Source organism: Pseudomonas sp. PB105 (genome assembly GCF_009764655.1).
In the GTDB taxonomy this organism is placed as follows: Bacteria; Pseudomonadota; Gammaproteobacteria; order Pseudomonadales; family Pseudomonadaceae; genus Aquipseudomonas; species Aquipseudomonas cyclaminis.
In genome coordinates, this window is the sequence record NZ_RWIO01000031.1 from 1 (window position 1) to 50857 (window position 50857).

Annotated in this window: 54 protein-coding genes and 4 pseudogenes; 36 read left to right on the forward strand and 22 right to left on the reverse strand. The window is 57.6% G+C overall.

The features are described from left to right. From EJD88_RS06225 to EJD88_RS06260, 8 genes are all read left to right on the forward strand, one after another. On the forward strand, positions 1-728 hold a 728-nt coding region (locus tag EJD88_RS06225; protein WP_158876242.1), incomplete at its 5' end, for a ribonucleotide-diphosphate reductase subunit beta. A gap of 275 nt (positions 729-1003) precedes the next feature. Beyond that, a complete protein-coding gene (locus tag EJD88_RS06230) occupies positions 1004-2527 on the forward strand; it encodes an Eco57I restriction-modification methylase domain-containing protein (protein ID WP_256674390.1) in 1524 nt (507 codons plus the stop codon). Next, positions 2512-4734, forward strand: coding sequence for an ATP-binding protein (locus EJD88_RS06235; RefSeq protein WP_158877240.1), 2223 nt, complete (start codon positions 2512-2514; stop codon positions 4732-4734). The genes EJD88_RS06230 and EJD88_RS06235 overlap by 16 nt, the downstream gene beginning before the upstream one ends. Beyond that, positions 4731-5357: a hypothetical protein gene (locus EJD88_RS06240; protein ID WP_158877242.1), complete on the forward strand. Its 627-nt coding sequence runs from the start codon at positions 4731-4733 to the stop codon at positions 5355-5357. The genes EJD88_RS06235 and EJD88_RS06240 overlap by 4 nt, the downstream gene beginning before the upstream one ends. Positions 5358-5359: 2 nt before the next feature. Continuing rightward, positions 5360-5953, forward strand: coding sequence for an HNH endonuclease (locus EJD88_RS06245; RefSeq protein ID WP_158877244.1), 594 nt, complete (start codon positions 5360-5362; stop codon positions 5951-5953). Between the two features lie 404 nt (positions 5954-6357). Then, positions 6358-6888 carry a Bro-N domain-containing protein gene (locus EJD88_RS06250; protein ID WP_158877246.1) on the forward strand — a complete coding sequence of 177 codons (531 nt, stop codon included), beginning with the start codon at positions 6358-6360 and terminating at the stop codon, positions 6886-6888. A gap of 99 nt (positions 6889-6987) precedes the next feature. Beyond that, positions 6988-7701: an HNH endonuclease gene (locus EJD88_RS06255; RefSeq protein WP_158877248.1), complete on the forward strand. Its 714-nt coding sequence runs from the start codon at positions 6988-6990 to the stop codon at positions 7699-7701. A 71-nt stretch (positions 7702-7772) separates the two neighbouring features. Continuing rightward, a complete protein-coding gene (locus EJD88_RS06260) occupies positions 7773-8420 on the forward strand; it encodes an HAD-IB family hydrolase (protein ID WP_158877319.1) in 648 nt (215 codons plus the stop codon). Between the two features lie 127 nt (positions 8421-8547). Here the strand turns inward: EJD88_RS06260 and vapC are convergent, their stop codons facing one another. From vapC to EJD88_RS06275, 3 genes and pseudogenes are all read right to left on the reverse strand, one after another. Then, positions 8548-8946: a tRNA(fMet)-specific endonuclease VapC gene (gene vapC, locus EJD88_RS06265; RefSeq protein WP_158877250.1), complete on the reverse strand. Its 399-nt coding sequence runs from the start codon at positions 8944-8946 to the stop codon at positions 8548-8550. Next, positions 8946-9176 carry a type II toxin-antitoxin system VapB family antitoxin gene (vapB, locus tag EJD88_RS06270; protein ID WP_158877252.1) on the reverse strand — a complete coding sequence of 77 codons (231 nt, stop codon included), beginning with the start codon at positions 9174-9176 and terminating at the stop codon, positions 8946-8948. Before vapB ends, vapC begins: the two co-directional genes overlap by 1 nt. A 158-nt stretch (positions 9177-9334) precedes the next feature. Beyond that, positions 9335-9568 (reverse strand): annotated as a pseudogene (locus EJD88_RS06275) (LysR substrate-binding domain-containing protein); the annotation flags it as partial. Between the two features lie 150 nt (positions 9569-9718). Here EJD88_RS06275 and EJD88_RS06280 point away from each other — a divergent pair. The 3 genes and pseudogenes from EJD88_RS06280 to EJD88_RS06290 form a co-directional block, all read left to right on the forward strand. Then, positions 9719-10100 (forward strand): annotated as a pseudogene (locus EJD88_RS06280) (MFS transporter); the annotation flags it as partial. 54 nt (positions 10101-10154) lie between these two features. Further along, positions 10155-11099: a hypothetical protein gene (locus EJD88_RS06285; protein WP_158877254.1), complete on the forward strand. Its 945-nt coding sequence runs from the start codon at positions 10155-10157 to the stop codon at positions 11097-11099. 179 nt (positions 11100-11278) lie between these two features. Continuing rightward, the gene (locus EJD88_RS06290; RefSeq protein WP_099585390.1) at positions 11279-11659 is read left to right on the forward strand and encodes a transcriptional regulator; all 381 of its coding nucleotides are present in this window, start codon (positions 11279-11281) and stop codon (positions 11657-11659) included. Positions 11660-11683: 24 nt separating this feature from the next. Here EJD88_RS06290 and EJD88_RS06295 read toward each other — a convergent pair whose 3' ends face one another. The 3 genes from EJD88_RS06295 to EJD88_RS06305 form a co-directional block, all read right to left on the reverse strand. Continuing rightward, complete coding sequence (locus EJD88_RS06295) at positions 11684-13189, reverse strand: amidase family protein (protein WP_158877256.1); 1506 nt, start codon at positions 13187-13189, stop codon at positions 11684-11686. Between the two features lie 137 nt (positions 13190-13326). Beyond that, complete coding sequence (locus EJD88_RS27160; protein WP_256673675.1) at positions 13327-13785, reverse strand: hypothetical protein; 459 nt, start codon at positions 13783-13785, stop codon at positions 13327-13329. 398 nt (positions 13786-14183) lie between these two features. Further along, entirely contained in the window at positions 14184-15245 is a 1062-nt protein-coding gene (locus tag EJD88_RS06305; protein ID WP_158877258.1) for an MBL fold metallo-hydrolase, read from the reverse strand. Positions 15246-15367: 122 nt separating this feature from the next. Between EJD88_RS06305 and EJD88_RS06310 the strand changes: the two genes are divergently transcribed. From EJD88_RS06310 to EJD88_RS27480, 4 genes and pseudogenes are all read left to right on the forward strand, one after another. Continuing rightward, a complete protein-coding gene (locus tag EJD88_RS06310; RefSeq protein ID WP_099585393.1) occupies positions 15368-15994 on the forward strand; it encodes a TetR/AcrR family transcriptional regulator in 627 nt (208 codons plus the stop codon). A 192-nt stretch (positions 15995-16186) separates the two neighbouring features. After that, positions 16187-17245 (forward strand): diguanylate cyclase, encoded by a 1059-nt coding sequence (locus tag EJD88_RS06315; RefSeq protein WP_158877260.1) that lies wholly within the window; start codon positions 16187-16189, stop codon positions 17243-17245. A 317-nt stretch (positions 17246-17562) separates the two neighbouring features. Then, positions 17563-18195: pseudogene (locus tag EJD88_RS27475) on the forward strand (PAS domain-containing protein); the annotation flags it as partial. A 159-nt stretch (positions 18196-18354) separates the two neighbouring features. Then, positions 18355-18792, forward strand: a pseudogene (locus tag EJD88_RS27480) (methyl-accepting chemotaxis protein); the annotation flags it as partial. Between the two features lie 66 nt (positions 18793-18858). Here EJD88_RS27480 and EJD88_RS06325 read toward each other — a convergent pair. Beyond that, positions 18859-19743: a LysR family transcriptional regulator gene (locus tag EJD88_RS06325; RefSeq protein WP_158877262.1), complete on the reverse strand. Its 885-nt coding sequence runs from the start codon at positions 19741-19743 to the stop codon at positions 18859-18861. An 80-nt stretch (positions 19744-19823) separates the two neighbouring features. Here EJD88_RS06325 and EJD88_RS06330 point away from each other — a divergent pair, with 80 nt between their 5' ends. After that, positions 19824-20525 (forward strand): CTP synthase, encoded by a 702-nt coding sequence (locus tag EJD88_RS06330; protein WP_158877264.1) that lies wholly within the window; start codon positions 19824-19826, stop codon positions 20523-20525. Beyond that, positions 20522-20845 (forward strand): antibiotic biosynthesis monooxygenase, encoded by a 324-nt coding sequence (locus EJD88_RS06335; RefSeq protein ID WP_099585397.1) that lies wholly within the window; start codon positions 20522-20524, stop codon positions 20843-20845. The genes EJD88_RS06330 and EJD88_RS06335 overlap by 4 nt, the downstream gene beginning before the upstream one ends. Here the strand turns inward: EJD88_RS06335 and EJD88_RS06340 are convergent. Further along, entirely contained in the window at positions 20842-21165 is a 324-nt protein-coding gene (locus tag EJD88_RS06340; protein ID WP_032891062.1) for a DUF2025 family protein, read from the reverse strand. The two genes, EJD88_RS06335 and EJD88_RS06340, sit on opposite strands and share 4 nt — an antisense overlap. Before the next feature lie 232 nt (positions 21166-21397). Here EJD88_RS06340 and EJD88_RS06345 point away from each other — a divergent pair, with 232 nt between their 5' ends. Both EJD88_RS06345 and EJD88_RS06350 read left to right on the forward strand, forming a co-directional pair. Continuing rightward, on the forward strand, positions 21398-22525 hold the full coding sequence (locus EJD88_RS06345; protein ID WP_158877266.1) for a glycerophosphodiester phosphodiesterase family protein: 1128 nt from the start codon (positions 21398-21400) through the stop codon (positions 22523-22525). Continuing rightward, positions 22526-23191, forward strand: coding sequence for a helix-turn-helix domain-containing protein (locus EJD88_RS06350; protein WP_158877268.1), 666 nt, complete (start codon positions 22526-22528; stop codon positions 23189-23191). It begins immediately after the preceding gene. On the opposite strand, the gene EJD88_RS06355 is transcribed toward EJD88_RS06350, so the two are convergent. Then, positions 23183-24046, reverse strand: a complete 864-nt coding sequence (locus EJD88_RS06355) for a sterol desaturase family protein (RefSeq protein ID WP_099585400.1) — start codon at positions 24044-24046, stop codon at positions 23183-23185. The genes EJD88_RS06350 and EJD88_RS06355 overlap by 9 nt on opposite strands. 152 nt (positions 24047-24198) lie before the next feature. On the opposite strand from EJD88_RS06355, the gene EJD88_RS06360 reads away from it, so the two are divergent. Continuing rightward, positions 24199-24513 (forward strand): PepSY domain-containing protein, encoded by a 315-nt coding sequence (locus tag EJD88_RS06360; protein ID WP_158877270.1) that lies wholly within the window; start codon positions 24199-24201, stop codon positions 24511-24513. Between the two features lie 181 nt (positions 24514-24694). After that, complete coding sequence (locus EJD88_RS06365) at positions 24695-25867, forward strand: GAF domain-containing sensor histidine kinase (protein WP_158877272.1); 1173 nt, start codon at positions 24695-24697, stop codon at positions 25865-25867. On the opposite strand, the gene EJD88_RS06370 is transcribed toward EJD88_RS06365, so the two are convergent. Next, a complete protein-coding gene (locus EJD88_RS06370) occupies positions 25868-27496 on the reverse strand; it encodes a methyl-accepting chemotaxis protein (protein WP_158877274.1) in 1629 nt (542 codons plus the stop codon). Between the two features lie 259 nt (positions 27497-27755). Between EJD88_RS06370 and EJD88_RS06375 the strand changes: the two genes are divergently transcribed. Together EJD88_RS06375 and EJD88_RS06380 are read left to right on the forward strand one after the other, a co-directional pair. Continuing rightward, positions 27756-28775 (forward strand): transporter, encoded by a 1020-nt coding sequence (locus tag EJD88_RS06375; RefSeq protein WP_099585404.1) that lies wholly within the window; start codon positions 27756-27758, stop codon positions 28773-28775. Between the two features lie 164 nt (positions 28776-28939). Beyond that, entirely contained in the window at positions 28940-30544 is a 1605-nt protein-coding gene (locus EJD88_RS06380) for an inorganic phosphate transporter (protein WP_158877276.1), read from the forward strand. 46 nt (positions 30545-30590) lie between these two features. Here the strand turns inward: EJD88_RS06380 and EJD88_RS06385 are convergent, their stop codons facing one another. From EJD88_RS06385 to EJD88_RS06395, 3 genes are read right to left on the reverse strand one after another with little or no spacing between them, the layout of a single operon-like run. Further along, entirely contained in the window at positions 30591-31565 is a 975-nt protein-coding gene (locus EJD88_RS06385; protein WP_158877278.1) for a biotin-dependent carboxyltransferase family protein, read from the reverse strand. Next, a complete protein-coding gene (locus EJD88_RS06390; protein ID WP_158877280.1) occupies positions 31562-32440 on the reverse strand; it encodes an allophanate hydrolase subunit 1 in 879 nt (292 codons plus the stop codon). Before EJD88_RS06390 ends, EJD88_RS06385 begins: the two co-directional genes overlap by 4 nt. A 58-nt stretch (positions 32441-32498) precedes the next feature. After that, on the reverse strand, positions 32499-33254 hold the full coding sequence (locus EJD88_RS06395; RefSeq protein ID WP_099585408.1) for a 5-oxoprolinase subunit PxpA: 756 nt from the start codon (positions 33252-33254) through the stop codon (positions 32499-32501). Positions 33255-33374: 120 nt separating this feature from the next. Here EJD88_RS06395 and EJD88_RS06400 point away from each other — a divergent pair, with 120 nt between their 5' ends. Continuing rightward, positions 33375-34292 carry a LysR family transcriptional regulator gene (locus tag EJD88_RS06400; RefSeq protein ID WP_099585409.1) on the forward strand — a complete coding sequence of 306 codons (918 nt, stop codon included), beginning with the start codon at positions 33375-33377 and terminating at the stop codon, positions 34290-34292. On the opposite strand, the gene EJD88_RS06405 is transcribed toward EJD88_RS06400, so the two are convergent. Beyond that, a complete protein-coding gene (locus EJD88_RS06405; RefSeq protein WP_158877282.1) occupies positions 34289-35185 on the reverse strand; it encodes a LysR family transcriptional regulator in 897 nt (298 codons plus the stop codon). The two genes, EJD88_RS06400 and EJD88_RS06405, sit on opposite strands and share 4 nt — an antisense overlap. Positions 35186-35293: 108 nt before the next feature. Between EJD88_RS06405 and EJD88_RS06410 the strand changes: the two genes are divergently transcribed. Continuing rightward, positions 35294-36052 (forward strand): SDR family NAD(P)-dependent oxidoreductase, encoded by a 759-nt coding sequence (locus EJD88_RS06410; RefSeq protein WP_112196550.1) that lies wholly within the window; start codon positions 35294-35296, stop codon positions 36050-36052. On the opposite strand, the gene EJD88_RS06415 is transcribed toward EJD88_RS06410, so the two are convergent. Then, the gene (locus tag EJD88_RS06415; RefSeq protein WP_158877284.1) at positions 35951-36463 is read right to left on the reverse strand and encodes a multidrug/biocide efflux PACE transporter; all 513 of its coding nucleotides are present in this window, start codon (positions 36461-36463) and stop codon (positions 35951-35953) included. The genes EJD88_RS06410 and EJD88_RS06415 overlap by 102 nt on opposite strands. A gap of 88 nt (positions 36464-36551) precedes the next feature. On the opposite strand from EJD88_RS06415, the gene EJD88_RS06420 reads away from it, so the two are divergent. Further along, positions 36552-37406, forward strand: a complete 855-nt coding sequence (locus tag EJD88_RS06420) for a LysR family transcriptional regulator (protein WP_158877286.1) — start codon at positions 36552-36554, stop codon at positions 37404-37406. Positions 37407-37432: 26 nt separating this feature from the next. Here EJD88_RS06420 and EJD88_RS06425 read toward each other — a convergent pair whose 3' ends face one another. Genes EJD88_RS06425 through EJD88_RS06440 form a run of 4 tightly spaced genes read right to left on the reverse strand, consistent with a single transcriptional unit; the run spans position 37433 to position 39957 of the window. Continuing rightward, positions 37433-38659 carry an RNA polymerase sigma factor gene (locus EJD88_RS06425; protein WP_158877288.1) on the reverse strand — a complete coding sequence of 409 codons (1227 nt, stop codon included), beginning with the start codon at positions 38657-38659 and terminating at the stop codon, positions 37433-37435. Continuing rightward, positions 38656-39132, reverse strand: coding sequence for an SRPBCC family protein (locus tag EJD88_RS06430; protein WP_158877290.1), 477 nt, complete (start codon positions 39130-39132; stop codon positions 38656-38658). Before EJD88_RS06430 ends, EJD88_RS06425 begins: the two co-directional genes overlap by 4 nt. Positions 39133-39166: 34 nt before the next feature. Beyond that, positions 39167-39511 carry a YciI family protein gene (locus tag EJD88_RS06435; RefSeq protein WP_158877292.1) on the reverse strand — a complete coding sequence of 115 codons (345 nt, stop codon included), beginning with the start codon at positions 39509-39511 and terminating at the stop codon, positions 39167-39169. 41 nt (positions 39512-39552) lie between these two features. Next, a complete protein-coding gene (locus EJD88_RS06440) occupies positions 39553-39957 on the reverse strand; it encodes a nuclear transport factor 2 family protein (RefSeq protein WP_158877294.1) in 405 nt (134 codons plus the stop codon). A gap of 145 nt (positions 39958-40102) precedes the next feature. On the opposite strand from EJD88_RS06440, the gene EJD88_RS06445 reads away from it, so the two are divergent. Genes EJD88_RS06445 through EJD88_RS06455 form a run of 3 tightly spaced genes read left to right on the forward strand, consistent with a single transcriptional unit; the run spans position 40103 to position 42116 of the window. Continuing rightward, complete coding sequence (locus tag EJD88_RS06445; RefSeq protein ID WP_158877296.1) at positions 40103-40618, forward strand: N-acetyltransferase; 516 nt, start codon at positions 40103-40105, stop codon at positions 40616-40618. 42 nt (positions 40619-40660) lie between these two features. After that, positions 40661-40915, forward strand: coding sequence for a helix-turn-helix domain-containing protein (locus EJD88_RS06450; RefSeq protein ID WP_158877298.1), 255 nt, complete (start codon positions 40661-40663; stop codon positions 40913-40915). Then, positions 40908-42116 carry a type II toxin-antitoxin system HipA family toxin gene (locus tag EJD88_RS06455; RefSeq protein ID WP_158877300.1) on the forward strand — a complete coding sequence of 403 codons (1209 nt, stop codon included), beginning with the start codon at positions 40908-40910 and terminating at the stop codon, positions 42114-42116. The genes EJD88_RS06450 and EJD88_RS06455 overlap by 8 nt, the downstream gene beginning before the upstream one ends. Positions 42117-42161: 45 nt before the next feature. Here EJD88_RS06455 and EJD88_RS06460 read toward each other — a convergent pair whose 3' ends face one another. After that, a complete protein-coding gene (locus tag EJD88_RS06460; protein WP_158877302.1) occupies positions 42162-42644 on the reverse strand; it encodes a GyrI-like domain-containing protein in 483 nt (160 codons plus the stop codon). A gap of 195 nt (positions 42645-42839) precedes the next feature. Between EJD88_RS06460 and alaC the strand changes: the two genes are divergently transcribed. Next, a complete protein-coding gene (gene alaC / locus EJD88_RS06465; protein ID WP_099585420.1) occupies positions 42840-44057 on the forward strand; it encodes an alanine transaminase in 1218 nt (405 codons plus the stop codon). A 75-nt stretch (positions 44058-44132) separates the two neighbouring features. On the opposite strand, the gene EJD88_RS06470 is transcribed toward alaC, so the two are convergent. Continuing rightward, positions 44133-45485, reverse strand: coding sequence for a GntP family permease (locus EJD88_RS06470; RefSeq protein ID WP_099585421.1), 1353 nt, complete (start codon positions 45483-45485; stop codon positions 44133-44135). Between the two features lie 84 nt (positions 45486-45569). Then, positions 45570-46103 carry a gluconokinase gene (locus tag EJD88_RS06475; RefSeq protein WP_158877304.1) on the reverse strand — a complete coding sequence of 178 codons (534 nt, stop codon included), beginning with the start codon at positions 46101-46103 and terminating at the stop codon, positions 45570-45572. Between the two features lie 212 nt (positions 46104-46315). Between EJD88_RS06475 and EJD88_RS06480 the strand changes: the two genes are divergently transcribed. From EJD88_RS06480 to EJD88_RS06505, 6 genes are all read left to right on the forward strand, one after another. Continuing rightward, positions 46316-47347, forward strand: a complete 1032-nt coding sequence (locus EJD88_RS06480) for a LacI family DNA-binding transcriptional regulator (RefSeq protein WP_160385037.1) — start codon at positions 46316-46318, stop codon at positions 47345-47347. A gap of 179 nt (positions 47348-47526) precedes the next feature. Beyond that, positions 47527-47766, forward strand: coding sequence for a DUF6124 family protein (locus tag EJD88_RS06485; RefSeq protein WP_158877308.1), 240 nt, complete (start codon positions 47527-47529; stop codon positions 47764-47766). Between the two features lie 92 nt (positions 47767-47858). Continuing rightward, the gene (locus EJD88_RS06490) at positions 47859-48491 is read left to right on the forward strand and encodes a glutathione S-transferase family protein (RefSeq protein WP_158877311.1); all 633 of its coding nucleotides are present in this window, start codon (positions 47859-47861) and stop codon (positions 48489-48491) included. Between the two features lie 176 nt (positions 48492-48667). Further along, positions 48668-49174: a hypothetical protein gene (locus EJD88_RS06495; RefSeq protein ID WP_158877313.1), complete on the forward strand. Its 507-nt coding sequence runs from the start codon at positions 48668-48670 to the stop codon at positions 49172-49174. Between the two features lie 269 nt (positions 49175-49443). Next, on the forward strand, positions 49444-49881 hold the full coding sequence (locus EJD88_RS06500; protein WP_158877315.1) for a GNAT family N-acetyltransferase: 438 nt from the start codon (positions 49444-49446) through the stop codon (positions 49879-49881). Positions 49882-49940: 59 nt separating this feature from the next. After that, complete coding sequence (locus EJD88_RS06505) at positions 49941-50759, forward strand: class I SAM-dependent methyltransferase (RefSeq protein ID WP_158877317.1); 819 nt, start codon at positions 49941-49943, stop codon at positions 50757-50759. Positions 50760-50857: the final 98 nt, after the last annotated feature.

The following is a 50857-nucleotide window of genomic DNA, read 5'->3' on the forward strand; positions in this document are numbered from 1 at the left end:
CGGAGTGCCGCCAGTACATCCTGCGCCAGGCCTTCGAAGAAGCGATCCACACCCACGCCTACCAGTACTGCATCGAATCGCTGGCCATGGATGAAGGCGAGATCTTCAACATGTACCACGAGATCCCATCGGTCGCCAAAAAGGCAGCCTGGGGCCTGAAATACACCCGCTCCATCTCCGATCCGAAGTTCGAAACCGGCACCGTCGAGACCGACAAAGAACTGCTGCGCAACCTGGTCGCCTACTACTGCGTCCTAGAAGGCATCTTCTTCTACTGCGGCTTCACCCAGATCCTGTCCATGGGCCGCCGCAACAAAATGACCGGCGTGGCCGAGCAGTTCCAGTACATCCTGCGCGACGAGTCGATGCACCTGAACTTCGGTATCGACGTGATCAACCAGATCAAAATCGAAAACCCACACCTGTGGGATGCCGAGATGAAGGAAGAAGCGACCCAGATGATCCTGCAAGGGACTCAGCTGGAGATTGAATACGCTCGCGATACCATGCCGCGCGGCGTGCTGGGCATGAACGCGGCGATGATGGAGGACTACCTCAAGTTCATCGCCAACCGTCGCCTGTCGCAGATTGGCTTGAAGGAAGAGTATCCAGGCACGACCAACCCGTTCCCTTGGATGAGCGAGATCATGGACTTGAAGAAAGAGAAGAATTTCTTTGAGACTCGGGTTATTGAGTATCAGACGGGTGGGGCGTTGAGCTGGGATTGATATAGAAATATATCTTTATAACCAGAGGGCTACATATGTAGCCCTTTATTTTTCTGCACATTTTTGTTTAATTTTCCATGCATTTACTAAGTCAGATCCAATTATCTCACCATTTTTTTGAGGAGCTACGTCCGTTTTTTTACTTCGAAAATCATAATTAGCATCCTGAGCATGCTCGTGCCACACCAAGATAAATCTTGCCTTAAGAATTGTTTTCAGGTAAAGAGACACCTTTATAAACCGTAAAACCTTAGCAAGCTAAGTGAAGAGTTGAAATGGCAAAGAACGATATCACGCCAACTACGGCAAAATGTCTAGATTACTCTCATAGACTAGGCCTAGAACATCGACTCAAGACGTCCCTGTCTCACAAGAAAAATTATGGTCAGTTTATGACGCCACCGAAAATAGCGTCATACATGTCCGAAAAGATTTTCACTACTCCAGTCCCTCATACACTTCGTATCCTCGAACCTGCTATTGGCACTGGAGTCTTACTTTCAGCATTAATCGACACATTGCTTACGTTTAATGAAAAACCAATAGCAGTTGACGTGACAGCATACGAAACTGACATCACGCTAAAAAGCTCACTTACAAAATTAAAAAAATTCTTATCAAGAAAACTAAAAGCATATGGAATCAAACTCAGATTCCAAATTATATTTAGTGACTTCTTGCTTTCAAACAGCAAAGCAACATATGACCTTATCATTACAAACCCCCCTTTTTTCAAAATAAAAAAAGATGATGAACGCTCTATTGCAAATAACGATGTAGTTCATGGTCAACCAAATATTTATGGCCTATTCATGTCAAAGTGCGCAGATCACTTAAGCCCAAACGGTAATGCGTGCTACCTAACACCACGGAGCTGGACAAGTGGACTCTACTTTAAAAAACTGAGAGTCAAAATATTTTCATCACTTGATTTATATGCTGTTCATTTATTTGAAAGTAGAGATGCCCCTTTTTCAAAAGAACGTATACAACAGGAATCAATGATAACTTGGTTCAAAAAATCGCAATCAAAAACCGATTTAATCGCGCTCAGCTTTAGCTTAGGTGACGATGATTTGAGCCAAAGAAACACTAGAACTGCCAAAAGAATAGAAGTTCTTCCAAAAAATGAAGATCAGACATTTGTAATAATAAAAAATCCTAAAAATTTTTCAATAAATTTTTTTAGCGAAACTCTTTTAAGTGCAGGTATAAAAGCTTCTACCGGTAGAGTTGTACCATTTAGGGCCCAAACCTATCTAAAATGCAAGGCCAATAAAAAAACAGCACCGCTCTTATGGATGCAACACGTTCAAAAAATGGAGATAAAATGGCCATTAGCAATTAAACATGAACACATCCTAAACTGCAAAGAAACTACTAAACTTGGCATCCCAAACCAGAATTATGTATTAGTAAGAAGATTCAGCCCAAAAGATAGTTTTTCTCATATTATCGCGGCGCCTTTTCTCAAAAATGGACCCGATTTAGTTTTTATAGAGAACCATATAAATTACATATCCAAGCCAAAAGGGGTTCTATCCTCCAGAGAGGCACAAGGACTCTCCTGGTATTTAAATTCGACTTATGTTAGTGATTACTTTTCAGAGAGGCTAGGACACACGCAGATTAATGCTGGAGATTTGAACAAACTTCCAACCCCTCCCCTTAGTGTATTGGAGGCCATTGGAGAGAGCTTCGAAAATAAGACCTTTAAAGAGCTAGACTTAGCAAAGTACTTAACAGACATACAATTCAATTACGATCAAATGGAGAGTTTCGCATGCCCAAAAAGCTAATTAAGAGTGCGCCATTTGATATCGCAGCACGACTTCCTCTGCAATTAGGCAGAGAAAGTATCGCTAGCTCTACCGCCGCCATAGGCGAGCTATTAAAAAATTCATATGACGCAAACGCAGAAGAAGTCTCGATAAATTTCATAAAACTCAATAGCCCTTTATCTCTTGTAGTAATTGAAGACGATGGAGATGGCATGGACTTAAATACGCTTGAGTCTGTCTGGCTTAAAATCGGCACCGAACATAAATCTGATGCTGTCCACTCCAGAGGCAAGAATAGAATTTTCACTGGAGCAAAAGGACTTGGGCGCTTGGGTATTGATCGCCTATGCCGAAAGCTTATTCTACAGACCAAAACTGCGGAATCAGACTCGGTATTGGAGCTACATGTAGACTGGAAAAAATACGATGATAAAACCGCAACTATTTCTAGCGTAACTCACAAAATATTCTCACGAAGTCTTCCAGCAAGTAACAAATACGGAAATTTATTTTATCGAAAAAAAAGCGGAACCCGTTTGATCCTACTCGGATTAAAAGAGATATGGAGTGAAGAAAGACTAACAGCACTCCGAAATGAATTATCGCTACTAGTATCGCCTTTCGCATCCGTTAATGATTACACCATAGACTTCAATTGCCCTTATAAATCTCTAAATGGAAAACTAAGCTCAGAAAAAGTTTTAGACGCAGCAGTTTGGTCAGTGGATGCGAACATTGATAAGAACTACTTAATAAGTATAGATCTACTTCACAGCACAACGGGAGAATTAATAAAAGAGGGCCCAGTAAAATGGGAAGATTGGTTACCCGAAAGGGCGAAACCTGAATGTGGCCCTCTTTCAATGAAGATGTACTACATCCCTCAACCAGAACCCACTGCAATTACAAGGAAAGAGTGGAGTAGTTTTATGGAGCTCCATAATGGAGTTAGAATATATCGAGACTTTTTTAGAGTTAGACCTTACGGAGAACCTTCAGGCAGGGGCGACTGGCTTGACTTTGGACTTCGGAAGGCTAAAAACCCATCAGGAATAAGGCAAGGTAATTGGAGAGTAGCTCCTCACCAGATTCTAGGAGCTGTATTTATAAGTCGCTTTGAAAATAGCAATCTAATAGATCAAGCTAATCGGGAAGGCATGGTAGAAACAAATGCTTTTCTGGATCTAAGAGCTTTTGCCATGAAAGTTGTGAGTACTTTCGAAAACATTGCCATCGAGCATGCAAGAAAAAATGCACCTCCAGACGACTTCGATGATTCTAAATCAGCTCTAGACAATTTCATTGCAAAGAGCAACAAAGCAGTATTTGAACTTAGTGAAGCAGTAAAAACTGGATCTTCATTTTCAGACAATAATATAAAAGAAAAAATAGCAGAGGTGGAAAAATTTGTTATCCAAACTCAAAAAGCCTCTGAAAAACATGAACGGGCTTATGCTGCCAAAAAAGAAGAAATAGAGCGCGAAAAAGACACGCTTGCAAACCTCGCCTCTCTCGGCATCTTGACCGTATGTTTTGGCCATGAAGCAAAAGAATTCTGCAACCTTGCCGCACTCAGCGCTATTGAACTAAAAGAAAACTTTATGCTTGGCAAGTTTATGATCTCCGAGAAAATTGAAGGCGAGATAATTGATGATTTAGATATCATAATTGATAGCACAAGATTCATTAAAAATTTCGCATCTTTCTCATTAGGAAATGTAAAAAAAGAGAAAAGAAAAAAAGGGAAAATCAGTATATATGAGATTTCAAAAAGAGTATTCGACTCTCTTGATGAGTCTATTTCAAGGCAAAATATTGAAGTCGATATAACAGGAATCCCTCCAACCATAAAAAAAATCACTGCTTTTGAAATTGATTGGGAAAGCATAATAGTCAACATGATCTCCAATTCTATTTGGGCATTAAGAGACACACCTAGAGGTGCAAGAATAATAAGAGTTAGCGCCAAGGACATTGGCGGCAATGTGGAAATCAGATTCGCTGATAGTGGCTGCGGAATCGAGGCTGGTGCCGAACGCCACTTGTTCAATCCGATGTACAGCACACGCAGAGATGAAAGGGGCACAGTCGTTGGAACCGGCATGGGGCTTTCAATTGTAAAAACTTTTGTTATTGACCACGCAAAAGGAACTATAACTGCTATACCCAAAGGAGCACTTGGCGGAGCGGAATTTATTATCACTATTCCTGGAGAAATAAAATGACACCTATAGTTTTATATATCGACGAAGAACCCAAAGCATTAAGAGTTAATGGTCGCGCACTACAAAAATGTTTTGGTGAGGAAGCGACGGTTATAGCTATTGAACCTATTATGTTTAAAGAGAAAATGGTAGAGATCATTTTCTCTTATGAAAACATTTCTTCGATCATAATAGACCAGAAACTGAAAGCCGCCGGAACCGCAAACTATTTCGGGACGGAACTAGCAGAAACAATTCGAAACCTCGATCAAAAAATACCTGTATACATACTGACAAACTTCTCTCAAGAGTTAGACGCCAACGATGGAAATATCGAATACGTACTAAGCAAGGATGATTTGATCGACGCAGATAAAGTAAATGCCATATCCATAAGACTCCGAAGACATCTCAATATATTTCGCACTATAACAAATGATAGAAATGAAAGATTCGAGACCTTACTTAGAAAATCTAGCACCGAAGGGCTTGATGACACTGAGTTAAACGAATACAAAGAACTAGGATTTTATCGCGAAAGAAAGATCCTTGCATCTGAGTTGATTGACTCAGAAGAGTTGAGCAGAAAAGTATCCCAAGTCGAAGATAAACTCGCAGAAGTAAAAAAATTGTTAGGACTATAAAAATGTTCTACCCTCAAATAACACGCAGAAGCCAGTATAAACTCTCTTCTCTTGGCACCCCCTTTGCTGACTATCGTGCTTATTATGATGAAATATCAGAGGATTGTGCTTTTAGATGCGTATATTGCGATATTCTTCTTCGAGAGAATGGTGGCGAGGGTATGCATTTAGATCACTTTCGTCCTCAAAAGCTTTTCCCCGAACTATCGAGATCTCCAGAGAACCTCGTATTGGCGTGCGCCAAGTGTAATTTACTTAAATCTAATTTCTGGCCAGACGAAAATCACTCCCTAACTTACTTTATTGATCCATTCAGAGTAATTCGCGCAGATCATTTTAGTGTCATTAGAGACGGAAAAATCTCTGCACTTACGCAGCAATCAGACTACATGATAAATATTCTTTCGTTAAACCGCCCCTCAAGATGCACCGTGAGAAAAATGAGAATATTAAAAAAGGAAGCTTCTCAAATTATTGCACACATAGAAAACGAGTTATTCACTCTAGACACTACAGCGCCAGACTTCCGAATTCAGCACATACATAATTTAGGTTCAGCACTCAAAGAAATTCGAATAATGCTAGAAAATCTATAACATATCGGTTGAAAACAACCTATTTCCGATACCATATTGCCATCTTAAGTTTATCCATAAAATCGTATTGACCTAATCTAATCGTTCTCGTAGTCTCACCGTGGTGCCTAAGAAACACCTCACACAGCGGACTGACCGCACCCGACAGTAGCGGCTTTTTTGTGCCTACGGTTTCCCCGTGGGCATGGAAAATCTCTGTTATGCCGGGAGTGGGCTAATACAAGACCCGAAAGGGGAATATGTCCGGCCCTCTGTGTGGGGTTTCTTAACTCCCGGCACCCAGCCCTAAGAAAGCTGACATCACACAGAGGTAATGGAAATGCCTAGAATTTTCACCTTCCTCGCGAAGGCAATCTACTGCGTAAGAGCCATCCTTCAAGCACTTCCCAACCCGGAGGTGTTCCATGTATGACCCTTTTGTCCCCACCGTCTTTACCCGTCAAAACCTTCCTTTTCACGCCCTCCTTCTGGAAAACCAACCCTGGTTCTGCGCTCGAGACCTTGGGCGTTTGATGGGGTGGTATCTGGATGAGCGAACGACGCGCAAGCTAGATGAAGACCAGCGAAGAACCATAAAGCTGCTATACCACGGTCAGCCGGAAGAAATGCTAATGATCAGCGAATCAGGCGCTTATGCGTTGCTGGTCTATCACTACACACCTGGGAATCGCCTAGTGCGTAGCTGGCTCACTCATGAAGTCGTCCCGACGTTGCGTGACGAGTGCCAACCCCGAACGGTAGAGCGACCGCTATTGAGCATGTTGGATTGGCCTGAGATGTCGCTGAACCTGCTGCATTGGCAGGATGAAGGCTGGATTCGCCTTCGAGACATGCCATATCTGTTGGTCAATCGAACCTACCGGAAAGAGTCGGCAAGGACTCCGTGGTGGCGCAAGCTCACTCAAACTTTCCGAGTGAAGCAGCGAATCTACTAAGGCGGACGACCGCCGAATCCTACCAATGCGTAGGAAATTTCGTAGACGCAATAATGGCTACTCAGTATCGTCCGAGGGTTTTCTACCCTCGGCGACTGCATGGATATTACGAAAGACAAAACGGACTGGAGCGACGCGGAGCTGGCAGCTGCGGTCGAGGCGTACTTAAAGATGTTGGCCTGGGAAAAGAGCGGCCAACCGTTCAACAAAGCACTCGAAAACCGCCTTCTACGCGAGGGCCCGGTGGCTGGCCGTGCAAAAGGCTCCATCGAATTCCGCATGCAAAATATTTCCACCGTGCTTGTGCGTATGGGCTGGGACCGCATCGAAGGTTATAAGCCAGCGAAGAACGTAGGCACAGGCGTAGAGCAACGTATCCGCCAAGCCCTCGCCGCACAGGGTGTATTCGAATCCGAAGACGCGGCCCAAACGGCAGACGAGCAAACGCTTATCCGACGCGCGTCCAAACTGCAGCAGCAACCTTTCCATAAGCTACCGGACGGCATTGCCCAGCCGCAGAAGGTATCGAGCGTCAGCACCTCCTTTGTTCGTGACCCGAGGGTACGTGCCTGGGTACTGAAAGAAGCCAACGGCATCTGCGAAGGCTGCAGCTCTAACGCGCCGTTCGAGGTCGACGGCCAGCCATTTCTTGAAGTACATCACGTCAAGCACCTCGCCCAGAAGGGTTCGGATCGCATCACCAATGCTGTAGCCTTGTGCCCCAATTGCCATCAGCGTTGTCACCGGTCGAGTGACCGGGAGGCTTTCACCGAAGGGCTTTACGCCAAAATCGGAAGATTGGCACGGGAGTAGACTCCTGCTGTCACAGCTGATGCGCACTAAAAAATACTAGATAGGACCGAGGCCAACCCGTGAACCCAGACATGCTCGAAGCCGGCCCCATCGACGCCAAAGTACTCTCCGTCTTTGACTTCGACGGCACCCTCACCCACCACGACAGTTTCGTGCCCTTCCTCAAGTTTGCCTTTGGCCCCGGCGAGTTCTATGGCCGGATGGTCAAGCTGGCGGTGCCGGGGCTGCGCTTTTTGGTGCGGCAGATCAGCCGCGATGAGTTGAAGGCGCAGTTGATCCGCACCTTTATGACTGGGGTGCAGAAGACGTGGGTGCAGCAGAAGGCCGAGGAGTATTGCCAGCGCAATTGGGCGCGGTTGATGCGCCCGACGGGGGTGTTGTCGGTGGAGCAGGAGTTGGGCTCGGGCGCCGTGGTGACGCTGTGTTCGGCGTCGCCGGCATTGGTGTTGCAGCCGTTTGCGGATCGGCTGGGTATCAAGTTGATTGGCACTGAGCTTGAGGTGGTCGACGGGGTGTTGACCGGCAAGCTCACCGGGAATAATTGCCGGTGTGAGAACAAGGTGTTGCGGCTTGAAGCGGTGTATGGCGACTTGGGCGAGTATCGGCTGCGGGCCTGGGGCGACACGCGTGGGGATCGGGAGTTGCTGGCGGCGGCGCAGGATGCGCATTTTCGGCATTTTCATGCGAAGAAGAAAAAGCGGGCTCGGTTGCAGCGGTGATGGGGTTAATTGGGATCGGCTGGAACACCGAGTCGATCCCTTCGCAGCCCCGCTGGGCTCGACAGTTCCCACATTTGGATCGGCGTGGTGCGTAAGCCGTATTCGGGACGGCGTTTTAACACGCCGCTTACACCCAATCTTCTACCCGCAAACCTGGCACGCGGTCGAACTCGCGCCGTTTGTTAGTGACCATAATCAGGCCCTGCGAACGGGCATGCCCAGCGATCATCTGGTCGTATGAACCTATCGGAGTACCAGCTCTCGCTAGCTCAGCACGAAGTTGGCCTGTGTGCATAGCGGCATCCTGGTCGTATTTCAAAACTTCCAGACGTGCTGCAAAGCCTTCGATATCAGCCAAGTTTCGCTCTGGGTTAGGTGATTTTTCCGCGCCGTAAATCAGCTCCATCAGGGTTACGGTACTGATAGCTAGTTGGCCATAGTGTTTTTTGAATGTTTCGCGCACCTGCTGGGGTCTGTTTTTGATTGTGAAGATACAGATGTTGGTATCGAGCATGAACTTGAGCATTAAAAAGATTCCCGCTCTTGGTCAGCAGGCTGATCTCGGTCGTTCATGAAGTCCGGCGTGGCACCCTCGCCATCGAACCAGCTGTCCCATGATTCACCGGCTGGGGTGATGATTCGGGCCCTACCGATTGAGACGATATCTACACGTTTTACGTCATCCGGCAGCGCAGCAGCCTTTGGCAAACGTACAGCTTGGCTGCGGTTGCTTTGAAATACAGAACCTTGGTCCATAATGGCCTACCTCCAGTGGTCGTGTGATTACGCAACGCTACACCACGAAATGGATATGTCAATGGGATATACATTCCGTTACTGGTCGAACGTCGATCCCATCGAAGCCTCGCTAAAGCTCGACCCGTCCTACATTTGATCTGTGTAGCTCGGGAGAGCTATGTCGTAGCTTTGAGGTCCACGCCCAAGGCTGTGGCGAAGGCTCTTACCATCGGGCTTCGTGGCGCGTTGTGGCGCAGGATCAGGTTGAACGCGGTGCTCAGGTGGACCTGCTCCGGGCACAGTGCGCGCAGGCGCCCTTCCCTTACCAAGGGCGCGGCGTAGCGTTCCGGCAGGAAGTCGAGGAAGCGGCCAGTCAGGACCAGGATGGCGACGGCTTCGACCTGCGAGGCCTAGACGAACTGGCTGTCGTCGCAATGACCAGCCCCTTGCTGGCCATGCTATTCAGCGCCATTGGTTTTCTGTTGCTAACCTTTGCCAGCAACCTCTACCTCACCACCCTGACCCTGGTGATCACCGAAGCCGCGTCGGCGCTGTTCCTGATCGGCCGGTTCTCAAGCGTGAACGGTTGCGCTACTGGATCCTGCTGGGAACCGTGCTGTTCATTGCGAGGCTGATCGGCTTCAGCCAGGCAAACAGCCTGCTCACCTGGTGCCTGGCGATGTTCGTGTTCACCTTGGGTGAGATGATCATCTATCCCTCGGAGTACCTGTTCATCGACACCATCGCCCCAGATGCCCTGCGCGGCATTTACTACGGCGCCCAGAACCTGGCGGCGTTTGGCGGGGCGATGAGTCCGGTGATTTGTGGTTGCTTGCTGATCAATGCAGCGCCCACGAGCATGTTCTATGCGTTGGGTGCATTGACGGCGGTGGGTGGCACCTTATGTTTCTGAGTGGGCGGCGGGGTGCAGGTTCTTGCTGATATTTACGTGGGATCCCGCTATTAATAGCGAAACTTCTCACGGACCCGAGCCCCATGAAATTCGACACGGCCTACAGCCTGAGTCTCGATGACAAGCTGTCGATCTACGACGTACGAGACCTGAATTTCGACGAAACCGCTGCCTACGACTCCGACAAGGACAGTTTCCTCTGCCCCAACGATGCGTGCCGAGCGGCATTCGATACGGGCAATGCGTTGAGCACGTTCAATGCAAAAAACGTCAACTACGTGCGCACGCCGCATTTCAAGAACAAGACCAGCACCCGGCATGTCGAAGGGTGCCGCTACGCCAGCACGCACAAGGGCGCTACCGATGAAACCGATGACGAGCGCGAGGACCATTTCCCGTCGGAATTTTTACTGACTCGACGGACGTACCCGCGCAGCACGCCGGTGGCCGGTGCCGAGGCGCAGATCCCACAGGAGCCGGCGAAAACTCCCTCAAACCTCGCCGGCCCATCTGCCAGCAGTAGCGACACCACCCCGGATAAAACCAGCGTATTCGCCCACCCGGTGGAATGCTTTGTGTCCAATATCGACGACAAAGACACGCTCAAGCGCATGCCGCTGAAAATCGGCGAGCACACCGCGACCTACTGGACGTTTTTCAAGAAGATCGAATACCTGCAAGACAACAAGGGTCTGATCTACTGGGGCAAGATCAAGGCGATCAAGGATTACACCAGCAGCTTTCGCATCGACTTCGAGAAGAAGGTATGGCTCGACAAGAAGCCCTACTCGGTCAATGTCTACCTGAGCAAAAAACTTATCGAAAACTACCGCAAGCGCACGGCGTTCCTGGAGCAGATCAAGGCGGCAGTGGACAGTGAGCGGGCGCTGTATTGCTTCTTCTACGGGGTGACGCCGGAGCTGAAACACGTGCCCAGCAAGAAGAACCCCGAGCAGACGTTCGGGGTGTTCAGCGCGAATATCGAGAACCTGGATCACCTGATTATTCGAGAGGCGCCGGGACTCTGAAGGCATCAGTACTTCAGTGTGAGCGCCGCTTCAATGCGATGTTCAAAACCCCCTCAGTCCAGCGCTGGGTAAAAGCCCGCACATAGGACAGCAAAAAAATCCAGTTGATGAGCGGTCAAAACAACTGTACAAAAACACAGTATAGTTTGTCCTCCCCCGTCGAACCCTGGAGAAACCCCATGTCCTCCCTGGCAATGAGCTCTTTCGTAGAACAGCAGATCGTCCTGCACCAATTCACCGCCAAGCACAGTGCACAGGCCCGCGCGATGCTGGGCTGGAGCAGGCAAGACCTGGCCCGCCACGCGGGCGTGGCTGTGGAGTTGGTTCAACAGCTTGAAAGCCAGGGCGAGGTGGATGATGAAACCCGTTTGATCCTGGCGTTTCGGTTGGAAGCGGAAGGGCTGGTGTTTTTCCCGGGGTTTGCGCCGGGGTGGGGAATGAGTGCGCGCCGCTTTGACACCGCTCCAGCTGAACCCATGGCACGGGGCATCATGTCTCGGTTGATGAGTTCAACTAGCGTATCAATCGACTCGGCCACTGCCCAACCCAATGGTGCATAGGGTCGGGCAAGCCAATACCGAGACTTAGCGTCCGACCTTGGGATGTTCTTTCGCGGCCTCTTCGTAACCATGGGCCACGGCCAGCAGCGTGGGTTCGGTCCAGCGGGCCCCAAAGAAGTACGCACTGGTTGGCGCGCCCCGCTCATCCTTGCCGGAAGGGACCGAAATCCCTGGATAGCCGGCGACGGCAACCGCAAAGTAGCTGTTCGTTTCGAAGTCCGACACCATGGCGTCGAGCTTTTGCCCGTCAATCAACTCATCCACGGTGCTTCGAAAACCCTGGATAAGGGCATCCCATAGAGGCTTGCGTTCCTCGGCCGTCAAGGTGGACGCATCGATATCCCTGAGTACAGGCTGGTGGTCAGTCTCGGTGCCATCACGCTGCTCATTGAACTGGATCAACTCGGACACTGACTTGACCGGCAACCCATTGCGCTTTTCCAGGTATTCATTCAGTTCATCCTTTACATCGGCAAGCAACAACTCGTCATAACCTGTGGAGTCCGCTATCCGCAAGTTCACCGGTACCAGTACGGCACCTTGTGCGCGAAGTGCTTCGAGGGTTTTCTTGAACTGTGGGCTATCGTCCACCGCCGAGCTTTCACCATTCGCGGAAAAGGTCGAGGGAAAACCGATGCGCTTATCCTTCAAGGCGCCAGGCTTTAGCAGCGCCGTGTAGTCAATTGCTGTTGGGGCATTCGCGTTCTGCGCATCCTGAGGGTCGTTGCCTGACATGACGTTGAGCATCAGCGCAGCATCAAATACCGAGCGCGTCATGGGGCCCGGCGTGTCCTGTCGATGGCTGGCCGGAATGATGCCGCTGCGGCTCAACAAGCCGACGCTGGGTTTCAAACCGACCACGCCGTTAAACGCCGCCGGTACGATGATCGAACCATTGGTTTCAGTCCCAACGGCCAAGGGTGCCAAGCCCGCGGCGACCGCGACAGCCGAGCCTGAGCTTGACCCACCGACCTCTGCATCCGCCTGATGAGGATTGAACGTTTGCCCGCCCCGCTGGCTGAAACCATCGGGGCAGCCGCGAAAGCCGGCCAGTTCAGTCAGGTTGGTTTTACCCAGGATAACTGCGCCTTGCTCACGCAGGCGCTCCACGATGAACGCATCCTTAGTCGCAGCGGCGCCCACCAATCCATAGGCGCCTGCACTGGTTTGCTGGGTGTCGCCTGTCTCGATATTGTCCTTGAGGAGCACCGGAATGCCGTGCAGTGGTCCCCGCACCTTGCCGTTGGCGCGTTCAAGGTCCCGTTCGCGAGCAATCTCCAGCGCTTGGGGGTTGAGTTCGATGATCGCGTTTAATGCAGGATCGCGTTCTCGAATACGCGTTTGCAGAAAACTGACCAGGTCTTGCGAGGTCAGCCCACCTGGCCGGGCCATTTGTTCACTGAGCTCGCGAACACTGGCGTATTCCGTTCCTGGCGGCACCGGTTTTGGCGCCACATCTGTCGACTGAAGCACCATCCAGGAGGCTGCGTGGTTTACGAACCTGCTCACACCATAACCAATACCAAACATGAACGACCTCTAGGGAAGAATCTGAAATAACGCAGGATCACCGTTGACCCTTGCGCCAGTCTAAAAACTTCCCTCAGCCCAGCCTGCATGACGCAGGTAACTCATCACGTAGGATTGTTCATCACCGCAGGTAGCCCCTACTGTGCATCCGCCAGGCCACGCACACTGCGATAGCCCTGCACCAGGGTAGCCAGTGAATCCTTCGACCATCGCGCCCCGTAGAACCACAACGTAGTCCCCTCCCCCAATGGCTCACCCAGCCTCGGGTATCCGCTCCAGCAGGCCCCATGGAACGCGGCACTCTGACTGTCAGACACCAGCGCATCCAGCCGGTACTCATTCATAAGGTCATCGATTTCATTGCGCGTGTGCAGGTCGAATTGTAGCGAGTCATCGACCCGCTGTGCTGGCACCGGCAGCAGGAGCACCCCGGCCTGTCGTAACAGTGCCAACGCTCGCGTGAACGGTGCCCGGTGCTTGATGGGTTCATGTTCACCGCCGCGCCCATACCGGTCGGCAAAACCAACGCGTCGACCAGCCAGCGCGCTGTCGGGGGTAAAGGTGCTGTTGTTCTGCACCAGAGGCACCTCTACCATTACCGGCCCCTCAGGTTCGATGCCACTCAAGGCAATCAGCGTCAACGCGGGGTCGCGCACGGGTTTTATAGGGAGTGCCGGTACGTTATAGCCGGGTATCAAAACACCATCCTTGGGATGGACTTGAAGGTGTTGATCGCCACCAAAAGCGATGCTGCGGGGAGGGGTTTGATCGGCGGGCGGAGGGGAACAGGCCGGCGCCCGACCTGCCATATCCATAAGCGCAGCCACCGGCTGCCCCAGCGGGCAAGTCGCCGCCATTCGCGGATTTTTACTACATTTGCTTTCCATCAGAACGCCCCCAGAACCGTCAATTTCCGGGGATCATCGCATCCTTCGCTGGCGTGTGTCGCAGCCCTGAAACAACCTGAAAACTCCTTTTTCCCACGCCTCCTCCGTCAGCTCAAAAGGTGCTCTTGTGAACCTTTTCGCGTCTCTACTTCCAGCCACCAGGCAGACCCACGCTCAGGCTGATTCAAGCTGAACGCCTGGCCCATGGCAGGCGTAGTAATCGACACATTGCGCTCCCACGCCAGCGCCATGATGCGGTCAAACGGTTCATGCCAGGCATGAAACGCCAGGTCAAACGTACCGTTGTGGATCGGCAGCAGCCAGCGCCCCTTGAGGTCGATATGCGCTTGCAGGGTTTGTTCCGGTTGCATGTGCACGTGGGGCCAGTCAACGTTGTAAGCACCGGTTTCCATCAACGTCAGGTCGAACGGGCCGTACTGCTCGCCGATGCGCTTGAAGCCATCGAAATAACCGGTGTCGCCGCTGAAAAAGATCCGCCGTGCGCCATCAATCATCACCCATGAACACCACAGGGTCTGGTTGGCATCAAACAAGCCACGCCCAGAAAAATGCTGCGCCGGCGTTGCCACAAAACGGATGCCCTCAACCTCGACCCCTTGCCACCAGTCCAACTGACGAACCTTGCTGGCGTCGACGCCCCACTTGACCAGAATGTCACCCACGCCGAGCGGCGCGAGAAAGTAACGGGTCTTGGCGGCCAATTGGACGACAGCTCTGCGGTCAAGATGGTCGTAATGGTTGTGGGAAAGAATCACCGCTTCCAGATCAGGCAGCGCTTCAAGACTGATCGGCGGCTGATGGAAGCGCTTGGGGCCGGCCCAACTGAACGGCGAGGCACGCTCGGCGAATACCGGATCGGTCACCCAGAACTTGCCGCGCATTTTCAGCAGTACGGTGGAATGCCCCAGGCGAAACACGCTGTGATCGGGTGCCGCCAGCAGTTGCTCGCGGGTCAGCGGTTGTACCGGGATCGCCCCCACCGGCCGCGTGGTGCGTGGTTTGTTAAACAACATGTTCCAAAAGATACGCAACGTTTTGCCAAGCCCGCCGTGTTGTACAGGGGCCTCGTTGCTGAAATGCGTCTTGCCCTGCTCGGCAGGCTTGAGCGCTGCAGGCGCGCGGTCGACACGGGGTGAGTGGGTGGCCATTGCAGGTTGACTCCTAGGTCCGCGCATAAATTACACTGCACAGTGTAGTTTCAAGATTGCAACAAAACCGGGAGCAAGTAAACTACCGAGTGTAATTTTCCTTCAAGAGCCGAGCGCCATCCATGACTGCCCCTCAACGCCTCACCGACCGCAAACGCCAAGCCATCGTGGCGGCGGCCATCGCTGAGTTTCGCGATAACGGTTTCGAGGTGACCAGCATGGACAAGATCGCCGCCACCGCCGGGGTTTCCAAGCGCACGGTGTACAACCATTTTCCCAGCAAGGAAGAGTTGTTCGCCGAAATTCTCCACCAGCTCTGGGCGAGCAGCGTCGCCCAACTCGATGTCTGCTACGCCAGTGACCGCCCGCTGCGTGAGCAATTACGCGGATTGCTGGAGGCAAAGATGAAGATGATGGCGGACGCCAACTTCCTTGACCTCGCCCGAGTCGCCATCGCCGCCACCATCCATTCGCCGGAACGTGCGCAAGACATGGTCACCCGCCTGAGCCAGCGCGAAGAAGGCTTCACCCAGTGGGTACGCGCCGCCCAGGAAGACGGCCGCCTCTCCTGTACCGACCCGGCGTTTGCCGCGCACCAGATCCAGAGCCTGCTCAAAGCCTTCGCCTTCTGGCCGCAGATCACCCTCGGCCAGCCGACACTGGATGTCGAGAACCAGGCCCGTGTGATCGAGTCCGCCATTGACCTGTTCCTGGCTGGCTACGAAGTCAGGCCCATGCCTGCACCGTAATACCTGTTGCCTAAGCGACACTTATGGTCGTTTTTGACGCTTTCGCCCTCTGTTTTGCGTAAATGGCCTGGAAGGCCACTGATTATTCCCACGGGAATAACTGACAATATTCATAAGCCTTTTCCGATCAACGGTTCATCCAGTGAACGGGCGCCGCCGTATAGGTATAAAAAGCAGCTCACCCAGGATTTTATGGAAAACAGACAAGGCAAGGGTCTCTCGTTTGCCAAGCGCATCTACAGGCCCAGGATCATCGGCTCTGCCCTGTGCAGCATCAGTGTGATCACCGTCTTATATCCAATGACTGCGCCTGGGTGGATCTGGGCAGCGCTGCTGGTCAATGGTTTCGTCTGGCCGCACCTGGCGTATCAACTGGCAACCCGTGCCAAAGTCCCCTACGACGCCGAACGACGCAACTTAGTGTATGACGCTTTATTCAGTGGTTTCTGGGCTGCGACGTTGCAGTTCGCGCCCCTGACCACCGTGACGTTGCTGTCGATGGTGTCCATGAACAACGTCGCCGCCGGCGGCAAACGCCTGCTGATACGTGGCGCACTGGCCCAACTGCTGGGTGCCGGGGTCGCGGTATTGCTGTTTGGCCTGCACTTCAACCCCGGCGTCAGCCTGGCTCAGGTCTACGCGTGCCTGCCGATGCTGACGTTCTACCCCATGTCCATCGGCATGATCTGCTATCAATTGGCGATCAAACTATCCGACCACAAGCGCGCCCTCAGTGCCTTGAGCCGTATCGACAGCCTCACGGGGTTGCTCAATCACGGCTCCTGGAAAGACTTGCTGCACCTCAAGTTCCATAAGTGCCAGCAACAACACACCCACGCCACGATCGCGCTGATCGATATCGATCATTTCAAACAGATCAACGACACCCATGGGCATATTGTCGGCGACGCCGTATTGCGCCAATTGAGCCTGGAATTAAGGCGCAACCTGCGGGAAAACGACTTGGCTGGGCGTTACGGGGGCGATGAGTTCTGTGTGATTCTTCCGCAAATGACCCAGCACGAAGCCGCACGGGTCATGGAACGCATGCGCGAAACGTTCAGCAACTATCGCGCCCCGAACATCCCCGAGCTGCGCGTGAGCCTGAGCATCGGCCTGGCGGACTTCCAGCCCTCTTTCAAGGACGCGGCCATGTGGCTGAACGCGGCGGACCGGGCGCTTTATGCAGCGAAAGATACCGGGCGTAACCGGGTGAATATGAGCGACGAAAGAGTGGCTTATTCGGCCTGATACCCCCCGCAGGGATAGCATAGAGCCACCATTTGTCGCCTACCCAAAAAAGGTCCTGCCCTTGGGGCGAACTTCTTGTCAGGCTGATCACTCTGAACACCTTGTTCCAACTCCCTCTGTCGGCATCAGGAAGCCGACAATGAGCACGTCAACCGTAGGCCAGGCGCCGAACGGGGCAAGCGCCCAGACATGGAAAACCCCCGATGCTGCCTGCCCGAGCCCCAACCATGCTATTCAACGCCCATAAAAAAACCATCAACACCCTGCAACACACTGTGGCCCATCAGGCCAGCATGCTCGATGCCATCGAACGGTCCATGGCGGTGATCGAATTCGACCCGCAAGGCAATGTGCTGCGGGCCAATGACAACTTCCTCAAAGCCACCGGTTATCGCGCCGAACAGGTGGTGGGGCAGTCCCATCGAATGTTCTGCACACCAGCGTTCGCCCGCAGCGCCGAATACCACCAGTTGTGGACGAACCTGCGCAGCGGCCAATTTCAATCCGGTACATTCGAACGCCAGGCGAGCAATGGTGAATCGGTGTGGCTGGAAGCCAGCTACAACCCGGTACGGGATGAAGCAGGCCAGGTGATCAAGGTGGTGAAGTTCGCCATGGATGTGACCCCGCGTCTGCAAGCCGAGAGCGAGGCCAACGCCAAATTGGCGGCGATCGGTCGGGCCATGGCGGTGATCGAGTTCAACCTCGACGGCACCATCATCACCGCCAACGCCAACTTCCTGCAGCGCATGGGCTATAGCCTCGCGCAAATCCAGGGCAAGCATCATCGTCTGTTCTGTACACAGGAGCTGGCCAGCAGCCCGGCCTACAGCGAGTTCTGGCAGCGCCTCAACCAAGGCGAATTGTTCAGCGGCGAATTCGAGCGCGTCGATAAAAACGGCCGGACAGTATGGCTGGAAGCCAACTACAACCCGGTGTATGACGCCAGCGGACGTTTGTGCAAAGTAGTCAAATTCGCCTCGGACGTGACCGCCAAGGTGCAGCAACATGCCGCCGATGCAGCGAGCGCTTCCCAGGCGTATCACATTTCCTTGAACACCCAGGACATCGCGGAAAAAGGCGCCGAGGTGATTCAGCAAAGTGCCAGCGGCATGCGCAAAATAGCCGCCGACATTGACGGATCATCGCAACTGATCGCCAAGCTGGGTGAGCGTTCGCAGCAGATCACCACCATCGTCAACACCATTCGTGGCATTGCCGACCAGACCAACCTGCTGGCGCTCAACGCAGCCATCGAGGCCGCGCGCGCAGGTGAGCAAGGGCGTGGGTTTGCCGTGGTGGCCGATGAAGTTCGGCAACTGGCGGCGCGCACCAGTGGTTCGACAGCAGAAATTTCCAGCATGATCGCGATGATCCAGGACGAAACCCGCCAGGCCATCGATAGCATGGACGGCACCCGCGACCGCGCAGCCCAGGGCGTGGACTTGGCCAACCGCGCCGGCACCGTGATCCTGCAAATTCGCCAAGGCACTAACGAGGCGTTACAGGCGGTGAGTGCGTTTGCCAATGACCGTGGCGGCCGCTAAGCAGGGCTTGGGTCATTCGCTCGAAAGCCGGACGTGCGAAATGCATGAGCAGCTCGTACGGAAAACCTAACGACTCGGCATTCGCACATGCCGGCCCAACTCATCGAATAACGTCACCACCGAGCGCAATGCGCGGCAATCGGGACGCGTGAGCAACCACAGCGCGGTGTCATGCCCTGCCAGTGCAGGGCCCAGCGGTTGCAGTCCGTCATCCAGTAGAAAGTCCGGCAACGCCGCCACACCCAGTCCCGCCCGCACCAGTTCGGTCACCGACAACATGCTGTTGCAGCGATAACCGGGCCGCACGCCCGGCAAGTGTTCGCGGCGCCAGGCGACGGTGGGGTGGTCGGGCAGGAAGTCGTCTGGTGCGATCCAGGCCAGGTCCGCCAGCTCACGGCCTGTATGGCGGCGGGCATAGTCGGAGCTCGCACAGACTTGGTACGACACGGTGCCAAGGCAACGTCCTACTAGATGCTCCGGCGGTGTCTTGGTCAGGCGTAGGGCGATATCCGCGTCGCGGCGGCTGAGGTTGGCAAAATCATTGGAGGTGCTCAGTTCCAGGATCAGCGCCGGGTAGTCCGGCATGAACTGCGCCAACGCCGGCAGCAGCAAGCCTTGCAGCACTGAGTCGGTACAGGTCAGGCGCACCGTGCCGCTGATCACTTCGCCGCCCTGCTCCACTCCGATACGCGCCGCTTCCAGAGCCAGCTCTGCGCGCTCTGCCTGCTGTGCCAGGTTGCTGGCCAGGCTGGTGGGCAGGTAACCGGCGCGGCTCTTTTCAAACAATGTCTGGCCCAGTGCCGCCTCCAGGCGCCGTATCGCACGGAACACGGTAGACACATCCACCCGCAGCAGCGCCGCCGCCCGCGCCAGAGAGCCGCCGCGCACCAGGGCGAGGATCAGCGAGAGATCGGGGTAATCCATTGAATAGTGCGTCGGTGCATTAAGCATGTGGGCAAACGCCAATATTGATTGCGTGGACGCCAATCTATAGTGCGCCTCAGCCCCCAACAAGCCATGGAACGCACACGATGAAAGCCAACGCCCTACGCCTCGCCTTGATTGGCGATTACAACCCGGACGTCACCGCGCACCAGGCGATCCCCGTGGCCCTGCAACGGGCGGCAGACATTCTCGGCCTCACGGTTCATATGCAATGGCTCGACACCGACACCCTGCCCGAACCCCTGCACGACTTCGACGGTTTCTGGTGCGTACCGGCCACCCCTTACCGGGATACCGACGGCGCACTGCGGGCCATCCGCTTTGCCCGCGAGCAGCGCCGCCCTTTCCTTGGCACCTGCGGTGGTTTTCAACATGCGCTGCTGGAATATGCCCGCAACGTGCTGGGCTGGGTCGACGCGGAACACGGCGAAATGGTCCCCAACGCAAAACGCGCCGTGATCACACCCTTGACCTGCGCATTGGTGGAAGCCACCGACACCGTACGTTTAACGCCTTACACGCGCATCGCCGACGCCTACGGCACCCTTGATCTTGAAGAAGGATATCGCTGCCGCTATGGGATGAACCCCGAATTTGCCAGCGCGTTGCTGGAGGGCGATCTGATCGCCAGCGGCCACGACAGCGCAGGCGACCTGCGTGCGGTGGAATTGCTCGACCATCCGTTCTTCGTCGCCACCCTGTTCCAGCCAGAACGCGCAGCGCTCGAGGGCATCACACCACCCTTGGCACTCGCGCTGCTCAAGGCCTGCCAGGAGCAATCGGCATGATCGCCAAGACTCCCGCGGTGCCTTACTACGCGGTCATTTTCAGCTCACTGCGCACCGACGGCGATCACGGCTACGGCGAGGCCGCCACACGCATGCTGGAACTGGCGCGGCAACAACCTGGTTTTCTCGGCGTGGAGTCGGCGCGGGAAGATGGCCTGGGGATTACGGTGTCGTACTGGAGCAGCGAAGCGGCGATCCTGGCGTGGAAGCAGCAGGCCGAGCACCGCGACGTGCGCGAGCAGGGCCGCGCCACCTGGTACTCGGCGTTTCAGACACGGGTGTGCAAGGTGGAGCGGGCCTACGGTTTTGAAGCGAACTAGCTCACCAGACTGCGCAACGCACTGATCTGTGGAATCTCCACCCGGCGCATATATACCCGCAGCGGCTCAGTGATATTGATGCGGTCGTCGATGTTCTGGTCCAACAGCAACTGGATGCGTTCACGGGACAGGGTCATGGTCTGCTCGGGGGCAGGTAGCCAGACAAATTCGGCGGTAGGAATGATGCCGTCATCGGCCACGTCCATGCCGAAAGAGTCTTCGCTGAAACGTACGATGTACTGGCCGGTCTTGCGGTTGAGGCCCACAAACCCGTGGAGTTGGTCGGCGGCCTGGCAGATAAGCTCGGAAGTGATGCGCATGGTAAACCTCACTGAAAAGTCCCACAGGGACTGGAAAGATGGTTTACACGCGTGGCGGAAAGTACTGCCCTCTAGCGGGGCGGCTGCGTTCAAGAGTACTGCAATGCCTGGCAAAACAACCGAGAAAATTGACGGGTACGCACGTTAATGTCGGTTTGGTGATAGCGCCTTTCGCAATCAATTGTTAAAAAGGAGGCCTTCTCAAAGCCACCTCCACGAAAGGACTTCGCATATGCCTGTCACGTTTACCAAGAGCGCCTTGCTGCTGGCCCTGATGCTCGGCCTTGGCCAGGCGCAGGCTGCCGACCCGATCAGCCCGGCTGAATTGGCAACTAACGAAGGCATTCCCTACCCTGCCGTGATCGCACACCGAGGCGCCTCCTACGACGCGCCGGAGTCCACCGCCGCTGCCTACAAGGTCGCACGCGACCTGGGTGCCGACTACCTGGAACTGGACCTGCAGCGCAGCAAGGACGGCGTGCTGTTCGCCCTGCACGACAACAACCTGCAGCGCACCACCGACGTGGCCACCAGGTTCCCTGAGCGCAAAGACGCGCCGGCCAACGAATTCACTTGGAAAGAACTGCAAAGCCTCGACGCCGGCAGTTGGTTCAACGCTGCTTACCCGGACCGTGCACGCCCAGGTTTCGTCGGCCTGAAGATCCTGAGCCTGGACGACATCATCAAGATCGCCGAAGGCAACCCGCAGCACAAACCCGGCCTGTACATCGAGACCAAGGAGCCCAAGCAGTTCCCGGGCATCGAAGCCGACCTGAAAAACAAGTTGCTGGATAAAGGCTGGTTGAGTTCCGCCGGCTCCAAACTGGGCAAGAGCAACACCGGCGTCGGCCAGGGCAAGGGCCGCGTCGTGCTGCAAACCTTCGAGACCGCCAGCCTCAAAGAGCTGCAGAAAGAAATGCCGAACACCCCGAAGATCCTGCTGTTGTGGGTGGGTGAAGGCAGCATCGAGCCGAAATCCAAGCAGACCTTCGCCGAATCCGGCGAGCCGACCAAGGCCGCCTACTACGCCAAGCAAGAGCCGAAAGACGCCGCCGAGTTCGAAAAGTGGGTCGACGAAGCCAAGAGCCTCGGCGCCATCGGCACTGGCCCTTCGGCCGAGCTGACCGACCACGGCGACCAGAGCTATTCGGACCTGGTGAAGCCCGAAATGAACAAGCTGACCCACGACAAAGGCCTGCTGGTGCATGTGTACACCGTGGATGAGCCGGTGGATTTCGAGAAAGTGATGAAAGCCGGCGTCGACGGCATCTTCACTAACCGCGCCGCCGAACTGCTGAAGTTCTACAAACGCTGGCCTTCGTCCAGCGTGCAGGATTTGCTCAACGACCATAAGTACTGAGTGAAGCCCGAATGGTCAGGCCGCCTGTGGTTGGGGCCTGACTACGGCCTGATCATCGGCGAGCTGGGGCGCACCGCGCCCCATGCGCACTACGCCCATCAGTTGATGCAGTGCCTGGGCGAGCCCATCACGGTCAGCCTGGAGGGGCAAGTCATCACGGCCCATCGCCTGCTGATTACTTCGCGACAAACCCACGCCATTCTCGATACACACGGTGAAGTGAGCGTGTTGTATGCCGAACCTGCAGTCTTTGAGATCGCCGCCTTGCAGCACCTGTCGAGCGCTGGCGATTTGTCCCTGACAGCCGTGCAGCAGCTCCCCAGGCGCCAGCTTGTCGACCCTCGCCTGGAACGCGCCCTCAGTGCGCTTGATCAGCGCCTCACCGGCAAAGTGTCGGCCCAGGCACTCGCCGAGGTGGCGCACCTGTCATTGAGCCAGCTGGAGCGGCTGTTCACCGATCAACTCGGGCTGCCCGTACGCCGCCTGGTGCTGTGGCGGCGATTACGTGTCGCGCTGCAATGGGCCCTCGCCGGCAGCACACTGACCGAGGCCGCCCACGCTGCGGGCTTTGCCGATTCGGCGCACTTTTCGCGGACCATGAAGCAGTTGTTCGGCGTGACGGCCGCTGCGTCGTTACGTCAGCTGGAGGTGCAACTGCTAGCGTAGATCGTCGGGCAGCGGCGGTTCCTTGCCCACGCGTACCGGCACAAATGGATCACGCAGTTGCGCCCCATACGCCACGGGAAAATCCGGCCGGCTGCCGATGCCCAAATCCCCAGGCCCCATGCGATAACCCTCGCGATAAAACGCGGTGCCCAGCAGCCAATCCCACAGGTTGAAAAACAGCCCGAAATTCACGTCGCCGGCACGGCCGTATTTCATATGATGAAACCGATGCACCGGCGCCCAGGCGAACACCCAGCGCAACGGTCCCAGGCGCATATCGACATTGGAGTGCTGCAACAGCAATTGAATGCCGATGGCCAGGGCCAGCAACTGCGCCACCTCCAGCGGGATCCCCAGCAGGATCAACGGCAGCAGGCCTGCCGTGGCTTCCAGCATCTGGTGCAACGGATGCTTCATCAACCCGTTGAACCCATAGAGCCGCTGCACGCTGTGGTGCACGGCATGCAAGCGCCACAGCGGCGCAATGCGGTGGCTGGCGTAATGCATCAAGGTGATGCCTGCATCGGCGAGGACGATGGCCAGCAGCAATTGCTCCCACAATGGCCAGCCACGCGGCCAAATCCCGTCGAACGCCAGCAACGCCGTAAGCCCCGGCAGGACCAGCAAGCCGAGGACGTTCAGGCCTTCATTGACACAGGCATGCACGCTGTCACGCCAGCGATCACCCAGGCTGCGATTCCACTGCGGCTCGTAGGGCAACCACTGCTCCATGGCAAATGACACTACCACCGCCGTCGCAAACACCAGCACCAGCCAGTCTGGCTGCGCGAGTGCCCAGCCGATAAACCCTGTCCAGAACACAGGCGCATAGATCCCGCTCACTAACTGCTTCATCCGAGTCTCCCATCATGTGAGCCCTCAGCATGAAATTTTCCGTGTTGCTCGAATTGAACGAACTGCGCAACTGCTTGAACTAATTAAGGGTGAATTAAGTTGCGACGATTAATCTGAACCCACTTAAACAGCTCACCCAAGAAGGACACACCATGAAAACCTTGACCACTTTGTTCGCCGCCACTGCCCTGACCCTGACTGCCGGCCTGGCCCAGGCAGATGTTCGTCCGGATCAGATTGAAGGCCTGGTCAAATCCGGCGCAGTGATGTCTTTCGACAAGCTCAACGCCGCTGCCGTAGCCACTCACCCTGGCGCAATGATTACCGACACTGAGCTGGACGACAAACACGGTGTAGCCAACGAATATGTCTACGAAGTGGACCTGACTGATACCGCCGGCAAGCGGTTTGAAGTCAAGCTCGACGCCAAGACCGGCGCTGTACTGGAAAACAAACAAGACACCTGAGTTGAATCCCCAAAACCGCGCCACCTTCGGGTGGCGCGGTTTTTTTGTGGGCGCTCGTCGGCAATGTCCGAGAAAAGCGTGGCCGCGATGAATCAAATTTCCCCTACTCAATTCCAGGTCGTTAGACTTCCCAGCATCAGCCAGGGCATTACGCCATTGCACAGCACACCGAGATCACGTCATGGAGCAAAAAGCCGCCGACATTGCCACCATCGGCCGAATCAGTGCTGTCCCCGCAATGCTCCAAGTGATCAGCGACATGACTGGCCTGCGCTTTGCCGCTGTTGCGCGGGTGACCGATGACACCTGGACCGCCTGCGCCGTGCTCGACCAGCTGGACTTCGGCCTCGGCGTCGGCGGCGAACTGGACCTCACCACGACCATCTGCCACGAGATTCGCGGTTCCCACATTTCCGTGGTGATCGACAAGGCCAGCGAAGACCCGATCTACCACGACCACCACACCCCGCGTCTCTACCAATTTGAAAGCTATATCTCGGTGCCGGTGTTCCGCACCGACGGGCGTTTTTTCGGCACCATTTGTGCACTCGATCCCAAGCCGGCGCCATTGCGCAGCAGCACGATCCAATCGACCATGGAATCCTTCGCCCGTGTGTTGTCGTTGCAGATCGAAGCCGAGGAAAACCAGCAGCAAACGGAAGCCGACTTGCAGGAAGAACGCGGCACCGCCGAACTGCGCGAGCAGTTCATCGCCGTGCTCGGGCACGACCTGCGCAACCCGCTGTTCGCGATCAATTTCGGCGCCGAGCGGCTGCTGCGCAAACACCCGCACCCCGCCACGGACACGCTCATACGTCACATACTCGCCAGCGGGCGCCGCGCTGCACAATTGGTCGAGGACGTGCTGGATTTTGCGCGGGGCCGAATGGGCAACGGCATCCCGCTGAGCATCACCGACTGCCAGGATCTGCAGGCGGCGTTGCTTCATGTGGTTTCAGAAGTGCAAAGCGCGCACCCGCAACGCGAGGTTCGGGCCGATATCGGCGATCTTCAGGGCGTCAAAGGCGACCGGGATCGGTTGGCGCAATTGCTCTCTAACCTGGTTGCCAATGCGCTCCATCACGGCAGCCCTGATGGCCCTGTGGAAGTCAGCGCAAAGGTCGAGCACGATCGGTTCGAGCTGACGGTGAAGAACGCTGGACAGATCAACGATCAGGCCCTGCCCCGGCTGTTTCAACCTTACTCACGCCCCACCTCAAACGCGCCCCAAGCCGGGCTCGGCCTGGGGTTGTATATCGTCAAGCAGATTGCCGATGCCCATGGCGGTCACCTGAGCGTGACCACCCACGCCCTGCAAGGCACCGTTTTTATCTTCAGCCTGCCGACCGCCTGATCAGCCACCCAAGCGCTCCGTCACTTCATTCAACTCTGCGGACAAGCCACGCAAGTTCTGACTCGCCGCCTCAGTACGTCGCACGTTGTCGAGGTTAGCCGTGGCTACCGTGGTGATCTGCGTGATATTGCGCGAGATATCCTCGGCCACCGAGGTCTGCTCCTCTGCCGCCGTCGCGATCTGACGGTTCATATCGCGAATCGCTTCCACCGCCTGGGTGATGTGCGCAAGCATCGCACCGGCCTGGGTGACTTTCTCCACGCTCTCGTCGCTGCACGACTGGCCGCTGACAATCGCCTCGGCCGCATCCACCGCGCCGGTTTGCACCGCCTGGATGATCTGGTTGATCTCGATGATCGACGCCGCCGTGCGTTGCGCCAGGCTGCGTACCTCATCGGCCACCACCGCAAAACCCCGGCCCGCCTCGCCGGCGCGTGCCGCCTCGATCGCCGCGTTCAACGCCAGCAAGTTGGTCTGTTCGGCGATGCCGCGAATCACTTCCAGCACCTTGCCGATGCGTACGCTATCGGTTTCCAGGCGGCGGATGATGGTGCCGGTATTGAGGATTTCATTGCGCATCTGGCCGATGGTGGCAATGGTCACTTGCATCACTTCGCCGCCTTCGCGGGCCGAATGATCCGCCTCGTCGGCGGCACGTGAGGCGCTGGCGGCGTGGTGCGCCACTTCCTGGGCGGTGGCCGACATTTCGGTCATGGCCGTGGCCACTTGATCGGTGCGGTTGAATTGTTCCTGGGTGCCGGTTGCCATCTGTCCGGCGATTGCATTCAACTCGCCGCTGGCGCTGACCAGGTCGGTGGCGCTGCGCTGCACGCGGCTGAAGGTTTCGGCGAGGAAGTCGCGCAACGTATTCGCGGCGCCGGCCAGATGGCCCAGTTCGTCCTGGCGGCGGCTGGCCACGCGCTCAGCAAAGCGGCCGTGGCTGAGTTGGGTCACGTAGTCGATCAAGCCACGGATCGGCAGGATCAGGTTGCGGTTGATCAACCACAGGCTGAACAGGCCGATCAACGCGCCGGACAGCAACATGATCGCCAGGCCCACCATTACGGTGCGCTCGGCATAGGCAGTGATGGTCTGAGATTGCTGGCTGCCTTGGGCCCGCAGGTCGCTGACCAGGGCACTCATTTGCTCACTGGCGGCGCGGTCCACGCCTTTGACTGCCGTGTCGCCGACCGTTGCATCCCCGCCCGCCGCCACATAGGCATCGCGGCCTTTCTGATAGGCCACGCCCAGTTGCTGATGCTCCTGGCGCAGGGTTTCGATGCGTCGGCTCAACGGCGCGTCACTGCTGGTCTGGGCCACCAAGCGTGCGAGGATACCTTGCACATCACGCTGGCGGTCCTGGAACTGGCCCCAGTACTTCTCCATATCCTGAGGCTGTTTGCCGCGCAGCAGCACGTTTTTCCATTCCTGCACCTGCACCTTGAACTGCAGGTTGGCTTCGTCGATCAGTTGCGAAGTGAGCAACGGCCCGTCAATCAAACTGCGGTAACTCTGCACCCCGTTGGAGAGGAAGTTGAAACAGGCCAGGGCGATCAACAATATCGCCAGCAAGCTGCCGCCGAGCAGCGACAGGATTTGTGCTCTCAAGGAGGTTCGCAAAACATTCATCGGGAAAGCCTCGATACAAGTAAGTAGCGCATGCACGCCTTGACCGCCGTGTCGACAAAGGCACCGCTCATCCCTGACGGTTGTTAATGCGCTGAATCGGCCGGAATAGAGGCTTCTTGAAGGGTTTTCGATAGCCGGTCAATAAAATGTCACCAAAGCGAAATAAACAGAAAGCTGTCATAAAAATGTCAAACAACCCTGTAATGATTCGCCACGCGACCTGTGAAATGTCCTACAGGCCTTTTCTCTGCGAGCCTCCATGAACCACAGCCTCGACCACAGCCATCAGGACTCCGATCTGTTTGGCTTGCTTTACGGTTTTCGTTTTCGCCCAGGCGTCAAGGGCGAGCAGATTGATTCCGCCGCCGCCCTGGCGGCATTGAAGCAACCGCAAGACCCGGACGAGTTCTTGTGGCTGCACCTGAACCTGGCCCACGCCGCCTGTGAACGCTGGATGCAGGCGCACTTGGAACTGCCGGAAGAGTTTTTCGAGGCCTTGCACGAGGGCTCGCGCTCCACGCGCATCGAACACGTCGACTCGGCCTTGCTGGCGGTGGTCAACGATGTGGTGTTCAACTTCAGCAGCATGGTCTCGTCGGATATTTCCACGCTGTGGGTGTGCGCCCGCAGCCGTCTGTTGATCAGCGCACGTTTGCAACCGCTGCACTCGGTGGACAAGCTGCGTTCGTCGGTGAAGGCCGGCGAACACTTTCGCTCGCCGCTGGAATTGTTGGTGCATTTACTGCGCGATCAGGGCGAAGTGCTGACGCAGATCGTGCGCAAGACCAGCATCAGCGTCGACCATATCGAAGACCAGTTGCTCTCCTCGCGCCTGTCCACCAACCGCGCCGAACTCGGTGCCGCGCGCCGGGTGTTGGTGCGCCTGCAGCGCCTGCTGGCGCTGGAGCCGGGCTCATTGCTGCGCCTGCTCAACCGCCCGCCACAATGGCTGCAAAAAGAAGACGTGAAGGAGTTGCGCAAATCCACCGAGGAGTTTGCGCTGATCATCAACGACCTGATGGCCCTGGGCGAACGGATCAAACTGTTGCAGGAAGAGATCGCCGCCAACCTCAACGAGCAAAGCAGCCGCACGCTGTTCACCCTGACGGTGGTGACGGTGCTGGCGCTGCCGATCAACATCATCGCCGGTTTTTTTGGCATGAACGTGGGCGGTGTGCCACTTTCCCAGGACCCGGAGGGGTTCTGGATACTGGTGGCATTGGTGGCGACGTTTACCTTGATTGCCGGGCGCTGGGCGTTCCGAAAATTTTCAAATTGAAATGCCAGTGATTGTGGGAGGGGACTTGCCCCTCCCACATTCTGACCTGCAGTGTCAGTAGACCAATGGCCAATCCAATGACCTAAACACTGACCTGTGGCAGCACCTCTGTAACATTCTGCAATGACTATGAACGACATCCTTCATTACCTGGATGCTCCTGCATGGCTACCCCTTCCCTGACCGCCTCACACACCGAACCCAAACCCAGGCTGGACAAGAAGCCCGGCCTGGTCACCGTGATCATTTTCTTCGCCGTGCTCGCCATGGGCCTGTTGTTCACCGCCTACAGCCTGATGCAGGACATGCACGAACTGGGCACGGTGGTCACCACCTGGACGCCGTTCCTGCTGCTGGGCGTGGCATTGTTGATCGCCCTGGGGTTCGAGTTCGTCAACGGTTTCCACGACACCGCCAACGCAGTGGCGACAGTGATCTACACCCACTCGCTGCCGCCGCATTTCGCGGTGGTCTGGTCGGGCTTCTTCAATTTCCTCGGCGTGCTGCTTTCCAGCGGCGCGGTAGCGTTTGGCATCATTGCGTTGCTGCCGGTAGAGCTGATTTTGCAAGTGGGTTCATCGGCGGGTTTCGCCATGATCTTCGCCCTGTTGATCGCTGCAATCCTGTGGAACCTCGGCACCTGGTGGCTGGGCTTGCCGGCCTCGTCCTCCCATACGCTGATCGGTTCGATCATCGGCGTCGGCGTGGCGAATGCCTTGATGCACGGGCGTGACGGCACCAGCGGGGTGGATTGGGCCCAGGCGACCAAGATTGGCTACGCATTGCTGCTGTCGCCGCTGATTGGCTTCGCGTTTGCGGCCTTGTTGCTGCTGGCCCTGCGCGCCTTTGTGAAAAACCGCTCGTTGTACAAAGCGCCCAAAGGGGACACCCCGCCGCCGTGGTGGATTCGCGGCATGCTGATCGCCACCTGCACCGGCGTGTCGTTCGCCCATGGTTCCAACGATGGCCAGAAAGGCATGGGCCTGATCATGCTGATCCTGGTCGGCACATTGCCAATGGCCTACGCGCTGAACCGCACCATGCCCGCAGAGCAATCGTTGCAATTCGCGGCGGTGGCCGAAGTGACCCAGGCCGCCCTGCTGAAAACCGCGCCGCAGACGTTGCCGGGCGACCCGCGTCCGATCCTGTCGACCTACGTGCGCACCAAGGACGCCACGCCGGAACTGGTACCGGCCCTCGCCTCGCTCACCGGGCATATCGGTGAAGAAGTCAAAGGCTACGGCTCACTGGCCAAAGTCCCCGCCGAAGCGGTCGGCAACGTGCGTAATGACATGTACCTGACCAGCGAAACCATTCGCCTGATGGACAAGGGCAAGGTCGGCAACTTCGACGCCGACACCCAAGACAAGCTGCAACTGTTCAAGCAACAGATCGACAACGCCACGCGTTTTATTCCGCTGTGGGTGAAGATCGCCGTGGCCATCGCGCTTGGCCTCGGCACTATGGTGGGCTGGAAGCGCATCGTGGTGACGGTGGGTGAGAAGATCGGCAAGACCCACATGACCTATGCCCAGGGTGCCGCGGCGGAAACGGTGGCCATGCTGACCATCGGCGCGGCGGATATGTATGGCTTGCCGGTATCGACAACCCATGTGCTGTCATCGGGTGTCGCGGGGACCATGGTGGCCAATGGCAGTGGATTGCAGATGCGGACTATCCGCAATTTGGCGATGGCGTGGGTGTTGACGTTGCCGGCGGCGATTGTGCTTTCAGGCAGCCTCTACTGGCTGTTTACCAAACTCTTCTGACCCGACAAAAATCCAGATGTGGGAGGGGCAAGCCCCTCCCACATTTTCAGCCTGCGAACAAACCAGCCATCGCCTTCAGCCGCTTCTTGTAGATACGCCGCGCCTCCAGGGCCTCCTCCAACGTCACCGCCACAAACCCAGCCCGCTGGTTCGGTTGCATCTGCCCGATCAAATCCAGATCCGCACTGATCACCGTGCCGATCATCGCGTAGCCACCGCCCGACACGGCGTCCCGATGCAGCACAATCGGCTCCAACCCCGCCGGCACCTGGATCGAGCCGATGGGGTAGCAACTGTCGACGATATTCGAGGGATCCGAGCCCGCGCCAAACGGCTGCTCCCTTGGTTCAAAACTCAACGCGCTGCCACCCTTGAAGCGATAGCCGATGCGGTCCGCCTCGGAGCCCACGGTCCAGGGCTCGGCAAAAAAGCTGCTTTTGGCGGCTGCGCTCAGACGCTCGTAATACAGGCCAGGCACGACGCGCAGGGTGATATCGCCGCCCACCGAGCGGCGCAAGGCCATGGGCAGACTGTTGCCTGCCCTTCCCTGCCCATACGCCTTGCCGATAGGCAGCTCATCGCCCTCCTGCAAGCGCCGACCGTGAAACCCACCGAGCGCGCCGAGGGTGTAAGTGGAGCGACTGCCAAGCACCACCGGTACCTCAATGCCGCCGGCCACCGCCAGGTATGTCCGCGCGCCGGCCTTGGGGAATTCGAAACGCAGCACTTGCCCGGCACGCACCTGGAACGCGGTGTCCTGATGCACCACTTCACCGTCCAGGCGCGGCGACATGAGGGCGCCGCTGAGCGCTACCAACGCGTCCTGCTGGAACGCCAATTCAGGCCCGATCAACGTGCACTCCAGGCCCGCCGCACCAACCGGATTGCCCACCAGATGGTTGGCCGCGCTGAGCGCGTACTGGTCCAGTGCGCCCGACGGCGGGATGCCCAAGTGGTAATAGCCTTCGCGGCCAAGGTCCTGCACGGAGGTGGCGAGGCCGGGTTTGAGGACTTTGATCATGCCAGCGCCTCCTGCAGGGTTTTCGGATAGCCAACCGGGTCGGCGAGAAAGGCGTCGAGGGAAAATTCCACCGGGCGGATGCGCAGGTCGAAACGTCCTGCGTCCACCTCGGCGACGGCCTGGTCGTAGGCATCACGCTCTATAGGCTTGAACTGCACGATGTCGCCGGGGCGAAAGAACACCATGTGTTCCTTGAGGTAGGCCAACTGCTGCGCCGGGTCGTAGATCGGCGCCGGGGTCACACCGAACATCTGGTAACCGCCCGCGCCGCGCACCGAGTAGATACAGCCAAAGCAGCCGCCGTGGCCGAGGGTGAGTTTAGGCGTGTCGGTGCGCGGGCGCAGGTATTTGGGCACCTGCAACTGCCGTTCACGTTCGACCATCTGGAACATGAATGGCAGGCCCGCGACAAACCCGACCATCGACACAAACCACGGCGCGCCGCTGTGGGCAGCGATAAACGCGTCCACATCCGCCAGGCCATTGATGCGCGCGGCGTACTCCAGATCGGTGCCGCTGGGGTCTTGATGGCGGTCGCGAAAACGCATCAGGGTTTCGTGGGTCCAGGGGTCGTTGTACAACACCGGGATCTCGACGATGCGCGTGTGCAAGGTGCGTTCGGCCACGGCCTGGGCTTCGGCGCTTTGTACGGCATCCAGCAAAACGTGGGGCGCAATGCGGTCGGGGTCGAAGCGAATCTGGAACGAGGCGTTGGCCAGGCACACATCCAGCACGCCTTCCAGCGCCAGGCGCTCCACCGCACGAGTCACCGCCATGCCCTTGAAAAAGGCCTCCAACGACATGCTGTCGCTGACCTCGGCAAACAGGTGCTCATCACCGCCGAAGCTGTAGCGGATGGGGGACGTTTCAGCCATGTCTGTTCCTCTTGGAATCATTGTAGAAAGGCAGGCAAAAATTGATGGGGCGATCTTATTAGGGGGTCTTGACTTCAATGCCCGCTCGATCCAGCGCTTCACGGGTAGCTTCCACCAACTCCAGCGCACCGGGCGTGTCGCTGTGCAGGCAGATGGAATCGAACTCGATAAACAGGTCTTCGCCTTCCACGGTGCGTACCAGTCCGGTCTGACACGCACGCAGGACACGTGCCGCCACCGTCGCAGGATCCAGTGCACGCACATTGCGCGTAAACACGATGGAGCCCGTCAGGTCGTACTCACGATCAGCATAAAATTCGCGCACCACCGGTTGCCCCAGTTCCTTGGCCACCCGCCAGATCACCGAGTTGGGCATGCAGTAGAGCAACAGCGTTGGCTCGATGAGTTGCAGGTTTTGCACCAGCAATCGGGCGGCTTCTTCGTCGCGGGCCAGGTGCATGTAGAGCGCGCCATGGGGCTTGATATGTTGCAGCTTCACACCTTGGGCGCGGGCGATTTCCCGCAGGGCGCCGAGTTGGTAGAGCATGTCGTCCACCAGTTCCTGGGCCGGTGCATTGATATGCCGACGGCCAAAACCCACCAGGTCACGAAAGCCCGGATGGGCACCGATAGCCACGCCCAATTGCTTGGCGCGCTCGACGGTGCGGCGCATGGTGCCAGGGTCGCCGGCGTGGAAGCCGGTGGCGATATTGGCCGAGCTGATGTAGGCCATCAGCTCGGCGTCGACGCCATCACCGATGGTCCAGGGCCCGAAGCCTTCGCCCATGTCCGAATTGAAATCCACTGCCTGCATCGGGGTCGCTCCGCAAAAGGTCATGCTGAAAAGTAGGCTGGCGCTTGACCCCTTGGGAAGATCTATTATCAGATGCCCTATCTTCTGAAAATCAGATAACCCTAGGTATTGGAGAGGCAGATGTCACTCACCTTGCGCCAAATCCGCTACTTCGTCGCCACCGCCGAGATCGGCCAGATTTCCCAGGCGGCGCTCCACCTGAATATCTCCCAGTCAGCGGTGACTACGGCGATCAAGGAGCTGGAAGCGATGCTCGGCGTGCAGCTGTTTGTGCGCTCGGCCCAGGGCATGAACCTGACCGACGCCGGGCGACATTTTCTCAACCGCGCCTATGTGATTGCGCGCAGTGTGGACGATGCGCTGAACAGCCCATTGCCCGACTACCGCGCCAGCGGTGTGCTGCGGGTGGCGGCCAGTTACACGGTGCTCGGTTACTTCCTGCCCCATCACTTGCAGCGCATGGAGCACTGGCACCCGGACGTGACCATCGAGGTGTTCGAGCAGGAGCGCCAGGCCATCGAGCAAGGCCTGCTCGACGGCCAGTTCGACATGGCCGTGGTGCTCACCGCCAACCTGACTCACCCCGCGATCGTTTCCGAGATTCTGTTCAACTCGGAACGTCGCCTGTGGCTGCCCAGCCATCATCCGTTGTGCGAACGCGGCGCCGTGAGCCTGGCCGATGTGGCCCAGGAACCCTACATTCTGCTGACCGTCGATGAAGCCGAACACAGCGCCATGCGCTACTGGGAGCAGGCCGGGCAAGCGCCCAAGGTGCGGCTGCGCACCAGCTCGGTGGAAGCGGTGCGCAGCATGGTCGCCAATGGCAGCGGCGTGGCGATTCTGTCGGACCTGGTGCACCGCCCTTGGTCACTGGAAGGCAAGCGCATCGAAACCCTGACGGTCACCGACCCGGTCACGCCCATGAGTGTCGGCCTGGCATGGCACCGCGAGCGGGCATTTACCCCGGCGATGCAGGCGTTCCGGGATTACTTTCACGATGCGTTCCTGGCACCGCAGCAGTTGTCGGCAAGGCGTTAAAGCTGTGACTGCAACGTATCCGCCAGCCAATCCATAAACACGCGCACCCGCAACGGTAAATGCCGTTGCCCCGCGTAAAGCAGCGACACATCCAGCGACGGTGCCGGGTAGTCCGGCAGTATCGCCACCAACTCACCGCTGGCCAACTCATCGCCCATGCCCAGGGCCGGTACCTGGATAATCCCGAAGCCACCCAGGCACGCTGACTTGTAGCCATCGGTGCTGTTGACCGTGATCCGCCCAGCCATGGGAATGCGCTGCACCTTGTTGCCCTGCTGGTATTCGAACCCCGCCGAGCGCGAACCCAACGGCCGCACGTAGTGCACCAGATGGTGGTCGGCCAGGTCGGCCAATGTCTGCGGCACACCAAAACGTTGCAGGTAGGTGGCGCTCACGCAGTTGATCATCGGCATGCTGCACAGCAACCGCGCCACCACCGTCTGGTCGAGCTGCGCGCCCACGCGCAATACGCAATCGAAGCCTTCAGCGAGCAGGTCCACCTGACGGTCGGTGGTGCTGATTTCCAGCTCGATCAACGGGTGTGCGTCCATGAACTGCGGCAGGCGCGGCAGTATCAGGTCACGTGCCATCACGTTGGGCATATCGACGCGGACGCGCCCGCTCAGTTGCGCTTCGTCCTGACGAAACAGCCCTTCCAGCTCCTCCATATGCGCGAGCAGATCCTTGCTGCGCTCGTACAACACACGCCCGTCCTGGGTCGCCTGCACCTTGCGTGTGGTGCGCTGCAACAGGCGCGCGCCGAGCAGTTCTTCCAACGCCTGCACATGCTCGGACACGGTGGAGCGCGGCAGCCCCAGGCGCTCGCCCGCCTGGGTGAAACTCGACAGTTCGGTGACCCGCACGAAGGTGCGCAGCAGCTCAAGTTTGTTCATGGGATTGTTCGCCTTATCCGGCCAGTGATTCCGGTCCAGCCCTGTTTATCACGTTAGCGGCGGACAAATACACTCAATCCCACGCTCACATCTGAAGAGGACTGCACCATGACCCGTAAAATCGCATTGATCACCGGCGCCAGCCGTGGCTTGGGTAGAAACGCCGCTTTGCACCTGGCGGCGCAAGGCGTGGACATCATTGGCACTTATCACAGCAAGGCCGACGAGGCGCAGGCATTGGTGGCCGACATCGAACAATTGGGTGGCCGCGCCGCCATGCTGCAACTGGACGTAAGCCAAAGCGCGACGTTCGAAGGTTTTGTCGGCGACGTTGCCGGCGTGCTCAAGGATGTTTTCGCACAGGAACACTTCGACTTTCTGATCAACAACGCCGGGATTGGCATTCACGCCAGTTTTGCCGAGACCACCGAAGCCCAGTTCGACCAACTGGTGGCGATCCAATTCAAGGGCCCGTTTTTCCTGACGCAGAAGTTGTTGCCGTTGATCCGTGACGGCGGCCGCATCCTCAATGTCTCCAGTGGCCTGGCGCGTTTCAGCCTGCCTGGCTATGCCGCCTACGCGGCGATGAAAGGCGCGATGGAAGTGCTGACCCGCTACCAGGCCAAAGAGCTGGGTGGGCGCGGGATCAGCGTCAACATCCTGGCCCCGGGTGCGATTGAAACCGACTTCGGCGGCGGCGCCGTGCGTGACAACGCCAACCTCAACGCGATGGTCGCGAACAACACCGCCCTGGGTCGCGCCGGCTTACCGGACGATATCGGTGGCGCGATTGCCAGCCTGCTGGCAGACGGCAGCCAGTGGATCACCGGGCAACGCATCGAGGCGTCGGGCGGCATGTTTCTGTAGGAGCTTGTCGCGCAATACGTCATAGCCCCAGTGATACACATAGGTGTACGGCAGGAAGAACAGCAGCACACCTATGTCGAGTATAAACGCCTGCATCAGGCTGATATTCAGCCACGCCGCAATCAGCGGGACGCACACCAGGATCAGGCCTCCTTCAAACATCAGCGCGTGCAGCACGCGGGTCCAGCCGTTGTTGGCCAGTTGCAGGCGTGCCTTGAGGCGGTCGAACAGGCCGTTGAAGATCACGTTCCAGGTCAACGCCATCAGGCTGATCGCCAGGGTGACCATGCCCATTTCCAGGGCGGGTTTGTCCATGATCCACGCCAGCAGCGGGGTGCAGATCAACAACGCCAGGGCCTCGAAACCAATGGCCTGGCAAACGCGTTCGGTGAGGGATTTGGTAGGGCTCATGAGCCGTCTCCGTGAGTGAGGATGGTTGCCATCATTACCCTTTGACTCGATACTTCATAACCAATAACCATCGATCAAGGCGATAGTCATGGCCTCCAATGAAGTGCTGCAGGCGTTTGTCCAGGCGGCCACCCAAGGCTCGTTTTCGGCGGCGGCGCGCAAGCTGGGCAAAAGCCAATCCACAGTCAGTGCGGCAGTCGCCAGCCTGGAGATTGACTTGGATGTGGTGCTGTTTGATCGCAGCAGCCGCAAGCCGACGCTGACCCAGGCCGGCCACGTATTGCTGCAACGGGCCGAGCAGGTGCTGGAGGCCAGCAGCCGCCTGGAGCTGGCGGCGAGCCAGTTGGCTCAAGGCTTGGAGCCGAAGCTGACCATCGCCATGTCCGATACCTACCAGTCGGACCGCTTCGAGATCGCCCTGCGGTCGTTCGACGAGCGCTACCCGGACCTTGAACTTGAATGCCTGATTGCCGAATGCGAAGACTTGATCGCCCTGGTACAGAGCGGCCGGGCGCAGATTGCGTTTATCGAACAACAAGACACCTATCCGCCCGACCTCACCGGCGCACCGGTGGAAGAGCGCACCGAAATCGCGCTGTATGTGGCGCCCAGCCACCCGTTGGCCCGACTGGACAGCATTCCCGCTGATACCTTGCAGCAACACCGCGAACTGCGCCTGGCCAGCATCATCAACCCGAATGAAACCCGCGCCAGCGGCCGCGTATGGTCAGCCCCCAGTTACCTGATGCTGATGGAGATGGCGCAGTTGGGTTTCGGCTGGGCGCCCCTGCCGCGCTGGCTGGTAGAGCGGTTTGACGCAGGCCAGTTGGTGGAGCTCAAAGCGCGTGGTTGGCCGCGCTCGGTGGCCGTGGATGCACTGTGGTCACGCCACCACCCACCGGGGCCGGCGGGGAGCTGGTTGTTGGGCAAGATGCTGGAGTGACGAACCCGCCCTGGCGACCCTGGAGATTAATGCCGGGAGGAAGATTCGAGTTCAGTCAGGCGGCTTTCGAGGAAGCGTTTTTCGGGGATCTGCTGGGTCAGGGACAGGGCTTTTTCGTAGGCGACGCGCGCGTCTTCGCCCCGCCCCAAGCGCCGACAGAACTCGCCCCGCGCCGAATGCGCGAGGTGGTAATCCAGCAACTCGCCCCGCGCCAGAATCGCCTCCACCTGCTGTAATCCCGCCAGCGGGCCATCGCGCATGGCTACGGCAACGGCACGGTTGAGCTCAATCACCGGCGACGGCCACGCCCTGAGCAATACGTCGTAGAGCCCGACAATCTGCGGCCAATCGGTCGCCCCGGCGCTCGGCGCTTCGGCATGCACTGCGGCAATCGCGGCTTGCAGGCAATACGGCCCAAAGCGTTGTGTGGTAAGCGCCTGTTCCACCAGCGTGCAGCCTTCAGCGATCAAGGACTTGTCCCACAGCGAACGATCCTGTTTCTCCAGCAACACCAGTTCGCCGCTGGCCGAGGTGCGCGCCGCACGCCGCGATTGGTGCAGCAGCATCAGCGCCAGCAGGCCCATCACTTCCGGCTCGGGCAGCAACTCCATGAGCAAGCGGGCCAGGCGAATGGCTTCGCGGGTTAAGTCCTCGCGGGTGAGGTCTGCGCCGATGGACGCCGAATAGCCCTCGTTGAATACCAGGTAGATCACCCGCAGCACGCTGTCGAGGCGCTCGGGCAATTCGGCCAGTGATGGCACTTGATAGGGAATTCTGGCCTCACGGATCTTGCCCTTGGCCCGCACGATGCGCTGGGCAATGGTGGCGGGCGTGGCCAGGAAAGCCCGGGCGATTTCCTCGGTGGTGAGGTCGCAGATCTCACGCAAGGTCAGCGCCGCCTGGGCATCGGCCGCCAGCGCCGGGTGACAGCAGGTAAAGATCAGGCGCAGGCGGTCGTCTTCCACATCCTCATCGCTCCAATCAGCGGCCTCCAATGCGTCGGCCTGCGCCTGCAATAACGGGGTAAACCGTGCCTGGCGGCGCAGGCGGTCGATGGCCTTGAAGCGCCCGGTCGACACCAGCCAGGCCCGTGGATGGCTCGGCACGCCGTCGTGCGGCCAGCGCTCGACCGCGACAAAGAACGCCTCGTGCAAGGCTTCTTCGGCGAGGTCGAAATCACCGAGCAGGCGGATCAGGGTGGCGAGCACACGCCGCGATTCGCTGCGGTAGATCGCCTCGATCTGCGGCGTCAATCGCGCATCTCTTTGGTCACCAGTTGCACTAAGCGGTCCAGGCTCTGGCCCCAGCCATCATGGAAACCCATGGCTTCGTGGGCTTGTTTGTCTTCGGCATTCCAATGCATGGCGCGGGCGGTGTAGAGGGTTTTGCCGGCCTGTTCTTCAAAGGTCACTTCGGCGCTCATGAACGGCTTGCCGGACGGGATCCAGCCCGGCAGGAAGGCATCGGTGAACACCAGGCGATTGGGCGCGTCGATCTCCAGGAACACGCCTTGGGTCGGGTACTCACTGCCATCCGGTGCGCGCATCAGGGTGCGAAACAGTCCGCCGACCCACAGGTTCATTTCGCACTCGGGGGTGGTCATGCCGTGGGGGCCCCACCATCGTTGCAGCAAGGCGGGCTCGGTCCAGGCGCGGAACACCCGGCTGCGCGGGGCATCGATCAAGCGGCTGATGGACAGTTCAAATTCGGCAGGTTGCTGGGACATGGGATAAACCTCCTGAGTAGTGGTTTTGTTGTTGTCAGAGATTCAATTCACGCACGGGGCGTACTTCGACACTACCGACCCTGGCGGCCGGAATGCCACCGGCCACCTGGATCGCGTCGTTCAAGTCACGGGCTTCGATCAGGTAAAACCCGGCGAGCTGCTCCTTGGTTTCGGCAAACGGCCCGTCGGTGATCGACAGCTTGCCGTTGCGCATGCGCACCGTGGTGGCGGTGGTCACCGACTCCAGCGGCTCGGCGGCGAGCATGCGGCCACTGGCCTGCACGGACTTGGCGTAGGCAAGGCACTCCGGGTCGGCCGGGCTGTCAGGCGAGGTGTGCAGCACCTGTTCGTTGCTGTAGATCAGGCACAGGTATTTCATGGCGTTCTCCGTTTTGGACTACTGACTATAGTTCGCGACGCTCAAGGTTTCAGGTCGAACAGCGCAGCGCCGCTTTGCATGTCGAAGGGAGCCGACCAGTGCTCATGCACTACGCGCCACTGGCCATTGATACGTTGATAACCGGCGGTGACGCGCATCCAGCACGCCTTATCTGCACCGCCGCAGTGCGCCAGCCAGTGGGCGAAGGCGCTGTCCTGGGCCTCAACAATGCGCAGTTCGTGGAACTCGAAAATGCCGGGGCCAGGACAGTGCTTCATGCATTCCTCCCAGTGTGCGCGGTAAGCCGCCTTGCCTTTGAATTGCAGGGCGGTGACGGCGTCGAACGAGACGATATCGTCGGCGTAAAAGCTGACAATTTTATCGATATCCGCACCGATGACGGCCTGTTTCCATTGTTCGATCAGGGTATTGATTGCAGTGCTCATGGCGATACTCCTTGGGGTGCAAAAATCATCGAAGACACCCTTAGTCGAACGTGCTCGGAGCAAATCGACAGCCCACTGAAAAATAATTTCGCCTTCGGTAAACCCGATAAACTGCGCCCTTATTTGCAGCCGTTCGGACGTTCCGATGCAAACCTGTCTTGTCGCCTATGAGGCGCTGAATGCCGTGCAACAACAGCAAGTCAGCGCCATCGAAGTCCACCCTGAGCAACTGCCGTTTTGCGGCGACATGTATTGCGCGCTCAATTCGCTGCTGGCCAAGCCCAGCCCTGGCGTCAAAGGCTTTGCCCTGCTGGCCGATGACATCCCGGTCGCCTTCCTTTTGCTCAAACGCCCGCCCTGCCTGCCCCATTGGGCGGATGAACACAGCGCCACGCTGCATGCGCTGCAGGTGGATCGGCGGCAACAGGGCATGGGGTTTGGTAAAGCGTGTTTGCAGGCGCTGCCGGCGGTAGCGCTTGAGGCGTGGCCGCAGATCAAGGGGCTGGAGTTGTCGGTAGATACAGCCAATGTGGCAGCGATGGCGTTGTATCTGGGAGCGGGATGGGTGGATAGCGGGGAGGCGTACAAAGGACGGGTTGGTTATGAAAGGCGGCTGAGCCGGGCGTTTGGTCGGAGTAACCTTGACACCTTAAAAATGTAACGTATACATGACATATCCCAGCAAAAGTAATGAATACGTGACATGGACACTTCAATAATTACCCAACGACTCGCCGAACAAGTCCGCTCTATGCGCCTCAACCGTGGCTATACGCAAGCATATATGGCCCAGCTCTCAGGAATTACCCGGCAAAAACTGATCGAAATTGAACAAGGAAGCCCGTCGGTTTCCATGAATGCTTATGCTCGCGTGATTGCGGCGTTAGACAGCGAAGTGAAATTGACGCCCGCCTCCAAGCCAACACTGGAAGAGCTGAGGGACGTGTTCAATGACTAGTGGCAGTTTGCGAGTCCACACCCCTCAAGGTGACAGCGGCAGCGTGTTGACGAGTGCTGACGACTACCTGTTTCGTTATGTCGATACTGCGGGTCCAGCTTGCGCAATCAGTCTCACAATGCCGGCACGCGCGGAAGAATATCGGCGCCGAGAACTGCACCCCATCTTCCAGATGAATCTGCCGGAAGGATATCTTCTGGAACAACTGCGCAATCGTCTCGCCAAAACGGTCAAGGTCGACCCGATGCTGCTGCTGGCCTTGTCGGGTAGCAGCGCGCCTATAGGCCGGGTATTCGTTTCTTCGGATCAAGTGAACGAACTGATCCAACGTAACAGCCCGCCCGCATCTGGAGAAAAACTCGACGAAATTCTTGCTTGGGACGGCGCGCAAGATCTGTTTGCCGAGCTTGTGGAACGCTACATCCTGCGAGCAGGCATTTCTGGAGTGCAACCCAAGGTACTCGTCCCGGAAAAGCCTCAGGCATCCGAGTCGAAATTCACCTCGAAAACCAATGATCTGATTATCAAAAGCGGACGCGACGAGTTTCCGGGGTTGGCCATCAATGAGTACCTGTGCATGTCCGTTGCCCGGGACACAGGCCTGCCCGTGCCCCCTTTTTATCTTTCACAGAACCATAAGCTGTTCATCATGCGGCGCTTTGACCGGGACGAACAACTCAACCCGCTGGGCTTCGAAGACATGACCACGCTGATGGGCCTGACTGCCGAACAAAAGTACACGAAGAGCTACGCCACCATTGCCAAAGCCGTACGCGTGTTCTGTTCGCCAGAGCATATACGCAGCTCGCTCGATCAGTTGTTTGATAGCGTGGCACTGAGTTGCATCGTAGGAAATGGCGATGCCCACTTGAAGAATTTCGGCGTGCTTTACAGTGATCTGGTGAAATCGGATACACGACTTGCCCCGGCGTACGATATCGCGAACACCACTGCTTATATCCCCGAAGATTCACTCGCGCTGGACTTGAGCGGCAACAAATCTATGTTTGCTTCACGCTTGGGCATCCTTGAGTTTGCGCGAACCTGCGAAGTCGAAAACCCCGAAGCACGCATCCAGGCCTTGCTTCAAACCCTGGAAGTCGTGCTCAAGCGCGAAGACGAATATTGCAGGCTGGCGCCTGATGTCGCCAAAGCCATACGGCAATCCGCCGAGGTGTACCAACGCAGCTTTGGCGGCTGACGCGCCTCTGCGGGCGCCAGCAAGCCAGCGCCTCCATGAGAGCAGTCAGCCCCTCTCTCCAACCGGCAGCCAGATCTCCACTGTTCCCGTGCCTTTCCTCGCATCAAAATCCGCGCTGTAGCGCTCGAAATCCGCCCCCATTACCTTGTAGCCCGAGTGCGGCAACCACTCGAACATGATGCGCTCGTAGGTCTGTTCCAACGCCTGCACCGGGCCGGAATGCGCGAACACGGCGTAGTTGAGCGGTGGAATTTCGATTACTTCGAAGTTGCTCGGCACGTCGCTTTTGCCGGGGACTTCCACGCCGGCCATGTAGTCGAATTCGCCGTGCTGGGGGTTATGGCAAACGCCGTAGGTCACCCCGCCGATACGCTTTTTGATGTCCTTGATGCAGGTGTCGAACAGTTCCCACAACCTGGGAATATCGCCCACCGTCGCCTTGGAATAACGCCCCTTCACCCCTGCGATTACCAGCGCCTTGCCTGCTTCCATGCGTGGCTCTAACGGTTGTTTTGTCTGCTGATCCATACGAACAGTCTCCTTCTTATAAGGGAACAAACCCGCATCGAGTATAGGGGCATATCCAGGCTTCGCTCCACGCAGAAAATTTTCCTACACATCTGGACAACTGGCCATCACGGGTCGTATTGTCTGCCCCGCAGGCCACCGCAGTGGCCGACGTCGCTCGGACGGTTCCGGGCGCTTACGTACTTCGAGGCAACAATGGCCGACCAAGGTTCGCCGCGCCGCTTTGCGCGCATAGATCGACTCCCCCCTTATGTTTTCAATATCACTGCCGAGCTGAAGATGGCTGCGCGTCGGCGCGGCGAAGACATCATCGACTTGAGCATGGGCAACCCCGACGGCGCCACGCCGCCGCACATTGTCGAGAAACTCGTACAAGTCGCCCAGCGTGAAGACACTCACGGTTACTCCACCTCCAAAGGCATTCCGCGTCTGCGCCGGGCGATTTCGCGCTGGTACAAAGACCGTTATGAAGTGGACATCGACCCCGAGTCGGAAGCCATCGTGACCATCGGTTCCAAGGAAGGCCTGGCGCACTTGATGCTGGCTACCCTGGACCAGGGCGACACCGTGCTGGTGCCCAACCCGAGCTACCCGATTCATATCTACGGTGCCGTGATTGCCGGCGCCCAAGTGCGTTCGGTGCCGCTGGTGCCGGGCGTGGACTTCTTCGCCGAGCTGGAACGGGCGATTCGCGGCTCGATCCCCAAGCCCAAGATGATGATTCTTGGTTTCCCGTCCAACCCCACCGCGCAGTGTGTGGAACTGGATTTCTTCGAGCGCGTGATTGCGCTGGCCAAGCAGTACGACGTGCTGGTGATCCACGATTTGGCCTACGCCGATATCGTCTACGACGGCTGGAAAGCCCCGTCGATCATGCAGGTGCCCGGCGCCAAAGACATTGCGGTGGAGTTTTTCACCCTGTCCAAGAGCTACAACATGGCCGGCTGGCGCATCGGTTTCATGGTCGGCAACCCGGAACTGGTCAACGCCTTGGCACGGATCAAGAGTTACCACGATTACGGCACCTTCACCCCGCTGCAAGTGGCGGCGATTGCTGCGCTGGAAGGCGATCAACAGTGCGTGAAAGACATCGCCGAGCAGTACCGCCAGCGCCGCAATGTGCTGGTCAAAGGCCTGCATGAATTGGGCTGGATGGTGGAGAATCCCAAGGCGTCGATGTACGTCTGGGCGAAGATTCCCGAGCAGTACGCGGCCATGGGCTCGCTGGAATTTGCCAAGAAACTGCTGCTGGAAGCGAAGGTGTGTGTGTCGCCGGGGATTGGTTTTGGCGAATATGGCGATGACCATGTGCGCTTTGCGCTGATCGAAAACCAGGACCGGATTCGCCAGGCGGTGCGGGGGATTCGCGGGATGTTCAGGGCGGATGGGGCGGTGCAAAAACCTGTAGCTTGACGCGATCAAAATGTGGGAGGGGGCTTGCCCCCTCCCACATTTGATTGCATTCCAACATTTGTCTGGTGGTGTGGCTTACACCACCAACGACAGCAACATGATGAAAATCAGCGCCACCACCGACAGGATGGTCTCCATCGCCGTCCAGGTCTTGAAGGTCTCGGCCACGGTCATGTTGAAGTACTGCTTCACCAGCCAGAACCCTGCATCGTTGACGTGCGACAGGATCAACGAACCCGCCCCCGTCGCCAACACCAGCAGCTCGCGGTTGACCCCTGGGATCATCCCCACCACCGGCACCACAATGCCCGCGCCCGTGATGGTGGCGACCGTCGCCGAACCCGTGGCGATACGAATCACCGCCGCCACCAGCCACGCCAGCAGGATCGGGTTGATCTGCGCGTTCACCGCCATATGGCCGATCACGTCACCCACGCCGCTGGTCACCAGCATCTGCTTGAAGCCACCACCGGCACCGATGATCAGGATGATTGCGGCGGTCGGCGCGAGGCTGGCGTCGAGCAGCTTGAGGATTTGCTTGGAGTGGATGCCCTGGCGCGTGCCAAAGGTGTAGAGCGACAGCAGCAACGCCAACAGCAGTGCACTGATCGGGTGACCGATCATGTCCATCCAGTTGCGTACCACATTGCCTTCGGCAAACGCGATGTCGGCGAAGGTTTTGAGCAGCATCAGGAACACCGGCAGCAGCACGGTGATCAGGGTGACGCTGAAGCTCGGCAGCGACTTGTTATCAGTCTCGCGGGCCAGTTGATCGACCAGTTCCTGGGACGGGTTGCCCGGAATGTACTTGGCGATAAACGTACCGAAGATCGGGCCGGCGATAATGGCGGTCGGCAGTGCGACGATCAGGCCGTACAGGATGGTCTTGCCGATGTCCGCGCCAAACACGCCAATGGCCAGTAACGGGCCAGGGTGCGGCGGCACCAGGCCGTGCACTGCCGACAGGCCGGCGAGCAGCGGGATGCCGATCTTGATCAGCGACACGCCGGTGCGGCGCGCCACGATGAACACCAGCGGGATCAGCAGTACAAAACCGATTTCGAAGAACAGCGGGATGCCCACCAGGAACGCGGCGAACATCATGGCCCACTGGACCTTCTCTTTGCCAAAGGCGCGGATCAGGGTTTGGGCGATCTGATCGGCGCCGCCGGACTCGGCCATCATCTTGCCGAGCATGGTGCCCAGCGCGAGGATGATGCCGACAAAGCCGAGCACCCCGCCGAAACCGTCCTGGAAGGCCTTGATGATCTTGTCCACGGGCATGCCCGAGGTCAGGCCGAGGAAACCGGCCGCGATGATCAGTGCGATGAACGGGTGGACCTTGAACTTGGTGATCAGAACGATCAACCCGATGATAGTGACGACTGCGTCTAGTAGCAGGTACGACTCGTGGGACATGCCAAACATGGGGGGTCTCTCCTGTTTGTTGTTGTTATTAAAGCGGGTATTCAATTTATCGCCGGGGATAGCGCTATCTTTTCCGGCAAAAAATTATTGAGTTCGTTCAAAACCGTGTCGCAGCCACCAGGCGTTGGTCTGCTTGGCCAGTTCCTCGACACTGTCTTCACTGGCGTTGAGGGCCAGGGTCAGCGGCTCGCCCACGGGCGATTCAAGGGTGGCGAACTGGCTGTCGATCAAGCTTGCCGGCATGAAATGACCGGGCCGATGGGACACACGGTCGGAGGCCACTTCGCGGGTCAGCTCAAGAAATACGAAACCCAGGCCCGGCGCGGCTTCGCGCAGGTGGTCGCGGTATTTTTTCTTGAGCGCCGAACAGGTCAGCACCGGATGTTCACCCGCTTTGAGCGAGCGGCGCAGTTCAGCGCACAGGATGTCGAGCCAGCCGGCGCGGTCGTCGTCGTTGAGGGGGTGGCCGGCGCTCATCTTTTCGATGTTCGCGGCAGGGTGAAAGCTGTCGCCTTCAATCGCGGTGGCGCCGTTCAGCCGGCACAGGGCCTCGCTGACACTGGTCTTGCCACAGCCGGCAACACCCATGATGACCAGGGCAGTAACAGGTTGACTCATGAAACACCTCAGGACGCAGATAGCGCTACCTTTGCACGCTGTAAGGCTAGTGCAAAAACAGGCTTTTCCCGCGCCGTCTTGTCATTTTTATGGAGTGACGCGTGCATCCGCTCCAAGCATTTGAACCGGATCAGGCAACCCAGCATTCAATAATTTGCAGCCATTTGGAGACAGCGCTACCTTAGTGCCTCGATTTTTGTTTGGCAAGCCGCCTGATGACCTCTAAGAACGATAAAAATACGCGCACTACGGGTCGCCCGACCCTCAACGAAGTCGCCCGTCTGGCTGGCGTCAGCCCGATTACCGCTTCACGCGCGCTGCGCGGCATCAGCACCGTAGCCGTTGAACTGGTAGAAAAAGTGCAGCAGGCCGCCGCCGAACTCAACTACGTGGTCAACCCCGCCGCCCGCGCCCTGGCCTCGGCCCAGAGCCATTCGGTGGTGGTATTGGTGCCGTCGTTGTCCAACCTGCTGTTTATCGAAACCCTCGAAGCCATCCACCAGGTGCTGCGGCCCAAGGGCTTCGAAGTGCTGATCGGCAACTCTCACTATTCCCGGGATGAAGAAGAAAACCTGCTGCGCAACTACATGGCCTACCAGCCTCGGGGTTTGCTGCTGACTGGTTTCGACCGCACCGAAAGCGCCCGACGAATGGTCGAGGCGAGCAATGTGCCCTGCGTTTATATGATGGACCTTGACCCGAATGCAGGCGTGAACTGCGTGGGCTTCTCGCAATTGGCCGCCGGCGAAACAGCCGCGGCGCATTTGCTGTCTCGTGGCCGCAAGCGCCTGGCCTACATCGGCGCACAATTGGACCAACGCACCCTGCTGCGTGGCGAAGGCTTCCGCCGCGCCCTGCAACAGGCGGGGATGTACGACCCGGCGCTGGAACTGCTGACGCCGCGTCCTTCCTCCGTGGGCCTGGGCGGCGAGTTGTTCCTGCAGTTACTGGCTGCCCATCCGGACGTGGATGCAGTTTTCTTCGGCAACGATGACTTGGCCCAGGGTGCGCTGCTCGAAGCCATGCGCCATGGCATCAAGGTGCCAGAGCGCGTGGCGGTGCTGGGCTTCAACGACCTGCCCGCGTCGTCCTTTATGGTGCCGCGCTTGAGCAGCATCAGCACACCACGTGAGGCGATTGGTCGACGTGCGGCGGAGCATTTATTGACGATCATGGCGGGCAACAAGATCGCCAAGCCGGTGGTTGATATGGGGTTTGAGTTGCAGGTGCGGGAAAGCACGTAGGACGCTTGTAGGACCGGGCTGACATTGCTGTGAGCACTACGCCCGATTGCCTACACTTACGTCAGAATCAGCTGGCTTGTGCGCCTGGGTGGCGGTCTCTAAGGTTTACCGGTCGCTGAATGTTTCGGTGATCGGGTTTAGAAGCCCACCTTTGGACTCCCTGGACCAGGAGCACTGAAATGCTGAAAGCCGTCGAAAAACCATCAGGCACGCTCTTCACCGTAATCCCCGATGTCTCCACCGAAACACTGTTGATCAACAGCTACGAAACCGTATGTTCGGTCAGCACCTTGTTGCTTGACCTGTCCGATGACCTCAGCGGTAAACAGCGTGATGTGGCATTGGCTATTCATCAGTTGAGTGAGCTCTCGGTCCTGCTGGTTGGCAAGGCCATGGACCAGCACGCACCGCGCTGTTAAGACCCGCATTTTTTACCGCTCCCGCCTGGAAATATCGCCGTCGATTGCGACCCCTGCTAGATTGGCTGCTCTCCAAATGCAAGGGAAGCACCATGGGACACTCACTGAAGATTCTGGGCCGTACTTCGTCGATCAATGTGCGCAAAGTCCTGTGGACCTGCCACGAACTGGGCATCGACTACGTGCGTGAAGATTGGGGCATCGGCTACCCCCCCACCCAATCCCCCGAATTCCTTGCCCTGAACCCCAATGCGCAAATACCGGTATTGATCGACGACCACGGCGTGTTGTGGGAGTCCAACACCATCTGCCGCTACCTGGTCAGCCTCTACCAACGCCACGACCTCTTGCCCGCCGAACCTGCGCCACGGGCCAGGGTGGAGCAATGGATGGACTGGCAGGCCACCGAGCTCAACCCTTCATGGGGCTATACGTTTCATGCGCTGGTACGCAAGCACCCGGACTACCAGGACCCGCACCGCCTCGCCGCCGGCGTACAGGCCTGGAACGACAAGATGGGCCTGCTGGAACAGCAGCTTATTCGCACAAATGCCTACGTCGCCGGCGACGAATTCACCCTCGCCGACATCCTCATCGGCCTCTCGGTGCACCGCTGGCAGATGACCCCGATGGAACACCCACGCTACGCCGCCATCGCGGCGTACTACGAACGCCTCAGACAGCGCTCGGGCTTCCAGACCTTCGCCCTCGACGGTCACAATTGAGGACATTCGCGTGATGCTGTGCATGTATTCGCCCCCGCTTTAGGCGGCAACGGCTGGCCGTTGAGGGCCAGCCATTGCCGCTGCAGCTGGGCCAGCCCCAGTAAAACCTGGGCTTTTACGCCCGGCACGCTATTTGCTCCAGCTGTCGCACCGTACATTTTCCCAGGTGACCGATCATGCTGGTTAACAACAACACCCAAGCTATATCGACCGTCCAACAGCTCAAGCGCCCCGACATGGACCCCGCCAACGCCGCCGCCAGCGCGCTGTACAGCGGCGCCGTGCAAGCCGCACAACAAAGTGTGACCGTGCCCGTCGCGCAGAAGGAACTGGACAAAGCCACCGACCGCATCGACGAAGCCTTTGCCAAGACTCGTGTGCAGTTGCAAGCCTCCACGACCGCCACCGCCTCCTCGACCGAAACGCCCGCCACCACGTCCACCACTGGCGCGCGCTCGGAATTCACTGAGTACATGAGCAAATCCCCGGCCGAGCGCATCCGTGAGCAATTGCTCAAGGAGCAGGGTTTGACCGAGGCGGACGTACAGAACATGTCCCAGGAAAAACAGGACGCGATTTCCAAGCAAGTGACCGAGCGGCTGAAGCAGCAGCAAGAGCAGCAGATAGCGGCGAAGGCGACTGATCCGGCGCAGAGTGTAAAAGAGACCCTGGCAGCGATCTAAGCCGCACAGGGGTTAAAAGCCGCTGAAGATCCATGGGCTGGACGGTGATCAGTGCCCAAACAAACCGCTCTCGGATTTCTTGGTTTTCTTGTCGGCGCGTTTTTCATCGGCGGTCTTTGCCGGTTTTTTCTTCGCGGCTTTCTTTGAATCCATACCTTTGGCCATGATGCGTGCTCCACTGAAAGGGGATGTAGCACTGGGTATAACACCGATCACCCGGCAGAAGGGGTTTATAATCCCCGCCCCTTTATCACGCCTGTCTGAACACCATGACTGAGTTGTCCATCGATCTGCTGGCAGAGCCTTTGTGGCCGCTGCTGAACAAGTTTTACCGCAGCCACAACTCGTCGATGAAGGCGCTCAAAGGCGGACGTTTATGGGTGGTACGCGAGGGCGAGATTGTCGCCGGCTTGTGCTTGACGCCGGTGACAGGCGGTCAGTGGCTGACGGGGGTGTTTGTGGCGCCTGCGTATCGCGGCCAGAGGTTGGCGGCACGCTTGGTGCATCAAGCAGTGGCGGAAGTGGAAGGCACAGTATGGCTGTTGTGCCATCCAGACTTGGAACGCCTGTATCAGCGCATGGGGTTCAGCCAGGACACCATCCTGCCCCAATCTCTCAGCGAACGGCTGGTGCGTTACAAGCGCAACAAACCGATGATTGCCATGGGCTTAGAACCGTTGGTGAGGTCGACCTCGGATAATGTGTGATCGGCGGGTACGGAGCCCATGCTAGCCTCGACGGCACAGTGGCCCTTATCAGGATGATCATGAAAACGACGCTTGCAGCCCTCTCCCTTACCGCCCTCCTCGCCCCGGCCTTGAGCCAGGCAGCCGATGCACCGATCAATGCCCAGCAATACGCCAGCGTGCTCGCCGGCAGTTGGCGCGATCCGGCCAACAGTACCCGAGATGGGTACCGGCATCCGCAGCAGACCTTGGAGTTCTTCGGTCTGGGCGCCAAACAGCGCGTGATCGAAATCACCCCCGGCGGCGGCTGGTACAGCGAAGTGCTGGCACCATTACTCAAGGACCACGGGCATTACATCGCCGCGGTGCAGGCCGCGAGCAGCAGCGCCTATGCGCGTACGTCCGAAGAGAATCTGAAAAAGAAATTCGCCGCCGACCCGACGCATTACGGCAAGGCCGAAGTGGTCGAGTTCGATCCCAAGGCGCCGGTGTTCGGCAAACCAGGTTCAGTGGACGCCGTGTACACCTTCCGCAATGTGCATAACTGGGTGCTGGCCAATACCGACGAGGCGACCTTCAAGGCGTTCTACAACGTGCTCAAACCTGGAGGTGTGCTGGGCGTCGTGGATCACCGCGCCAAGGATGGGGCCTCGCTGGAGGACATCAAGCACAGCGGTTACCTGACCACCGCCTATGTGGTGAAACTGGCCACCGACGCGGGCTTCAGGCTGGAGATACAAAGCGAGGTGAATGCCAACCCGAAAGACACCAAGGACTATCCGGATGGGGTGTGGACATTGCCGCCAGCGTTGAAGCTTGGGGAACAGGATAAGGCCAAGTATCTGGCAATCGGCGAGTCGGATCGGATGACGTTACGCTTCGTCAAACCCGCCAAATAACCTGATTTGAAATGCAATCAACTGTGGGAGGGGGCTTGCCCCCGATGGCAGAGTGTCAGCCGATGCATGAGGTGGCTGAAACACTGCCATCGGGGGCA

Excerpts from the sequence above, each read along its gene's own strand:
- EJD88_RS06255 (WP_158877248.1), top strand. The coding sequence starts at position 6,988 with ATGGATATTACGAAAGACAAAACGGACTGGAGCGACGCGGAGCTGGCA.
- EJD88_RS06450 (WP_158877298.1), top strand. The coding sequence starts at position 40,661 with ATGGACACTTCAATAATTACCCAACGACTCGCCGAACAAGTCCGCTCT.
- EJD88_RS06490 (WP_158877311.1), top strand. The coding sequence starts at position 47,859 with ATGGGACACTCACTGAAGATTCTGGGCCGTACTTCGTCGATCAATGTG.
- vapC (WP_158877250.1), bottom strand. The coding sequence starts at position 8,946 with ATGCTCAAGTTCATGCTCGATACCAACATCTGTATCTTCACAATCAAA.
- EJD88_RS06310 (WP_099585393.1), top strand. The coding sequence starts at position 15,368 with ATGACTGCCCCTCAACGCCTCACCGACCGCAAACGCCAAGCCATCGTG.
- EJD88_RS27160 (WP_256673675.1), bottom strand. The coding sequence starts at position 13,785 with ATGGTAGAGGTGCCTCTGGTGCAGAACAACAGCACCTTTACCCCCGAC.
- EJD88_RS06240 (WP_158877242.1), top strand. The coding sequence starts at position 4,731 with ATGACACCTATAGTTTTATATATCGACGAAGAACCCAAAGCATTAAGA.
- EJD88_RS06500 (WP_158877315.1), top strand. The coding sequence starts at position 49,444 with ATGACTGAGTTGTCCATCGATCTGCTGGCAGAGCCTTTGTGGCCGCTG.
- EJD88_RS06355 (WP_099585400.1), bottom strand. The coding sequence starts at position 24,046 with ATGAAGCAGTTAGTGAGCGGGATCTATGCGCCTGTGTTCTGGACAGGG.
- EJD88_RS06395 (WP_099585408.1), bottom strand. The coding sequence starts at position 33,254 with ATGCAGGCAGTGGATTTCAATTCGGACATGGGCGAAGGCTTCGGGCCC.
- EJD88_RS06505 (WP_158877317.1), top strand. The coding sequence starts at position 49,941 with ATGAAAACGACGCTTGCAGCCCTCTCCCTTACCGCCCTCCTCGCCCCG.
- EJD88_RS06445 (WP_158877296.1), top strand. The coding sequence starts at position 40,103 with ATGCAAACCTGTCTTGTCGCCTATGAGGCGCTGAATGCCGTGCAACAA.
- EJD88_RS06410 (WP_112196550.1), top strand. The coding sequence starts at position 35,294 with ATGACCCGTAAAATCGCATTGATCACCGGCGCCAGCCGTGGCTTGGGT.
- EJD88_RS06330 (WP_158877264.1), top strand. The coding sequence starts at position 19,824 with ATGAAAGCCAACGCCCTACGCCTCGCCTTGATTGGCGATTACAACCCG.
- vapB (WP_158877252.1), bottom strand. The coding sequence starts at position 9,176 with ATGGACCAAGGTTCTGTATTTCAAAGCAACCGCAGCCAAGCTGTACGT.
- EJD88_RS06420 (WP_158877286.1), top strand. The coding sequence starts at position 36,552 with ATGGCCTCCAATGAAGTGCTGCAGGCGTTTGTCCAGGCGGCCACCCAA.
- EJD88_RS06345 (WP_158877266.1), top strand. The coding sequence starts at position 21,398 with ATGCCTGTCACGTTTACCAAGAGCGCCTTGCTGCTGGCCCTGATGCTC.
- EJD88_RS06260 (WP_158877319.1), top strand. The coding sequence starts at position 7,773 with ATGCTCGAAGCCGGCCCCATCGACGCCAAAGTACTCTCCGTCTTTGAC.
- EJD88_RS06335 (WP_099585397.1), top strand. The coding sequence starts at position 20,522 with ATGATCGCCAAGACTCCCGCGGTGCCTTACTACGCGGTCATTTTCAGC.
- EJD88_RS06430 (WP_158877290.1), bottom strand. The coding sequence starts at position 39,132 with ATGTCCCAGCAACCTGCCGAATTTGAACTGTCCATCAGCCGCTTGATC.
- EJD88_RS06385 (WP_158877278.1), bottom strand. The coding sequence starts at position 31,565 with ATGATCAAAGTCCTCAAACCCGGCCTCGCCACCTCCGTGCAGGACCTT.
- EJD88_RS06340 (WP_032891062.1), bottom strand. The coding sequence starts at position 21,165 with ATGCGCATCACTTCCGAGCTTATCTGCCAGGCCGCCGACCAACTCCAC.
- EJD88_RS06455 (WP_158877300.1), top strand. The coding sequence starts at position 40,908 with ATGACTAGTGGCAGTTTGCGAGTCCACACCCCTCAAGGTGACAGCGGC.
- EJD88_RS06290 (WP_099585390.1), top strand. The coding sequence starts at position 11,279 with ATGTCCTCCCTGGCAATGAGCTCTTTCGTAGAACAGCAGATCGTCCTG.
- EJD88_RS06440 (WP_158877294.1), bottom strand. The coding sequence starts at position 39,957 with ATGAGCACTGCAATCAATACCCTGATCGAACAATGGAAACAGGCCGTC.
- EJD88_RS06230 (WP_256674390.1), top strand. The coding sequence starts at position 1,004 with ATGGCAAAGAACGATATCACGCCAACTACGGCAAAATGTCTAGATTAC.
- EJD88_RS06495 (WP_158877313.1), top strand. The coding sequence starts at position 48,668 with ATGCTGGTTAACAACAACACCCAAGCTATATCGACCGTCCAACAGCTC.
- EJD88_RS06390 (WP_158877280.1), bottom strand. The coding sequence starts at position 32,440 with ATGGCTGAAACGTCCCCCATCCGCTACAGCTTCGGCGGTGATGAGCAC.
- EJD88_RS06360 (WP_158877270.1), top strand. The coding sequence starts at position 24,199 with ATGAAAACCTTGACCACTTTGTTCGCCGCCACTGCCCTGACCCTGACT.
- EJD88_RS06365 (WP_158877272.1), top strand. The coding sequence starts at position 24,695 with ATGGAGCAAAAAGCCGCCGACATTGCCACCATCGGCCGAATCAGTGCT.
- EJD88_RS06250 (WP_158877246.1), top strand. The coding sequence starts at position 6,358 with ATGTATGACCCTTTTGTCCCCACCGTCTTTACCCGTCAAAACCTTCCT.
- EJD88_RS06245 (WP_158877244.1), top strand. The coding sequence starts at position 5,360 with ATGTTCTACCCTCAAATAACACGCAGAAGCCAGTATAAACTCTCTTCT.
- EJD88_RS06415 (WP_158877284.1), bottom strand. The coding sequence starts at position 36,463 with ATGAGCCCTACCAAATCCCTCACCGAACGCGTTTGCCAGGCCATTGGT.
- EJD88_RS06470 (WP_099585421.1), bottom strand. The coding sequence starts at position 45,485 with ATGTTTGGCATGTCCCACGAGTCGTACCTGCTACTAGACGCAGTCGTC.
- EJD88_RS06380 (WP_158877276.1), top strand. The coding sequence starts at position 28,940 with ATGGCTACCCCTTCCCTGACCGCCTCACACACCGAACCCAAACCCAGG.
- EJD88_RS06400 (WP_099585409.1), top strand. The coding sequence starts at position 33,375 with ATGTCACTCACCTTGCGCCAAATCCGCTACTTCGTCGCCACCGCCGAG.
- EJD88_RS06475 (WP_158877304.1), bottom strand. The coding sequence starts at position 46,103 with ATGAGTCAACCTGTTACTGCCCTGGTCATCATGGGTGTTGCCGGCTGT.
- EJD88_RS06305 (WP_158877258.1), bottom strand. The coding sequence starts at position 15,245 with ATGGCCACCCACTCACCCCGTGTCGACCGCGCGCCTGCAGCGCTCAAG.
- EJD88_RS06285 (WP_158877254.1), top strand. The coding sequence starts at position 10,155 with ATGAAATTCGACACGGCCTACAGCCTGAGTCTCGATGACAAGCTGTCG.
- EJD88_RS06295 (WP_158877256.1), bottom strand. The coding sequence starts at position 13,189 with ATGTTTGGTATTGGTTATGGTGTGAGCAGGTTCGTAAACCACGCAGCC.
- EJD88_RS06325 (WP_158877262.1), bottom strand. The coding sequence starts at position 19,743 with ATGCTTAATGCACCGACGCACTATTCAATGGATTACCCCGATCTCTCG.
- EJD88_RS06405 (WP_158877282.1), bottom strand. The coding sequence starts at position 35,185 with ATGAACAAACTTGAGCTGCTGCGCACCTTCGTGCGGGTCACCGAACTG.
- EJD88_RS06435 (WP_158877292.1), bottom strand. The coding sequence starts at position 39,511 with ATGAAATACCTGTGCCTGATCTACAGCAACGAACAGGTGCTGCACACC.
- EJD88_RS06235 (WP_158877240.1), top strand. The coding sequence starts at position 2,512 with ATGCCCAAAAAGCTAATTAAGAGTGCGCCATTTGATATCGCAGCACGA.
- alaC (WP_099585420.1), top strand. The coding sequence starts at position 42,840 with ATGGCCGACCAAGGTTCGCCGCGCCGCTTTGCGCGCATAGATCGACTC.
- EJD88_RS06460 (WP_158877302.1), bottom strand. The coding sequence starts at position 42,644 with ATGGATCAGCAGACAAAACAACCGTTAGAGCCACGCATGGAAGCAGGC.
- EJD88_RS06315 (WP_158877260.1), top strand. The coding sequence starts at position 16,187 with ATGGAAAACAGACAAGGCAAGGGTCTCTCGTTTGCCAAGCGCATCTAC.
- EJD88_RS06370 (WP_158877274.1), bottom strand. The coding sequence starts at position 27,496 with ATGAATGTTTTGCGAACCTCCTTGAGAGCACAAATCCTGTCGCTGCTC.
- EJD88_RS06485 (WP_158877308.1), top strand. The coding sequence starts at position 47,527 with ATGCTGAAAGCCGTCGAAAAACCATCAGGCACGCTCTTCACCGTAATC.
- EJD88_RS06375 (WP_099585404.1), top strand. The coding sequence starts at position 27,756 with ATGAACCACAGCCTCGACCACAGCCATCAGGACTCCGATCTGTTTGGC.